Annotated in this window: 55 protein-coding genes (2 of these 55 running past the window's edge); 11 read left to right on the top strand and 44 right to left on the bottom strand. The window is 31.0% G+C overall.

Going from position 1 to position 57,671, the window contains the following annotated elements:
- The 9 genes from guaB to INR78_RS10100 form a co-directional block, all read right to left on the bottom strand.
- Window positions 1–680, bottom strand: partial view of an IMP dehydrogenase gene (guaB, locus tag INR78_RS10140; protein WP_223076429.1) — the start only. 790 nt of this gene lie to the left of the window's left edge; the window shows 680 of its 1,470 coding nt (coding positions 1–680); it begins with the start codon at window positions 678–680; its stop codon lies beyond the left edge, outside the window.
- 168 nt (window positions 681–848) lie between these two features.
- Window positions 849–1,097 carry a hypothetical protein gene (locus tag INR78_RS10135; protein WP_223076428.1) on the bottom strand — a complete coding sequence of 83 codons (249 nt, stop codon included), beginning with the start codon at window positions 1,095–1,097 and terminating at the stop codon, window positions 849–851.
- 106 nt (window positions 1,098–1,203) lie between these two features.
- The gene (locus INR78_RS10130) at window positions 1,204–3,633 is read right to left on the bottom strand and encodes a TonB-dependent receptor domain-containing protein (RefSeq protein WP_223076427.1); all 2,430 of its coding nucleotides are present in this window, start codon (window positions 3,631–3,633) and stop codon (window positions 1,204–1,206) included.
- A complete protein-coding gene (locus tag INR78_RS10125) occupies window positions 3,614–4,972 on the bottom strand; it encodes an HTTM domain-containing protein (RefSeq protein ID WP_223076426.1) in 1,359 nt (452 codons plus the stop codon). Before INR78_RS10125 ends, INR78_RS10130 begins: the two co-directional genes overlap by 20 nt.
- Window positions 4,973–5,022: 50 nt before the next feature.
- Window positions 5,023–6,117, bottom strand: coding sequence for an imelysin family protein (locus tag INR78_RS10120; RefSeq protein WP_223076425.1), 1,095 nt, complete (start codon window positions 6,115–6,117; stop codon window positions 5,023–5,025).
- An 89-nt stretch (window positions 6,118–6,206) separates the two neighbouring features.
- Window positions 6,207–7,421 carry a DUF4856 domain-containing protein gene (locus tag INR78_RS10115; protein ID WP_223076424.1) on the bottom strand — a complete coding sequence of 405 codons (1,215 nt, stop codon included), beginning with the start codon at window positions 7,419–7,421 and terminating at the stop codon, window positions 6,207–6,209.
- Window positions 7,422–7,533: 112 nt separating this feature from the next.
- Window positions 7,534–8,400: a hydroxymethylglutaryl-CoA lyase gene (locus INR78_RS10110; protein WP_223076423.1), complete on the bottom strand. Its 867-nt coding sequence runs from the start codon at window positions 8,398–8,400 to the stop codon at window positions 7,534–7,536.
- Window positions 8,401–8,437: 37 nt separating this feature from the next.
- Window positions 8,438–9,064, bottom strand: coding sequence for a LysE family translocator (locus INR78_RS10105; RefSeq protein WP_223076422.1), 627 nt, complete (start codon window positions 9,062–9,064; stop codon window positions 8,438–8,440).
- Window positions 9,065–10,117 carry a quinone-dependent dihydroorotate dehydrogenase gene (locus INR78_RS10100; RefSeq protein WP_223076421.1) on the bottom strand — a complete coding sequence of 351 codons (1,053 nt, stop codon included), beginning with the start codon at window positions 10,115–10,117 and terminating at the stop codon, window positions 9,065–9,067.
- A gap of 105 nt (window positions 10,118–10,222) precedes the next feature.
- Here INR78_RS10100 and pepT point away from each other — a divergent pair, with 105 nt between their 5' ends.
- Entirely contained in the window at window positions 10,223–11,464 is a 1,242-nt protein-coding gene (gene pepT / locus INR78_RS10095; protein WP_223076420.1) for a peptidase T, read from the top strand.
- A 10-nt stretch (window positions 11,465–11,474) separates the two neighbouring features.
- Complete coding sequence (locus INR78_RS10090; protein ID WP_223076419.1) at window positions 11,475–12,305, top strand: hypothetical protein; 831 nt, start codon at window positions 11,475–11,477, stop codon at window positions 12,303–12,305.
- A gap of 43 nt (window positions 12,306–12,348) precedes the next feature.
- Here INR78_RS10090 and INR78_RS10085 read toward each other — a convergent pair whose 3' ends face one another.
- Together INR78_RS10085 and recQ are read right to left on the bottom strand one after the other, a co-directional pair.
- Window positions 12,349–13,281, bottom strand: coding sequence for a peptidylprolyl isomerase (locus INR78_RS10085; protein WP_223078058.1), 933 nt, complete (start codon window positions 13,279–13,281; stop codon window positions 12,349–12,351).
- A gap of 197 nt (window positions 13,282–13,478) precedes the next feature.
- Entirely contained in the window at window positions 13,479–15,671 is a 2,193-nt protein-coding gene (recQ, locus tag INR78_RS10080; RefSeq protein WP_223076418.1) for a DNA helicase RecQ, read from the bottom strand.
- A 160-nt stretch (window positions 15,672–15,831) separates the two neighbouring features.
- Here recQ and INR78_RS10075 point away from each other — a divergent pair, with 160 nt between their 5' ends.
- From INR78_RS10075 to INR78_RS10055, 5 genes are all read left to right on the top strand, one after another.
- The gene (locus INR78_RS10075) at window positions 15,832–16,797 is read left to right on the top strand and encodes an SIS domain-containing protein (RefSeq protein ID WP_223076417.1); all 966 of its coding nucleotides are present in this window, start codon (window positions 15,832–15,834) and stop codon (window positions 16,795–16,797) included.
- A complete protein-coding gene (tatC, locus tag INR78_RS10070) occupies window positions 16,797–17,633 on the top strand; it encodes a twin-arginine translocase subunit TatC (protein WP_027880016.1) in 837 nt (278 codons plus the stop codon). Before INR78_RS10075 ends, tatC begins: the two co-directional genes overlap by 1 nt.
- On the top strand, window positions 17,617–17,967 hold the full coding sequence (locus tag INR78_RS10065) for a carboxymuconolactone decarboxylase family protein (RefSeq protein ID WP_027880017.1): 351 nt from the start codon (window positions 17,617–17,619) through the stop codon (window positions 17,965–17,967). Before tatC ends, INR78_RS10065 begins: the two co-directional genes overlap by 17 nt.
- 74 nt (window positions 17,968–18,041) lie before the next feature.
- Complete coding sequence (gene lptB, locus INR78_RS10060; RefSeq protein WP_027880018.1) at window positions 18,042–18,782, top strand: LPS export ABC transporter ATP-binding protein; 741 nt, start codon at window positions 18,042–18,044, stop codon at window positions 18,780–18,782.
- Window positions 18,783–19,012: 230 nt separating this feature from the next.
- A complete protein-coding gene (locus INR78_RS10055; RefSeq protein ID WP_223076416.1) occupies window positions 19,013–19,960 on the top strand; it encodes a tetratricopeptide repeat protein in 948 nt (315 codons plus the stop codon).
- A gap of 227 nt (window positions 19,961–20,187) precedes the next feature.
- On the opposite strand, the gene INR78_RS10050 is transcribed toward INR78_RS10055, so the two are convergent.
- Entirely contained in the window at window positions 20,188–20,997 is an 810-nt protein-coding gene (locus INR78_RS10050) for a TerC family protein (protein WP_223076415.1), read from the bottom strand.
- Window positions 20,998–21,005: 8 nt separating this feature from the next.
- On the bottom strand, window positions 21,006–21,755 hold the full coding sequence (locus INR78_RS10045; protein WP_223076414.1) for a phosphatidylcholine/phosphatidylserine synthase: 750 nt from the start codon (window positions 21,753–21,755) through the stop codon (window positions 21,006–21,008).
- A 206-nt stretch (window positions 21,756–21,961) separates the two neighbouring features.
- Between INR78_RS10045 and INR78_RS10040 the strand changes: the two genes are divergently transcribed.
- Window positions 21,962–22,948, top strand: coding sequence for a PorV/PorQ family protein (locus tag INR78_RS10040; protein ID WP_223078057.1), 987 nt, complete (start codon window positions 21,962–21,964; stop codon window positions 22,946–22,948).
- A gap of 9 nt (window positions 22,949–22,957) precedes the next feature.
- Complete coding sequence (locus tag INR78_RS10035; protein WP_223076413.1) at window positions 22,958–24,109, top strand: DUF4105 domain-containing protein; 1,152 nt, start codon at window positions 22,958–22,960, stop codon at window positions 24,107–24,109.
- An 83-nt stretch (window positions 24,110–24,192) separates the two neighbouring features.
- Here the strand turns inward: INR78_RS10035 and INR78_RS10030 are convergent, their stop codons facing one another.
- The 31 genes from INR78_RS10030 to INR78_RS09880 all read right to left on the bottom strand — a co-directional run bounded on the left by INR78_RS10030 (window position 24,193) and on the right by INR78_RS09880 (window position 56,037).
- The gene (locus INR78_RS10030) at window positions 24,193–25,587 is read right to left on the bottom strand and encodes a sugar transferase (RefSeq protein ID WP_223076412.1); all 1,395 of its coding nucleotides are present in this window, start codon (window positions 25,585–25,587) and stop codon (window positions 24,193–24,195) included.
- Window positions 25,588–25,665: 78 nt separating this feature from the next.
- Window positions 25,666–26,673: a glycosyltransferase family 4 protein gene (locus INR78_RS10025; RefSeq protein ID WP_223076411.1), complete on the bottom strand. Its 1,008-nt coding sequence runs from the start codon at window positions 26,671–26,673 to the stop codon at window positions 25,666–25,668.
- Window positions 26,633–27,982, bottom strand: coding sequence for an O-antigen ligase (locus tag INR78_RS10020; RefSeq protein ID WP_223076410.1), 1,350 nt, complete (start codon window positions 27,980–27,982; stop codon window positions 26,633–26,635). The genes INR78_RS10025 and INR78_RS10020 overlap by 41 nt, the downstream gene beginning before the upstream one ends.
- Complete coding sequence (locus tag INR78_RS10015; RefSeq protein WP_223076409.1) at window positions 27,982–29,061, bottom strand: glycosyltransferase; 1,080 nt, start codon at window positions 29,059–29,061, stop codon at window positions 27,982–27,984. Before INR78_RS10015 ends, INR78_RS10020 begins: the two co-directional genes overlap by 1 nt.
- Before the next feature lie 183 nt (window positions 29,062–29,244).
- Window positions 29,245–30,351, bottom strand: a complete 1,107-nt coding sequence (locus INR78_RS10010; RefSeq protein ID WP_223076408.1) for a glycosyltransferase family 4 protein — start codon at window positions 30,349–30,351, stop codon at window positions 29,245–29,247.
- Window positions 30,348–31,343 carry a glycosyltransferase family 2 protein gene (locus tag INR78_RS10005; RefSeq protein WP_223076407.1) on the bottom strand — a complete coding sequence of 332 codons (996 nt, stop codon included), beginning with the start codon at window positions 31,341–31,343 and terminating at the stop codon, window positions 30,348–30,350. Before INR78_RS10005 ends, INR78_RS10010 begins: the two co-directional genes overlap by 4 nt.
- Before the next feature lies 1 nt (window position 31,344).
- Window positions 31,345–32,880, bottom strand: coding sequence for a glycosyltransferase family 2 protein (locus tag INR78_RS10000; protein WP_223076406.1), 1,536 nt, complete (start codon window positions 32,878–32,880; stop codon window positions 31,345–31,347).
- Window position 32,881: 1 nt separating this feature from the next.
- Window positions 32,882–34,021 carry a glycosyltransferase family 4 protein gene (locus tag INR78_RS09995; protein WP_223076405.1) on the bottom strand — a complete coding sequence of 380 codons (1,140 nt, stop codon included), beginning with the start codon at window positions 34,019–34,021 and terminating at the stop codon, window positions 32,882–32,884.
- Window positions 34,012–35,088 carry a glycosyltransferase family 4 protein gene (locus tag INR78_RS09990; RefSeq protein ID WP_223076404.1) on the bottom strand — a complete coding sequence of 359 codons (1,077 nt, stop codon included), beginning with the start codon at window positions 35,086–35,088 and terminating at the stop codon, window positions 34,012–34,014. The genes INR78_RS09995 and INR78_RS09990 overlap by 10 nt, the downstream gene beginning before the upstream one ends.
- Window positions 35,085–36,197 (bottom strand): non-hydrolyzing UDP-N-acetylglucosamine 2-epimerase, encoded by a 1,113-nt coding sequence (gene wecB / locus INR78_RS09985; protein WP_223076403.1) that lies wholly within the window; start codon window positions 36,195–36,197, stop codon window positions 35,085–35,087. The genes INR78_RS09990 and wecB overlap by 4 nt, the downstream gene beginning before the upstream one ends.
- Window positions 36,194–37,588 (bottom strand): CDP-glycerol glycerophosphotransferase family protein, encoded by a 1,395-nt coding sequence (locus tag INR78_RS09980; RefSeq protein ID WP_223076402.1) that lies wholly within the window; start codon window positions 37,586–37,588, stop codon window positions 36,194–36,196. The genes wecB and INR78_RS09980 overlap by 4 nt, the downstream gene beginning before the upstream one ends.
- The gene (locus tag INR78_RS09975) at window positions 37,585–38,547 is read right to left on the bottom strand and encodes a D-isomer specific 2-hydroxyacid dehydrogenase family protein (RefSeq protein ID WP_223076401.1); all 963 of its coding nucleotides are present in this window, start codon (window positions 38,545–38,547) and stop codon (window positions 37,585–37,587) included. Before INR78_RS09975 ends, INR78_RS09980 begins: the two co-directional genes overlap by 4 nt.
- On the bottom strand, window positions 38,526–39,218 hold the full coding sequence (locus tag INR78_RS09970) for a cytidylyltransferase domain-containing protein (RefSeq protein WP_223076400.1): 693 nt from the start codon (window positions 39,216–39,218) through the stop codon (window positions 38,526–38,528). The genes INR78_RS09975 and INR78_RS09970 overlap by 22 nt, the downstream gene beginning before the upstream one ends.
- A complete protein-coding gene (neuC, locus tag INR78_RS09965) occupies window positions 39,218–40,375 on the bottom strand; it encodes a UDP-N-acetylglucosamine 2-epimerase (RefSeq protein WP_223076399.1) in 1,158 nt (385 codons plus the stop codon). Before neuC ends, INR78_RS09970 begins: the two co-directional genes overlap by 1 nt.
- Before the next feature lies 1 nt (window position 40,376).
- Complete coding sequence (locus INR78_RS09960; RefSeq protein WP_223076398.1) at window positions 40,377–41,375, bottom strand: N-acetylneuraminate synthase family protein; 999 nt, start codon at window positions 41,373–41,375, stop codon at window positions 40,377–40,379.
- A 1-nt stretch (window position 41,376) separates the two neighbouring features.
- Complete coding sequence (locus tag INR78_RS09955) at window positions 41,377–42,285, bottom strand: glycosyltransferase family 2 protein (RefSeq protein ID WP_255593056.1); 909 nt, start codon at window positions 42,283–42,285, stop codon at window positions 41,377–41,379.
- Window positions 42,275–43,519 carry a UDP-glycosyltransferase gene (locus INR78_RS09950; protein ID WP_223076396.1) on the bottom strand — a complete coding sequence of 415 codons (1,245 nt, stop codon included), beginning with the start codon at window positions 43,517–43,519 and terminating at the stop codon, window positions 42,275–42,277. Before INR78_RS09950 ends, INR78_RS09955 begins: the two co-directional genes overlap by 11 nt.
- On the bottom strand, window positions 43,513–44,475 hold the full coding sequence (locus INR78_RS09945) for a glycosyltransferase family 2 protein (RefSeq protein ID WP_223076395.1): 963 nt from the start codon (window positions 44,473–44,475) through the stop codon (window positions 43,513–43,515). Before INR78_RS09945 ends, INR78_RS09950 begins: the two co-directional genes overlap by 7 nt.
- Complete coding sequence (locus INR78_RS09940; protein WP_223076394.1) at window positions 44,472–45,473, bottom strand: glycosyltransferase family A protein; 1,002 nt, start codon at window positions 45,471–45,473, stop codon at window positions 44,472–44,474. The genes INR78_RS09945 and INR78_RS09940 overlap by 4 nt, the downstream gene beginning before the upstream one ends.
- Entirely contained in the window at window positions 45,461–46,384 is a 924-nt protein-coding gene (locus INR78_RS09935) for a glycosyltransferase family A protein (RefSeq protein WP_223076393.1), read from the bottom strand. Before INR78_RS09935 ends, INR78_RS09940 begins: the two co-directional genes overlap by 13 nt.
- Window positions 46,385–46,388: 4 nt before the next feature.
- Window positions 46,389–47,297: a glycosyltransferase family 2 protein gene (locus INR78_RS09930; RefSeq protein WP_255593055.1), complete on the bottom strand. Its 909-nt coding sequence runs from the start codon at window positions 47,295–47,297 to the stop codon at window positions 46,389–46,391.
- Window positions 47,294–48,184: a glycosyltransferase family A protein gene (locus INR78_RS09925; protein ID WP_223076392.1), complete on the bottom strand. Its 891-nt coding sequence runs from the start codon at window positions 48,182–48,184 to the stop codon at window positions 47,294–47,296. The genes INR78_RS09930 and INR78_RS09925 overlap by 4 nt, the downstream gene beginning before the upstream one ends.
- Before the next feature lie 5 nt (window positions 48,185–48,189).
- Entirely contained in the window at window positions 48,190–49,317 is a 1,128-nt protein-coding gene (locus INR78_RS09920) for a glycosyltransferase family 4 protein (protein ID WP_223076391.1), read from the bottom strand.
- The gene (locus tag INR78_RS09915) at window positions 49,314–50,210 is read right to left on the bottom strand and encodes a glycosyltransferase (RefSeq protein WP_223076390.1); all 897 of its coding nucleotides are present in this window, start codon (window positions 50,208–50,210) and stop codon (window positions 49,314–49,316) included. The genes INR78_RS09920 and INR78_RS09915 overlap by 4 nt, the downstream gene beginning before the upstream one ends.
- Window positions 50,211–50,233: 23 nt before the next feature.
- Window positions 50,234–50,875 (bottom strand): acetyltransferase, encoded by a 642-nt coding sequence (locus tag INR78_RS09910; RefSeq protein WP_223076389.1) that lies wholly within the window; start codon window positions 50,873–50,875, stop codon window positions 50,234–50,236.
- Complete coding sequence (locus INR78_RS09905) at window positions 50,875–51,948, bottom strand: DegT/DnrJ/EryC1/StrS aminotransferase family protein (RefSeq protein WP_223076388.1); 1,074 nt, start codon at window positions 51,946–51,948, stop codon at window positions 50,875–50,877. Before INR78_RS09905 ends, INR78_RS09910 begins: the two co-directional genes overlap by 1 nt.
- On the bottom strand, window positions 51,945–52,595 hold the full coding sequence (locus tag INR78_RS09900) for a sulfotransferase (RefSeq protein WP_223076387.1): 651 nt from the start codon (window positions 52,593–52,595) through the stop codon (window positions 51,945–51,947). The genes INR78_RS09905 and INR78_RS09900 overlap by 4 nt, the downstream gene beginning before the upstream one ends.
- Window positions 52,596–53,411, bottom strand: a complete 816-nt coding sequence (locus tag INR78_RS09895; RefSeq protein WP_223076386.1) for a sulfotransferase domain-containing protein — start codon at window positions 53,409–53,411, stop codon at window positions 52,596–52,598.
- A 5-nt stretch (window positions 53,412–53,416) separates the two neighbouring features.
- Window positions 53,417–54,646, bottom strand: a complete 1,230-nt coding sequence (locus tag INR78_RS09890) for an ABC transporter ATP-binding protein (protein ID WP_223076385.1) — start codon at window positions 54,644–54,646, stop codon at window positions 53,417–53,419.
- 158 nt (window positions 54,647–54,804) lie between these two features.
- Window positions 54,805–55,647, bottom strand: coding sequence for an ABC transporter permease (locus INR78_RS09885; RefSeq protein ID WP_223076384.1), 843 nt, complete (start codon window positions 55,645–55,647; stop codon window positions 54,805–54,807).
- Between the two features lie 180 nt (window positions 55,648–55,827).
- Entirely contained in the window at window positions 55,828–56,037 is a 210-nt protein-coding gene (locus tag INR78_RS09880; protein ID WP_223076383.1) for a hypothetical protein, read from the bottom strand.
- Window positions 56,038–56,679: 642 nt separating this feature from the next.
- Between INR78_RS09880 and INR78_RS09875 the strand changes: the two genes are divergently transcribed.
- Both INR78_RS09875 and INR78_RS09870 read left to right on the top strand, forming a co-directional pair.
- Entirely contained in the window at window positions 56,680–56,856 is a 177-nt protein-coding gene (locus INR78_RS09875) for a hypothetical protein (RefSeq protein ID WP_223076382.1), read from the top strand.
- A gap of 644 nt (window positions 56,857–57,500) precedes the next feature.
- Window positions 57,501–57,671, top strand: partial view of a hypothetical protein gene (locus INR78_RS09870; protein WP_223076381.1) — the 5' portion only. The gene runs 579 nt beyond the window's last position; the window shows 171 of its 750 coding nt (coding positions 1–171); the start codon lies at window positions 57,501–57,503; its stop codon lies beyond the right edge, outside the window.

The following is a 57,671-nucleotide window of genomic DNA, read 5'->3' as shown; positions in this document are numbered from 1 at the left end:
CCAATTGCTGCAGCAACACGTAATCTTCCGTAGTTATCTTTATTAGCTATAGGTTTTTGAGTAACTTTAGTGATATCTCTAAACGTAATTAAACCTTCAAGTTTATCACCTTCTACAATTAAAAGTTTTTCAATTTTATTTTGCTGAAGTATTTTCTCTGCATCTTTTAAAGAGGTACCAACTGGCGCTGTTACTAGATTTTCGCTAGTCATTACTTCTACAATTGGTCTAGAATTTTGATGCTCAAAACGTAAATCTCTATTAGTCACAATACCTTTTAATTTCCCTGTTGCATCAACAATAGGAATACCTCCAATACTATGCTCTTTCATAGCTTGTTTAGCATCTGCAACAATTGCTGTAGTTGGCAAGGTTACTGGATCTATAATCATACCACTTTCAGCACGTTTTACTTTACGTACTTTAGTCGCTTGCTCTTCTATAGTCATGTTTTTATGCAACACACCAATACCACCTTCTCTAGCCATAGCTATTGCCATACGACTTTCGGTAACTGTATCCATAGCTGCAGAAACTATAGGTACATTAATTGTTATATTTCTTGTGAATTTAGATTGAATATTGACTTCGCGTGGAAGAACTTCAGAAAACGCTGGAACTAGTAGGACATCATCGTAAGTTAATCCTTCGCCTACTATTTTATTGTTGTGTGCTGTCATGTTGCAATTAGAATTAATTGCGCGTAAAGATAATCATATTATAATAAACAAAAGCTATTTATCACAAATAACTAGCCTAATTAACCTTAATTTTACATTAACTTACTCTATGAATAAAAAAAGCTTACTGGTTTAGTAAGCTTTTTTGTTATTTATAATCTGTCGTTTTTATGCTTCAGCATGTAATGGTGCCCAATGTGAACATAACATTCCTGGTGCTGCTTTTTGTGGATTAGCACAAGATTTTTTATTAAATCTAGAGCATGTTTCGCAATTTGGATCGTTTTTTAAAGCCACTTGCATTTCAAAACTATCGCAAGTATAATGATCGTTAACTTGAACTTGGTGAGCACTACAGTAGTGACCTTCTGATATTTTTTGACAGTTTACACAACTGTTTCCTATTCTAATTGACATAACTTTTTATTTTTAAATTCAATTAAAACTATGACAATATCTTTTTAGAATGAATTTAAACAGCTGTTTTGCAACAGTTTGTATTTAGTCTGTTTTAAAATAGTAATTAGAATTTCATTTGTAAAGTTGCATAATAATTACGTGGTACAGATGGTATAATTCCTGGTCCAGGATATCCTGTAGCTCGTCTTGTAAAGTAATAATTGTCTAACGCATTATTAACGCCAGTTTCTAATTTAAACCTTTTGTAAGTATAACTTAAAGACACATCTAACACATCGTAAGCTGGAATTAGCCCAATCACTCCGCTTAGATCGTCTTGAGAACTCGAATTTGTTGCATCTGAAAACTGATCTGATAAATACGAATATTGCACATTTAACAACGCGTCTTTATATCCAAATTTAATACCTGTTTTTAGATTAAATTCTGGCACAAATTCTACTTTATTTCCTTCTACAGCATTAGCTTTACTAGACACATATTCTGATGTAATTACAGAAGTATTTAAAAATGTATTTAACTTAAAATCGTCATTTAGGTTTAGCACCTTTTTTAAATTGAAATCTACTAACGATTCTAATCCATAAATTACTGCATCTCCAATATTTCCTCTTTCACTTACAATGCGTCCATCGCCTCTATCTTTGGTAATAAATCCAATTCTTCTGTTATAGAATAATCCAAAAATATTAGCATCGTAAGACACATAGTTTTTTAAATTTCCTCTAATACCTAAATCGGCAGTAAAACCTTCTTCATCTGTAATGTCTGGATTAATTTGAAATGCTGGATTAGAAATATTTATATCTGAAAACGTGATCGATCTATAGTTTTGAGAAATATTAGCATAGGTTTCAAAATTGTTACTAGGTTTATAACTTAAACCTAAACCAAGTAATGCAAACGAACGCTCGAAATTTTGAAATGTATCTACCGTTTCGCTAAAAATAACATTACCAGCAAAATCTGTGTTTATGTTTTGATAAAATCCTTCACTTTCGGTTTTGATGTATTCAAATCTAAAACCTGGAGTTACTGAAAATTTATCGGATAGATATAAAATGTGTTCTCCAAAAACAGCCACATTAAGGTTAGGCAACTCGTATTTTGATTGGTTTGGATAATTTGGATATTGCTGTGTTGCAAAGTTAAAATTAGGATTTCCTTCTGCTGTTCCTGGACCTTGCTGTTCGGTATTGTTTGCTTTGTAAAACTTTGTTCCTATTAAAAAAGTAGCATCTTTATTAAACAACTTGTATTTGGTTAGCAATCTACTTTCAAAACCAAAATTACTAAAGTCACCTTTTATTAAATCTCGTTCTTGATTAGCGTCTTCTTGATTAACGCGATTGGTCCTAAAACCTAACGCATTACGTTGTGCTTTTAATCCAAAAAAGTTGAACGTAAAATTAGTTTTTTCTGAAAACTGATGCGCTAATTTTAAGTTATATAAAAACCAATCTACTTGAAACCAGTTTCGTTTTCTGTTACTTTGAAAAGGATCTTCGTTAAACATTCTATCTGTTAATCCGCCAGCTTGCTGCGCTAGGTAACGCATGTAGGTTACTTCGCCTTCTAATTTTGTTTTATCAGACAGTTGATAACCAATATGACCAAAAATGTTTTTAGACTCAAACTCGCTATTTGGTCTAAATCCGTCACCTTTTTTGTAATTAAAGTAACTATAGTAGCTAAATTTGTTTTTTGTACCGCTTACACTTGTAAAGTTGGTATACAAACCATAACTACCAACGGTATTACGCGTAATTAGTTCTAATGGTTTATTGGCATTTGGCGATTTAGTTTTAAAATTAATTAATCCACCAAATTGAGTCCCATATTGTAAAGATGCTGCTCCTCTAATAACTTGTATTTGCTCCAAACCTTCGGCTGCTGGCGTATAATAACTTTCTGGATATCCTAAAACATCGGCGCTAATATCGTAACCATTTTGTCTGGTATTAAAATTTGACGTTCTGTTAGGATCTAATCCGCGTCCGCCAATATTTAATTGTAAACCTGCATCGTCGTTTTCAAAAATATTTAATCCTGCAACTTGACTGTAAATTTGTCTACTATTATTGGTTGCTAGGTTTGCTAAAGATTGATCGACAAGCACAACTTCGGTTTTTTTACCTGCATAAATTGCAGTTTCTTCAACATCTTTTAAACGTTGTAGTTGAAACACTTCTGCTTTTCTTGCGGTTAACTGCACTTCAGATAATTGCTGCGTTAAGTCTTCTAATTCAATATTTAAATTAGTTGTTGTGTTTGTGTTTATTGTACGTTCTTCAATTTCAAATTCATAAGTAAAAAATGCTAATGTTAGTGTTTCTTTTTCTGTTTTAAACGTAAAAGTTCCGTTAGCATTGGTTTGTGTTAATAATCCTGATTGTTTATCATAAATTAACACATCTTGTATTGGAGATTGTGTAGATTTTGCAACAACTTTACCCGTTATTTTTTGTTGCGCGTAAGATACAATACTTAATAAAATTGCTGTAATTATAAAATTATAGTCCTTTAATGTCATCGTTAAAAGGTAATATCCAAGATTTTGGTTTAAAAGTTTCTTTTATAGCGTACAAATTTACGTCAGGATTTATAAATAAAGAACTTTGTCTTCCATTTAATGCAACATAACTTTGCACATATACTTCTACATTTTTATGTCCTTGTTTTGTAAAATGATCGCCTAAAAAGTGTGCGTATTCTAATATAAAGTCTGGCTGAAAGCTCATTTGCTTTTCTTGAAAGCTGGTTAAAAAATCAGAATTTTCTACGTAAAAAAATTCGCCTGTTTCTCCATTTACAATTTTAAAAGTTGCAATTCCCATTTTTTCCATAAGCATTACACGCCAAGAAAATCGATAACCTTCTTCAGTCCAAAATAATTCACCTGGATATAATAGATATCTAAAAGGAAACACTAGTTGAATGGCGAAAAAAAGCAATACAATTCGCTTTTGAAAGCTTAGTTTTGAAGGAAATGTTTGTAAATACAAAATGGTGCTCTTTTTATATTTTGAAAGACTTTTATTGATAAAGTTGATAATTTTAAGATGAAAATTATAATCGAAAAATATCAGCGTAGACACAATCATGATATACGGAAACATTCCTATGTTAAAAAGCACTCGCGTAAACACATGAAATATAACAACCAAAATAAACGCAAACCATCTGGTGCGTTTATAGAGTAGTAAAAACGGAATTAAAATATCGTACAACATACCAGACCAACTCATCGCATAATGAAACCAGTTTTGTTGCATCAACGTTTCGCCTAAAACTGGTAAATCGTATTTAGAAGGCAACCATATTTTTAATGGCATAGCTTTAAACAACCAATCACTATTAAGTTTTGCGATACCTGCAAAAAAATAAACAAGTCCTAATAACAGTTTGACAGAATCTATTGTCCAACTTGGAACTTGTGTATAGCTTTTATTTTTAAAATAACTGTCTAAAGAAAACCTAGCATTTGCTGGAAGAAAAATTAATAAGAAACTTAAAATACTTATAAAGTAATAATGGTTTAGATAAGTGGTTTTATCCATTAATTCTATATAAGTAAAACTTAAAAAGAAACCTATAATTGCCAATCTATACTTGTATCCAATTGCAACCAAAAACGCCATTACAAAGCAAAATCCAAAAAGCAGATACGTAAATTGACCTAAAGGTTTTACCCATGAAAATCCATAATAAGAAAAATGAAATTTTGGTTGAATGTAAAGTGTTTCTATCCATCCATTTACCCAAAACCTAATAAGACTATAACACATCATTAAACCAAAAAACAATCTAAACACTACCAAAGAAGCAGCGTTAGATTGTTTATTTAGGTATATAGAAAGTGATTTATACATCTTAAAAAAAGCGCCTAAAAAAGCGCTTTTATAATTATTTGAGTTACAAATTAATCGCCATCTGCATCTACGTAATCTACATTAATATTAAAAGCCTGTAACATGTCTACTTTAAAGGATACTACTGCTAATTGTAGCACATCAAAAGTTTCGGTCATTTGTGTGTTATCTGTATTTACTTGTGAGTAAAAATTATCTTGTAAGGTGTTAATCTTATCACGTCCGTTATTTAATTTTGTAGTTATTGTAGTTACTAAATCTTGTCTATTTAAGTAATTAAGGTAACTAGAAAATGAAGATCCTGTTTCTAACTGATCGTAAGATACACCATTAAAAAAGTTTTGAACAGCATCTATTGCTTCTAATGCTAGAGTTTTAGAGTAAACTTTAGAGTAATAACCTTCCACTTTTTCGCTTAATGGTGTTGATCCAGAAAACACACCAGCAGGAATACCAAACTTATTGGCTCTAAAGCCTTTTTCGTAATAAAAAATAAAATCGTTTGTTAATTTATTAACTGCGCTAGTAGATGTATTATCTGTAGAAGCTGTAAAGGAATTTATGTAATTAGCTTGCCAATCTGTTAAAACAATAGCGTTTAAATCGACCATACGATCTACCAAATCATTTAAGTAGTTTACATAGTTAGCGTCGTTATATTTTGAAAGAATTGCATTATCGTCTGTATCTAAACCAAATAACATATAATCTAAAGCAGGAAAACCAACTGCATCGTTATTACCAACTGCGCTTAAATCGTAATTTTGTGAGGCAATATTAGACTCGATATCTTGTGTGTTTGTTGGATAAACATTCATTTGAAACACATAAGAAATCTCTTCGGCTTTACCAATATTAAACATTTCTACATGTTGCCATACTTTGTAGGCTTCTAACCAACTTGTTCTTAATTGCTCTAAATTGGTTTGATTAACTGTCGAGATAAAAGTGTTTTTATCTTCTTGTAATGTTTCTAATTTTTGATCTAAATCTTGAAGTGCTGGAATAATTGAATTATTAGCCCAATTACTTAACATTGCGCTTCTATCAAAACCATCGTTACGTACTGAAGAAGAACTCTCTTCACTTGAAGTACACGCAACAATCGTGATTAAAATAAGTAGACTAAAGGCAATTTTTTTCATGTAATAATTTTTTTTGCAAAAATACAAAATAGCAGTCACCTTTTAAATAAAAGACAACTGCTAATTTGAAAAAGAATATTAAAAACTAATTAACTTCCTGCTTGAGCAGTTGTAAAATTAAATTCTGCTGAAATTTCATCAGAAATTGTTTGTAATGTTGTTGGTGTTACATCCCAAAATCCGTTGTTAGACATTAATGTTTGGATGTAAGCATCTACATCTGCTTTTGTAAAGTAAGGCTCATTTGTGTTTGGTTTTCTTGTAAACTGTAAACTGTAAACAAACCCATAACCTTCTGATAAATCATGAAACACTGAAGCCATATCTGGATTAGCAGCTTCTAAACCTGTTTTACCTTGTTGTAAATAATATACAGCTCTTATTCCTATAATTTCAGAAACTTTTTCTCTTATAATTTGTGCTTGCGCATCTCTTACGTCGTAGTTTTTAGCTACAATTGCAGCACGTCCTAATTTAAATGCATTGTAAATATCCATTGCGATTCCTGAGAAATCAGTATCATTTTCTACTCTAGATAAATACTTATTTAAAAAGCTATCTGCACCTAATGCTGGCATTGCTGCATTAGTTTCTGTACCATATAAATACCCAAATGCTTCGTCCCATTTGTGCTCCATATTAGTGTAGTTTTTTCCTTCAGCTAAAACAGCATTGTTATTATCTGCAACGTTTGTTCCAGCATCTAAAACTGAAGTACTTAAGTAATTGTTTAGCATTTGATCTACCATTAATGCACCAATTAAACCTTTATTAAAAGCTTGATTGTACTCTAAACCTTTTTCGTTAACATATCTTGTAGATCCGCCACCAGCTTCTTGTATTTGACCAGCTACACCAGATGTAGCGTTAGTATTCCAATTAGGATAAACATCGTTTACTTGATTAGTTATAAAAGCATCAAAATCTGCTCTTATAGCGGCTTGATCTGTAGTGTTTGCAGAAAAATAATCTGAAGATGCTGCAGTTTTACTCTTTATGCTTTTAGTAGATGCGTTTAAGCTAGCATCAGAAAAATCGTTATTACCTTCTTGATGATCAAACATAGCTTGTAATTGAGCTGCTGTAAAAGATGTATTTTTTAATCCAGAGATAAGCTCTTCTGCCATTAAAATACGATCGGTTTGACCACTATAACTTACTGTTGTAGATCCGTTTCTTTCAAAAGTGTAAGTATCTGGTGCAGTTACACCATTACCATCTTCTATTACTATTGTATCGTTATCGTCACTAGAACAAGAAAATAACGCGGTTGCAACACATAAAGTTAAAACTAATTTTTTCATGTAAACTTCTGTTTATTTAGACTTGATTTAAATAATTTAATTTTCAGTGTGCAAAAATAACACTGAAAAACAGTTTACACAAGTTTATTTAGATTAAATTTAAATAAAAATATTAATGATAGACTTTAAAAATCTTTGAAGCCTCATTATATGCGCTTTCAAAAGACATCGCATTTAGGTCATGCGCCTTTTTTGTAGTTAGATAAGAAAAGACTTTTTCTGTTGGCATATTTCCGGTTAATTCATCTTTAGCCATAGGACAACCACCAAAACCTTGTATAGCTCCATCAAAACGTCTACAACCTGCATTATAAGCTGCATCTACTTTTTCAAACCATGTACTTGGCGTAGTGTGTAAATGCGCACCAAATTCGATATTTTGATATTTCGGAATTAAATTTGAAAACAGATAATCTATATTTTCTGGATTAGATGTACCAACCGTATCACTTAAGGATAAAATTTCTACACCCATTTTACTTAACTTTTCTGTCCACTCGCCTACTATTTCGACATTCCAAGGATCACCGTAAGGATTTCCGAATCCCATGGAAATATAAACTACAACCTTTTTATTAGATTGATCTGCTGTATTTAAAATATCGTTTAACAAGTCTACAGATTGTGCTATTGTTTTATGCGTATTACGCATTTGAAAGTTTTCTGAAATAGAAAAAGGATAACCCAAATAATCAATTTCTGGATGTTGACAAGCATCTTGAGCACCACGTAAATTTGCTACAATTGCCAATAATTTACTTTTGGTTTTGCTTAAATCTAATTGCGCTAACACTTCGGCTGTATCTACCATTTGAGGTATAGCTTTAGGTGACACAAAACTTCCAAAATCTATCGTATCAAAACCTACACGTAATAAAGATTGTATGTACTGTACTTTTTTTTCGGTAGGAATAAATTGCTTAATGCCTTGCATGGCATCTCGCGGACATTCGATTACTTTAACTAAGTCGTTTTTCATGGTCTTTCAAAGATAAAAAAGAAATAGATTTTTGGCTTTATTTCTTCTGAAAAAAGATGAATACAGAAATTCCTACAAACACAACTATTTGCAACCATTTTAGTACTAATCCAGTGTTTTTATTCTGTTTTAAATACTCCGAAATAAATCCTGAAAGCACTGCGATTGCAGAAAATATTATTAAAGAAGTGAGCATAAACAGTAATCCCAATACATAAAATTGCGTTACTGTTGATAAGGTTTCTGAAAATAAAAACCCAGGGAAAAATGCCAAAAAGAAAATAGACACTTTTGGGTTTAACACATTCATTATTACACCTTGCTTAAATAGTTGCCACAAACTTTTTTTTGGTGTGTTTTCAGTAGTTAAAGCAACTTCAGCATCACTTTGATAGACTTTATAAGCCAAATACAATAAGTAAACAGCACCTAAAATTTTAAGGATTAGAAAAAGTGTATCGTTATTTTTAATAATAGCAGACACACCAAAAGCAACCAATGTTGTGTGTACCAAACAACCAGAAATTAAACCTGCAACGGTTGCTAAACCATAATTACGACCATTAGTTATGCTTTGCATTAACACATAAATATTATCTGGTCCAGGCGATATGGCTAAAGCCGAAGTCGCTACAACAAACCCTAATAAGGTTTCGATAGTCATTTAATTTTGGTTTAAAATAGCTTGATTAATCTGCTTAATTAATCGTGGTCCTTCATAAATAAAACCAGTATAAATCTGAACTAAATCTGCTCCAGCTTCTAGTTTTTCTAATGCATCTTCAGCACTGTGTATTCCACCAACACCAATAATTGGGAATGCTTTATTACTTTTTTCTGCTAAGTATTTAATCACTTTTGTCGATTTCTCTTTTATAGGTTGACCACTTAAACCTCCATTTCCAATAGCTTCCAAACGTTCTGTCGATGTTTTTAGTCCTGTGCGATCTACAGATGTGTTGGTTGCAATAACTCCATCTAGTTTTGTTTCTTTGATGATTTCTATGATTTCATCTAACTGAATGGTATTTAAATCTGGAGCAATCTTAAGTAAAATTGGTTTTTTAGGTCTCGACTGCGCTCGACCTGACAATTCTTCGTTAGCTTTTTGCACTTCGCTAATCAGTTCTAACAAATAATCTTTATCGGTTAATTTAGCGTGACTTCCAACGTTTGGACAACTTACATTAAGCACAAAATAATCAACATACGGATGTAAACCTTTAAAACACTCTAGATAATCTCTGGTGTAATCTTCTGGTGCTGTATCGGTATTTTTTCCAATATTTCCACCTATAATTAACTTTCCTTTATTTCGTTTTAATTGTGTAATTGCTGCTTCTAACCCTTCGTTATTAAAACCCATTCGATTTATAATTCCTTGGTCGTCTTTTAATCTAAACAAACGTTTTTTTGGATTTCCAGCTTGTCCTTTTGGCGTTACGGTTCCTATTTCTATAAATCCAAAACCAAAGTTGGCTAATTCATTATACAGTACTGCATTTTTATCAAAACCTGCTGCTAATCCTACTGGATTTTTAAAGGTTAATCCAAAAAGGTTGCGTTGTAGTTGTTTGTCTTCTACAACATATAAACGTCTAAACACCGAAGTCATTCCTGGTATTTTAGAGGTTAATTTAACAAGCTTAAATGTAAAATGATGAATTTTTTCAGGATCGAAACTAAAAAAAAGCGGTCTTAAAAGGGATTTGTACATCGTGTAATGTTTGCACAAAAGTAGTGTGAAAAAATGTGATTTACAATTTATATAATCTTGAATAATTGTACTTTTATACTTTCAAATAAAATAAACACTCAAAATATGATTTCAAAAGAAGACATCATCAAAAGATTTGTTAGCTACGTAACTGTAGATACCGAATCTGATCCAAATAGCGACACAACACCAAGTACCAAAAAACAATGGGATCTTGCCAATGCTTTAGTGCAAGAATTACAAAATATAGGCATGCAAGATGTTAGTATTGATCAAAACGCTTATATCATGGCTACGTTACCAAGTAATGTGGATCATGACGTGCCAACTATTGGATTTATCTCGCATTTTGACACCTCACCAGATTTTACTGGCGCTAATGTTAATCCGCAAATTGTAGAGAATTATGACGGAAAAGACATTGTTTTAAATGAAGCTGAAAACATAGTTTTATCACCGGATTATTTTGAAGATTTATTACTTTACAAAGGTCAAACCTTAATCACAACGGATGGTACAACGCTTTTAGGTGCTGACGATAAAGCTGGTATTTGCGAAATTATTTCAGCAATGGAATACCTGATTAAAAATCCACAAATCAAACACGGAACCATTAAAGTTGGCTTTACTCCAGATGAAGAAATTGGTCGTGGTGCACACAAATTTGATGTCGAAAAATTTGGTGCGGATTGGGCGTACACCATGGATGGAAGTCAAATTGGTGAGTTAGAATACGAAAATTTTAACGCTGCTGGCGCTGTAGTTAAAGTAAAAGGAAAAATTGTACATCCTGGTTATGCTAAAGGAAAAATGGTTAACTCTATGTACATTGCTACAGAGTTTATCAACTCCTTACCAAGACTAGAAACACCAGAACATACAGAAGGTTATCAAGGATTTTTTCATTTATATTCTATAAAGGGTGAAGTTGAAGAAACCGTACTAGAGTATATCATTCGTGATCACGACAAAGAGCATTTTGAAGCTAGAAAAGAAATGATGCAAAACTTAACCGACGAGCTTAACCAACAATACGAGCGTGAAGTAGTAACGATTGAAATTAAGGATCAATACTTCAACATGAAAGAAAAGGTAGAACCTGTAATGCATATTGTTGATATTGCTGAAGAAGCTATGAAACAATTAGACATTAAACCGTTAATAAAAGCTATTCGTGGTGGAACAGATGGATCACAATTAAGTTATATGGGCTTACCGTGTCCTAATATTTTTGCTGGCGGACATAATTTTCATGGACGTTATGAGTATGTTCCTGTAGAAAGTATGATAAAAGCAACAGAAGTGATTTGCAAAATTGCTGAGTTGACCGCTGAAAAGTATAAGTAATAAAAAAACAATGTCTAAAACACTTTTTATAATCTTTTCGTTTTGGTTTACACTTCCTGTGTTTTCTCAATTTAAGGATAAAAACTTCTTTTCTCATAAAAATGATAAAGAGATTATTGAAAGTGTTTTAGATAGTTTAAAAAATCCCAAATCTCTTGAAAGTTTATTCTTAAAAAGTAATAATGAGAATTATAAATCTTTAGGTTTTAATTATAAGATATATTCTTCTGTCATCTATAGAAGAAAACTTGTTATAACATGTGATTTTCTTTATTTAAAAGATTCTTTAATTAGTTACGTTTTAAAACCAAAATTACCAAATAGTAAAAGGCTTCAAAAAAAACACTTAAAGTTTTACAATAACACTTTTGAAGTTACAGAAGATAACACAATAAAACCTCTGTTTTATAATTATGAAACGTTTTACAAGCCTTTAAAATATTATAAAGGCAAACGGATTTCTAACCCTGAAATAGACCATTTTATGTCTACAGAATCAGGTTTGTATTATGGAGAAGTTGTTGGTATTTATGCTGTTCCAATAGAAAACTGGAAATTATTACTCGATTTAGAAGACCAATTAACTAGTGATGTTATCCTTCAACTTTTATATAGTAAAAACCCTGTTAGTAGACTTAATACCATTAAATATTATTATTTAAATTCGGAAAAATTTGCAGATAAAAGAGACGAAATTGAAAATACAATAAACTGGACTAGTCTAAGAGGTGACACATTAATTAATTCTGTTTATGGTTGTTTTTCAGAGCATTCATATTTAAGAATTATAGCTAAACAATTAGAAGAAAATTATATAAAACAAAAAACCTCACAAGACTAATCCTGTGAGGTTTTTATTTTATTTTGAGTTTGTAAGCTAAAGTTTACTTAGCATTTACTAATTCTACATCAAAAATTAAGGTGGCATCTGGTGGAATAACACCGCCAGCACCACGAGAACCGTAAGCTAAATCACTTGGTATTACAAAACGTGCTTTATCACCAACGTTTAATAATAAAATTCCTTCGTCCCAACCTGGTATAACTTGTCCCATACCTACTAAGAATTCGATAGGTTCGTTACGTTTGTAAGAACTATCAAATACAGTTCCGTCTGCTAATTGTCCTTTATAATGTACAGAAACTTGATTACCTTTTTCGGCTTTTTTACCACTTCCTTTTTGTATGATTTGGTAACGTAAACCACTTTTAGTTTCATCAAAACCTGCTGCTAATTTATCTAACTCAGCACGTTTTGCTTCACGTTCTTCAGCAATACGTTTTTCTCTAGCACCTTCAAATACTCTAAAAGCTTCAATAGCGTTAAAGTTTTTTGCTGCATCACCTTCTCTTACAATTTCTAAAGATTCAATAACATCGCCTTGTTGGATAGCATCTACTACATCTTGCCCTTCTACAACTTTCCCAAATACGGTATGCTTACCGTCTAACCAATCTGTTGCAACGTGAGTGATAAAAAATTGACTACCATTTGTTCCTGGTCCTGCATTTGCCATACTTAAAACTCCTGGTCCATCGTGTTTTAAATCTGGGTGAATTTCGTCATCAAATTTATAACCTGGATTTCCTGTACCTGTACCTTGAGGACAACCACCTTGAATCATAAAATCACTAATCACTCTGTGAAATTTTAATCCATCGTAATAAGGTGTTCCTTGTGGTTTTGCAGAGTTTTCCATGTTTCCTTCTGCTAAAGCTACAAAGTTACCTACTGTTCCTGGTGTTTTTTCAAATTCTAAATTAACAAGAATTGATCCTTTTGAAGTATTAAATTTTGCGTATAAACCGTCTTGCATTGTCATATTTTTTTAATGAATTGCAAAGATACGTAATGATTTAAGATTTACTAATTTGGAATTACTTTTTTGAAATGAATTTATACTTCAATTGAAACACGAATTTCACGAATTGGCACTAATATTTTTAAGAAATAAAATTAGTGCCGCTAACTGATAACTGCTAACTGCTAACTGCTAACTGCTAACTAAAAAAACTAATTAGCGACTTCACTAATAAATTTTATTCGGTATAAACGCAATTCTTCGTCGTCGTAATCGCCATCAAATTCGTCTAAAGCTACATCTATCTTATCGGTTTCAGTTTCCATAAAATAGTCGTGTAGTTCTTCTTGCTGGTCTTCATCTAAAATTTCATCTATCCAATAATCGATATTTAATTTGGTTCCAGAATAGACAATAGCTTCCATTTCTTTTATAAATGCTGGCATTTCCATGCCTTTTGCAGACGCTATATCTGTTAATGGTAGCTTTCTATCTACATTTTGAATAATGTATAATTTTATTCCGGAATTACTTCCTGTAGATTTTACAATCATATCATCTGGTCTTATGATATCATTATCTTCTACATATTTGGAGATAAGTTTTACAAAATCTTTACCGTATTTTTTTGCTTTACCTTCGCCAACACCATGCACGTTAGATAATTCTTCTATAGAAATCGGGTATTTAAGTGCCATATCTTCTAAAGAAGGATCTTGAAAAATAACAAATGGTGGTACACCTAATTTTTTAGCGTTTGTTTTACGCAGGTCTTTAAGCATTTTCATTAATTGCTCATCTACTACTGCTCCACTTCCTTTAGATGCTGTTATAACATTATCTGTGTTATCTTCACTAAAATCATGGTCCTTTGTCATCATAAAAGATGTTGGGTTACTTAAAAAGTTTTTTCCTTCATCTGTAAGTTTTATAACACCATAGGTTTCGATATCTTTTTTTAGTAATCCAGCGACTAGCATTTGTCGTGTTAATGCCATCCAGTAACTTTTTTCTGTGTCTTTACCTACACCAAAGAAAGGTTGTGTATCTGTTTTATGAGAATTAATTAAGGCATTAGATTTACCGACTATAACATTTACAAGTTCTTTAGACTTGTACTTTGCATTTGTTTTACTTACAACATCTAATATAATAGCGACATTGTCTTTTGCTTCTTCTTTTTCCTTTGGATGACGCATATTATCATCCATATCGCCTCCTTCTCCTGTTTCGTTATCAAATTCTTCTCCAAAATAATGAAGAATGAATTTTCTTCTAGACATAGATGTTTCTGCAAAAGCAACCACTTCTTGTAACAATGCATGACCAATTTCTTGCTCTGCTACTGGTTTACCAGACATAAACTTTTCTAATTTTTCTATGTCTTTATAAGAATAATAAGCCAAGCAATGTCCTTCGCCGCCATCTCTTCCTGCACGACCTGTTTCTTGATAATAGCTTTCTATACTTTTTGGTATATCATGGTGAATTACAAAACGCACGTCTGGTTTATCTATTCCCATACCAAATGCTATTGTAGCTACAACTACATCAATATCTTCCATTAAAAACATATCCTGGTGAGATGCTCTTTTTTTAGCATCTAAACCTGCATGATAGGGTACAGCCTTTATACCATTAACTTGTAGTACTTGCGCCAATTCTTCAACACGTTTTCTACTTAAACAGTAAACAATACCAGATTTACCTTCATGTTGTTTGATAAATCTAATGATGTCTGAATCTACATTTTTGGTTTTTGGACGTATTTCGTAATATAAATTAGGTCTATTAAAAGATGCTTTAAAAGTATTAGCATCTGTCATCCCTAAGTTTTTAAGAATATCTTCTTGCACCTTAGGTGTTGCTGTTGCCGTTAGACCTATAATAGGTATATTATCACCTATACGTTTTATAATGTTTCTTAGGTTACGGTATTCTGGCCTAAAGTCGTGTCCCCATTCGCTAATACAATGGGCTTCATCAACTGCCATAAAAGATATTTTTACAGATCGTAAAAACTCTACATACTCATCCTTTGTTAAAGATTCTGGAGCTACATAAAGCAATTTAGTTACACCGTTGGTAATATCTGCTTTTACTTGTTTTACTTCTGTTTTATTTAATGAAGAATTTAAAACGTGTGCAATACCATTTTCATTAGAGACACCTCTTATGGCATCTACTTGGTTTTTCATTAAAGCTATTAAAGGAGAAACTACTATTGCTGTACCTTCTTGCATTAATGCTGGTAGTTGGTAACATAAACTTTTACCACCACCAGTAGGCATAATCACAAAGGTATTGTTTTGATCTAATATACTTTTTATTACTTGCTCTTGTAAGCCTTTAAACTCACCAAAGCCAAAATATTTTTTTAATGCTGCATGCAAATCACTTTTCACTATACGAACGATTTGAAATTTTATTAATTAGTTACATTTAACACATAAAACAGCAAAATAATTTAAGAGTTTAAATATTTCACTAATGAAATAATCCCTAAATTTGCTGCTTTAAAATTAAAGATACTAAAATCTTTATAAACCAAAAAAATAAAATACTTTGAAAAATAATGCCTCCATATTAAAGAGTGCTAAAGAGACAATAGAATTAGAAGGACAAGCCATACTAAATTTAAAATCTTTATTAGACGATGATTTTGTTAACGCTACCCAATTAATCTACAACTCTAAAGGTCGTGTTATTATAACAGGCATAGGTAAAAGTGCTATTATAGCTACTAAAATTGTTGCTACATTAAACTCTACTGGCACACCAGCTGTGTTTATGCACGCTGCAGATGCTATACATGGTGACTTAGGTTTAATTTTAGAAGATGATGTTGTGATCTGCATTTCTAAAAGCGGAAATACTCCTGAAATTAAAGTTTTAGTTCCACTTATTAAGAACGCTAAAAATAAAATGATTGCCTTAACTGGTAATAAAGATTCTTTTTTAGGACAACATGCAGATTACGTGTTAAATTCTTACGTACAAAAAGAAGCATGTCCTAATAATTTAGCACCAACAACAAGTACTACAGCTCAATTAGTTTTAGGTGATGCGTTGGCTGTTACTTTATTAGAATTACGCGGATTTACTAGCCGAGATTTTGCAAAATACCATCCTGGTGGCGCTTTAGGTAAAAAATTATACTTGCGCGTACTTGATATTTCTTCTGTAAACGAAAAACCTCAAGTTACGTTAAATACAAGCATTAGAGATGTTATTGTTGAAATTTCTGAAAAACGTCTTGGTGTTACAGCTGTTGTAGAAGACAAAAAAATTGTGGGCATCATAACAGATGGAGATTTAAGACGTATGCTTAGTAAAGTAGACGATTTTTCTTCGCTTACAGCAAAAGATATTATGAGCAGCAACCCAAAACGTATATCAGAAGATGCTATGGCTATAGATGCTATGGAAGTACTTGAGGAGAATGGAATCTCTCAATTACTGGTTGAAAAAGAAGGTCATTACGCTGGTGTTGTACATTTACACGATTTAATAAAAGAAGGTATTATATAATGGCAAAAAAGGATGTAAACGAGATGTCTTTTTTAGATCATCTTGAAGATTTAAGATGGCATCTTATACGTATTGTTGGTGCCGTTATACTTTGTGGCACAGTCGCTTTTATCTTTAAGGGATTTATTTTTGACAATATCATTTTTGCGCCAAAAAAAATGGAATTCCCTACCTACCAATGGTTATGCGCTCTTGCAAACTTGGTTAGTGTAGAAGACTCTACTTTTTGTGGAGAATCTTTCCCGTTTATCATCCAAAACAGGACGATGGCTGGTCAGTTTTCTGCACACATATGGACGTCTATTTATGCAGGATTCATCATCGCTTTTCCTTATGTAATATATCAACTATGGAAGTTTATTAGTCCTGGACTTAATGATAATGAACGTAATACTTCAAGAGGATTTATTGTAGTTTCATCTTTATTATTCTTTTTAGGTGTTTTATTTGGGTATTATGTAATAACACCTTTATCTATAAACTTTTTAGGAACATATACTGTAAGTGCAGAAGTATCTAACGAGATTGACATTTCATCTTACATAAGTTTAGTAAGAGCATCTGTAATTGCATCAGGGATTATTTTTGAACTACCTATTTTAATTTACTTTTTAACCAAATTAGGTTTAGTAACTCCAGAAATTTTACGCAAATACCGAAAGTTTGCGCTGGTTATTGTTTTAATTATTTCAGCAGTAATCACTCCGCCAGATATAGCTAGTCAAATAATAGTAGCTATTCCGGTAATAATTTTATATGAAATTAGTATTCATATTTCAAGAATTGTATTAAAAAGAGAAAGAAAAAAAACCAAATCACATGTCAGATCTAGTTAAAGAATTTAATGATTACAGAGCCAAGATGAACGATAAAATTCTTGGTGATAATAACAAAATTATAAAACGTATTTTTAACTTAGACACCAATGCTTTTGCGGCAGGTGCATTAGACGTAAAAACTAAAGAGCTACTTGGTTTAGTTGCCTCTACAGTATTACGTTGTGACGATTGCGTAAAATACCATTTAGAGTCTTGTTATAAAGAAGGTGTAACAAAAGAAGAAGTAATGGAAACCTTAAGTATTGGTACACTAATTGGCGGTACAATAGTAATTCCTCACTTACGTCGTGCTTACGAGTATTGGGAAGAACTTGAAAACCAAAAGGGTTAAACTTTATATAAAATAAAAGTGACGCTTTAATAGTTATATTGAAATGACTATTTTTAGCAAAATTAAATCAACAGATGAAGCTTAGAGCCGAACATTTAATGAAGTCCTACAACGGACGAAAAGTAGTAAAAGACGTATCCCTTGAAGTAAATCAAGGTGAAATTGTTGGGCTTTTAGGACCTAATGGTGCAGGTAAAACAACGTCTTTTTACATGATTGTTGGTTTAATTAAACCTAATGGCGGAAATATTTTTTTAGACAATACTAATATTACCAATTACCCAATGTACAAACGTGCACAAAATGGTATTGGTTACTTAGCCCAAGAAGCTTCTGTATTTAGAAAATTAAGTATTGAAGAAAATATTTTAAGCGTATTACAGCTAACTAAACTTAGTAAAAAAGAACAATTAATGCGTATGGAAGCGTTAATTGAAGAGTTTAGTTTAGGTCACATACGTAAAAATCGTGGAGACTTATTATCTGGTGGAGAGCGACGTCGTACTGAAATTGCGCGCGCGTTGGCAACAAACCCAAGTTTTATTTTATTAGATGAGCCTTTTGCTGGTGTAGATCCTGTTGCTGTAGAAGACATACAACGTATTGTAGCACAGTTAACTAAAAAGAATATTGGCATCTTAATTACAGACCATAACGTACAAGAAACGTTAGCCATTACAGATCGTACATACCTAATGTTTGAAGGTAGTATACTTAAAGCTGGTGAACCAGAAGAATTAGCTAATGATGAAATGGTACGTAAAGTATACCTAGGTCAAAACTTCGAGTTACGTAAAAAGAAAATACGCGAGTAGGTTTTTCAGCTTTCAGTGGGCAGTTTTTTGTCTAGAGTATTCAACAAGCAGTGACTTAAGATTTAAAGGTTTAAATCAGTTCGAGTGTTTTACGAGGAACGAGTAAAATGTATCGAGAACTCTTTTAACCACAAAAAACATTGTAATTATTTCTTGCTGAGTAAGATATATCTAAGCGTTGGCAGTAATAGTCAAAAATTCCGTAATCATTTGAACATATAGTTCTAATTATGAAAAACATTCTATTTATACTAACTATTTTTTTTATTCCAATTGGAATTTTACTCAAGCTATATGACATAGTTGGTGGAAATATTCTGTTGACTCTAGGCTTTCTAGGATTATTAATTTTTTATGTAAATGAGACAATTAGTGCATTTCAACATAAAGTTTCGAAAAAAATTATTGTACTAAACATCTTATTAATTTTAATGTCTTTTTGCTTATTTACAAAGTATCTCTATCATATTTTTGGAGATTATCCAACATTAATCATTCTACCAGTTTTCATAATTTCTGCTCTGGTTTATCTAATTACCGAAAGAGAAAAGCAAACAAAATTGACAATTGTCACATTACTGTATTTAATATTGACAATTCCTCTATTCGGTTTTGAATTTAACGAATCACCAAGACGTTACATTCCTCAATCTTGGTATGATAGATATGGAAAACCTAAAAGTTATGTAAAACCAATACCGTTCGACTTTAAACTTAGAGAAACCAAGGAACTTAATGAAAAAGGAAATAAATTAAAAAAACAAGGACTTTATAATGAAGCAATAAAAGTATATCAGGAAGGAAGAAAACTAGAACCTAAGAATGTTAGCTTGCTATTTGAATTATCAGAAGCTTATGCTAATGTGAATGAACTAGAAACTGCAATTGCCCTTATAGATACAGCTATAAGTATCAACCCAAATTATCCTGAATTTTATAATAATCGTGGTCTATTATATTACAAAATAAAGAAAGATAAAGAAGCAATAAAAAATTATAAACAAGGTATCAAATTGGATTCCACTCAATGGTCATTTTATGCAAATTTAGCTATGGTCTATTATTACCAAGATTCATTTAAAACTGCTTGTGAGAATATTGAAAAAGCAGAGTCGCTCGGACTGGAAATAACTGATTTTGATCTACTAAGAGAAATAAAGAATGAATATTGTGAATAAAATACAGCTACCAACAACGTATAAAATCCATTGCTAGTGAAAACCTATTTATGAAAATCCTCGAGGGTTTTCTATTCGGTTTTTATTTGCAAAATTAAGTGCTAAACCACTTAACGTATTATATACAAAGACCCTTCCCTAAGCCTCTCTTTGCAATTTAAAACACGACATTTGTAATAATTCGAGACATTCGTGTCAAAAAACCACAAAATCTCAAATCGTAAATATTACTCTCTATGCGCTTTAGTTTTCTCTGCTAACAATTTCTTTTGATAGCGTCCTTGTACTATATCTACAATAACTAAAACAGCGATAACAAAGTAGAATGTAGTATTACTCATTGGTGTAATTTCATTACCAAAAAATTTGATATGTGCTAGATGCCCACCTTCTGTCACTAGCATTATACCTACAATAAAAAGGATAAATAGACCTAAAACTTCATACATTCTATTTTTAGATAAAAATGTTGAAATTCTATCTGCTAACAATAACATTAATAAACCGCTACATACAATAGCAATTGCCATAATTATAAAAGCTGTTGTAGAGCTTTCAATATCACTAGTTAAGCCTATTGCTGCCAAAATAGAATCAAAAGAAAACACCAAATTCATAATAACAATACTAACAACTACTGCGTTAGCACTTTTAAAACCTTTGGTTTCTTTTTCTAAGGTTTCATGTATGTCTGGTGTACCAATCATATGCCAAATTTCTTTAATAGCAGTATAAATGATAAACCCGCCACCTGCAAGAACAATTAAACTGTGACCGTTAAATGCAAAATCTACTACATCATCTACACTTCCTGTTAAAAAAGAAAATGGCTCTTTAAAAAAACCAATAATAGATACTAACACAAATAACAGCACTATTCTTAAAGCTATAGCAATCAAAATACCAACTTTTCTAACGCGCTTTTGAGAGTCTTTTGGTGCTTTTTTAGACTCTAAAGAGATGTAAAGTAAATTGTCAAAACCTAAAACTGCTTGTAACATTATAAGCATTAGAAGGGTAAAAATGTTTTCTAACATAATAGTTATTAATTGATATTATTAAATAATGATAATAAAATGTAAAGTAAGATAACTAAAGGGATTGCTGCAAATTGTAAAACTATTAGTAATACAACACTAAGTATTAAAAAAATGTAACGCACAGCATTGGTTTTAAAACCGTAACTTTTAAATTTTAAAGCAAACAGTTTAATTGGCGAATTCAATAAATAAGTACTTAACAAAGTTAAAACCACCAAAAACCAAGGGTTTAAAATAGTCGCATTTATCAAATCGTTATTCTGAAATTCTAAAATTAAAGGTAAAGACAATACCAACAAAGCATTAGCTGGTGTTGGTAAACCTTTAAAATAGGTTTGTTGGTCTTCGTCTATGTTAAAACGTGCCAATCTGTAGGCTGAAGACAACGTAATTAGTAACCCTAAAAAAGGCAAAAAGCTAACATTAACGCCAGACCAATATAAACTATCAGACCAATCATCAGTTATAGTTATTCCATTTGTATTAGTTGCTAATTCTAACAGTTTATACATAATTAAACCTGGCACCAAACCACTAGTAACCATATCTGCTAAACTATCTAATTGTATTCCTAACTCACTTTGTACGTTTAATTTTCTTGCTAAAAGCCCATCAAAAAAATCAAAAAATATACCTAAAAAAACAAAAATTGCTGCTAATGTAAAGTGATTATTTACAACAAAAACCACAGCTATACTTCCACATAAAAGATTAAGAAGTGTGACAAAATTAGGAATAAAGGCTTTAATATTCATGCATTAGTTTTTTGTAAAAATAGTAAAGAATTTTGGTCTAAAACAACTTACAAACAATATACTATTAAAATTGAAGTTTAATATGTAGAAAAAATATAGCATCTTTGTAAAAAAAATTGAAATTGAGATTACTTTTAGCTTCTCTTATATTATTGGTGTTCATCCCATTAAACGCACAAACCACCCGTAAATATTCTAACGAATTTATGAATATAGGTGTAGATGCTGCTGCTTTGGGACAAAGTAACGCTGTAGTAGCAAGATCTAACGATGTAAATGCAGGTTACTGGAATCCTGCTGGATTAATCAATTTAGAAGACAATCAATTAGCTTTAATGCACTCTAGTTACTTTGCTAACATTGCAAATTATGACTATGCCGGTTTTGCTATGCCTTTAGATGATAATAGCGCTTTTGGAGTGTCTTTAATTAGATTTGCGGTAGACGACATTTTAGATACTACTCAGTTAATTGACGAGCAAGGTAATGTAAATTACGATCGTATTAGCCTCTTCTCTACTGCAGATTATGGATTAACAATATCTTATTCAAGAAATTTACCTATACAAGGATTAAGCTATGGCGTAAATGCTAAAATTATACGCCGTATTATTGGGGATTTTGCTTCAAGTTGGGGCGTAGGTCTTGATGCTGCTATTCAATTTGAAACAGATAACAATTGGAAGTTTGGTGTTATGGCAAGAGACATCACAACAACCTACAACTCATGGTCAATTAACGAAGAAGAATTTGCCAAAGTACAGAATGCTGTTGAAGGTCAAAACCAAGAATTACCAGAAACTACCGAAATTACAATACCTAAACTACAAATTGGTGTTGCAAAACTATACCGCTTTCACTACGATTATACATTAGAAGCAGAAATAGATTTAAATGTAAGATTTGAACAAAATAATGATGTTATCTCTACCTCTTTTGCTAGCATTAACCCTGCATTTGGGTTTGAGTTTGGATATATTGACATGATATATCTTCGTGGCGGAATGGGTAATTTTCAAAATGAATTACAGATAGATAATTCAGAGCAATTAACTTTCCAGCCTACTTTTGGAGTTGGGTTTAAATACAACGGTATACAAGTAGATTATGCGTTTACAGATATTGGTGACCAAAGTGTAGCATTATATTCTAACGTATTTTCTTTAAAATTAGATTTTAGTATCTTTAGATAACCCTATCTTATGAAACTACTTTTACGCTTCCTTTTTCTACTTTGTGTTACAGTTGCTTTTTCACAAAAAAACATCCCTAACAACACACAAATTAGTGTTTTAACCATTGGTCCTGGTAACAACCTTAATGATGCGTTTGGTCATAGTGGTATTAGACTAAAAACAAGTTACAGCGATATTGTATACGACTTTGGTCGTTATAATTTTGAAGACCCAAACTTTTACCTAAACTTCGCTAGAGGAAAACTTAACTACTTACAAGGTAAAGCTAATTACAATAACTTAGTTAATTTTTACAAACAACAAAACAGAAGTATTAAAGAACAAATTCTTAATCTTTCTGCTGAAGAAAAGCAAAGCGTTTATACATTTTTAGAAACTAATTACGCAAAAAATCAAGGGGCTTATTTATATGATTTTTTCTATGATAATTGTGCTACAAAAATTAGAGATGTTATAGAAAATGCTACTAACGGAAATATTGACTACCAATTACCGGGAAATTACGAAGACAAAACCTTCCGCACATTAATTCAAGATGAATTGCATCCTAACGCTTGGGGAAGCTTAGGAATAGATATTGCATTAGGAGCTATTATAGACCGAACAGCAACACCAAGAGAGCACATGTTTTTACCTAAAAACATACATGCATTTTACAGTAAGGCTACAATAAATAATAGACAATTGGTTAGTAATAGTAAAACAATTATTAATTCTGATACTAAATTTAAAAACGGAACTTTTTTATTAAGTCCAATTTTTGTTTTAAGTCTTATTGCTATATTAATCATCTATATAACCTTTAACGATCATAAAAAACAGCGCAGAACAAAAGGGTTAGATGCTTTTATACAGTTAATTTTAGGTATAATAGGCATACTTTTAACTTTACTATGGTTCGGTACAGATCATACCGCTACGGGTTACAACTATAACTTATTATGGGCTTTCCCTTTAAGTTTAGTTATGGTAATCCAAGCTTATAAAGCAAAACCAAAAAAATGGTTTATTGGATATATTAAGTTTTGCGTATTAATGCTATGCTTGCTTACTGTACATTGGATTAGTGGTGTACAACAATTTGCTCCAACTTTAATTCCGCTTTTAATTGCGCTATTCGTACGATACATATTTCTATTGAAGTTTTTAAAGAAATAGTAGTTCTCGATAAATTTTACTCTTACCTCGAAAAATACTCGAACTTACTAGAACATTAAACCTTAAAAAATTTAAACTTAGATTTACTGTCCTCTAAAGAAAATAACAGTACTTAAGGTTTTAATGATAATATTTATATCTAACATAAAACTACGATGTTTAATGTAAAACAAATCATACTGTAGTTTTAACAAACTGTCATCTACACTAGATCCATAACGTGCTTTAACCTGAGCCCAACCTGTTAGTCCTGGTTTTACAATATGTCTAGTTTCGTAAAAAGGAATGACTTGAGACAACTCTTTAACAAAAACAGGTCGTTCTGGTCTTGGTCCTATCAAACTCATATCGCCTTTTAAGATATTTATAAATTGTGGAATTTCATCTAAACGAGACGTACGTAAAAAGCGTCCAAAAGGCGTGACACGACTATCATTTTTACTAGCCCAAACTGCTCCTGCAGATTCGGCGTTTTTCACCATACTTCTGTATTTATATATAGTAAAAGGTTTTCCGTTTTTACCTACGCGCTCTTGTGTATAAAACAGTTTACCTCTATTACCAAGTGCGTTTCCTATTAAATTTAAAGGTAAGAACAAAACTCCTATAGCCAATCCTATTACAGATAAAATTATATCTAATAATCGTCTATAAGCAAGGTAAAATTTGTTTTTATTATTTCTACTAAAAGGAAAGTATTTATAAAAGTCTTTACCTACAAATTGCACAGGGACACGATAGGTAATATCCTCATAAACTTGTGTGTACTCTTTAATTGGAAAGCCTTTTTCAAGCAAAGACATAAGCTCTGAATATATCGTTGGCGTTATATTTTCTGAATTATAACTTGCAACTACAATTTCAGAAATTCCTTCATCTTTAATCACCTTTCTAATTTGCTTAGAGCTAAATTCTTTAACTGCAGTAAACTTAACTGCATCTTTTTTATCACTCTCGCAATTTATATAACCTACAATAACATAATTTGGATCTGCTTCATTAAAAGCCTTAACAATACTTTTAATATTAGAGGTTTCTCCTATTAGTAATACACGCTTATAAAAACGTGGTGAAGAAATAAAGGTAATATAAGCCCAACGCCAAACAAACAAACCTAATAAAATAGCAATATAAAAATAGATAATTTGCAATCTATTGTCTGGTAAAGACGGTGTATAAAAAGGTGTTAATAAATAAAATAATACGGTTATCGAAGTGGTTAAAATAATAGTGCTTACCACAGTTTCCATTCGGCTAGATTTTTGTAAATCGTACAGTTCTAAAACTGTTCCAAAAACAGATATATAAAGTGCGAGCACAAAAATCCATGCCCAATGCTCTTTATTTACCAAAAAATAATCAAAATTAAATATAGTACTCACCAAGTACAAAGAGCCACCTATAGAAAGCAAGTCGAAAATACGTAGTAGAATTTTACGCTCAGAAATTTCAAAATGTATGCCACTTGTATTATCCATTGGCTATTGGTTGGAAGAATTTTACCAAAGATAAAAACATAAAAATTTTAAACAAGTGTATCGACAAATTTATAATTATCATTTTAAGACAGATAACCATAATTGTTGTATGGTAGACCAATCATAACTTTCGGCTTTTACCCTAGCTTGTTTTGTAATGGTTGATAATAATATAGAATCGTCTTTAAGTTGTTGTATAGCGCTTACAAAACCTTCAACTTGTCTTGATTTTACTAATAAACCATCTTTTTGGTGATGAATTAAAAATGACAATCCACCAACATCTGTAGAAATAACCGGTAATCCTAACGCCATAGCTTCTATAACGCTTACTGGCATATTATCAAAGTCAGTTGTATTTATAAATATATTATAATCTTTAGATAGTAAAATCCACTCACATTTGGTTAAACCACCTGTAAAGGTAACATCTAAGCTCTTAGATTTAGCGTAAGCTTTGGTCGTCTCTAAACTGCCATCCTTTTCAGGTCCTACCATACATAAAGAGACATTATACCCTTTTGCTTTCAAAGTCTCTAAAATATCTATAGCTAAAGTAGGGTTATAAATTTTAGAGAAAGAACGTACCCAAAGTAGTTTTACCTCATCTATAACTCGAGTATTAAACTCATATTGACTAATATCAATACTATTTGGTATGACTTTGCATGTATAACCTTTAGTTTCAAAATGATGCTTTATATACTCTGAAGGTGATACATTAATGTAAGAATACTTAAATATTAGTTGGCTAAGCTTAGGGTTATTTGACAAACGGTTAGGCAAGTTTCCACCGTGTAAAATAGGTATATATTTCAACTTTAAAAGACGACACAGCAGACTAACAGCTAAAGCAAAATAAAAATTTAAAGTACTATAAGTATCAATTAGTACATAATTAGCTGTTTTACGCTGTTTAAAAACGGTTCGTAACATGTCTAATAAACGTAAAAAAATATTACTTTTAGAAGACGCATAAGTCACTTTATAACCTAAATCTTCAAAATGAAGACCCAAGGTATCAATAGTAGACACTGTATTTCCTTTATGCGCTAACTTGTTTCCTATATAAACGAGATGAGTCATCTTTAATATGAATTAAACTTAAAGCATATATAAACGCTGGTGCTGCAATACGCATGGAAGAATGGTTTATGGTTAAAAACCAAAACAGATAAAAAGAAAAAAAGAGAACGTTGCTTCTGTCTTTCAGCCTAAAAAATAAAGGAACTAAAAGTAAGATACTAAACGCCATTACGCCTAGAATTCCATGTTCAGATATAATACGGCTCATTTCATTGTGTGAGGCAGCGTGTATACCTGTTTCTTGAAATCGTAAATCTTTAATACGTCCTACACCAACACCTATAAAAGGGTGTTCTAAAAACTCTTCAAACTCAGCTAAAAACAAATCAGTACGCCCTGTAGTAATATCTTCTTTTTCTACTCCTAAAGCATTTTGATTGGCGTAACGCTTTTCAATCATTCCATTAGTCTGTATGGTAGAGATAATCCAAGTTGCAGCACCTAGGATCAAAAAAACTATTACAGAAGATAGCATTCTAGCTTTATTAACCTTATCCATACTTTTATATTGAATAAATATAAAAGCTACTATCATTATTATAGCTGTAAATACTCCTCCACGACTAAAAGTAACTATAGCTCTAAAAGCAAAAAGTAAAATAAATAATAAATCTAGATACTTTACTAATTTTGATTTAGAAAAATAAAAAAAACGAACCGTAAATAGAAAAAAGCCTAAACCTAATACAGTAGATACTTGATTAGGACCAAATCCTCCTGATGCAGCAAAATTAGATCCTGTACTTGTAGCTACTTCAGAAACATTTGGATTATAAACAATAATATATACTAAAGTACTAACCAAAGGAAATATCATTTGATTAATAATACTATTTAATTGAAGTTTAGTAAGTTTAATTTTATAACAAAATAACGCTGCAACACCTAAAGTTACTGGCCCACTTAAATTAAAAGCTATAGCCTTTCTAATATTAGTACTTACATCAAGCACATACAAAGAGACATAAACACTTGGTACTAATAATAGTATATAAAGAAGATAAGAACTTGCTTTAAAATGAAATCCTCTGTAAAAAAGTCCCATTACACAAAAAACAATCACAAGATATTTGCTAGACTCATAAAACAACCCACTACCTGTCATCCTTAAAATAACCTCAGCACCCAAAACATATGCACAAGCTTTAATAATCTCAAAAGCTTTTAAATTTGGTTTCGCGCTAATAATTTTAAAGAAGAAATAAGCAACTAACCCATAAAAATAGATGTCACCAAAAGATCTGAAGAAAAACACCAACAAACCTAAAACCACATGTAGTCCTAATATATTTAAATACTGTTTATCCATTAATGAGATACAAAGTTAGAATATATACCTTTAATAGTTGAAATAACAGTCTTTTTTGAAAAATTATTGTCTATATGTTGGCGTAAAGCATTCCCAAACAACTCTTGTTTTAAAGGATTATCAATATAATAGTCTAGAGCGCGCCTTAGTGACTCTGGATCACTAGACGGTATTAACAGTCCGGTTTGTTTATCTATGATTACTTCTTTACATTGTCCTACATTAGTAGCTATAGTAGGCAAACCTGCTAAACCATATTCTAATAAGGCTAGCGGTAAACCTTCAGATTTTGAAGATAGCACACCTATATCACAATGCTTTAAAATAGTCGAAGTATCAGAGCAACTTCCATAAAAAAACACCTGATTTGATAATTTTAAATCTACTATATGTTGTTTAACAGTGTTTGAGTAATCATCTTCAAAATCTTTACCCACCAAATGCAAAGTCCAATCTTGGTGTTGATGACTTATTGCTTTAAAAGCATTTAATAAATTAATATGATCTTTTTCTTCTCTTAAATTCGCTAAACAAACAATCCTTCTACCTTTAAACCCTCTTAATTTTGTAATTAATTTTTCTTCCTCTGCGATGGAAAAATTGGGTAAATAAGTAACGGATTTGATTAATAATTCTTTTCGAGCCCAAGAAGCCAATAACTCATTAACACTAAAAACATAAGAAAAAAAATAGGAACAAAACTTTAATGTTTTTATCTGAAACTTATTAGAATTGGGCCTATTCCCGTAATGATCATGCCAAATAATTTTAATTTTTGGATAAAGTAATTTAACTAATGTAGCTGTAAAGAAAGAACTAGAATGGGCATGTATAATATCGATTTGTTCTTGTTTAATAAAACTTTTAAGCTTTATAATTGCTTTTAAATCAAATGTTCGTTTCTTGTTTAAAAACAAATAACCAACCTTTAGGTCTAATGATGTTTTAAGGATACCTTCTTGTCTTGTACTACATAGATAAGATTTAGAAATTTCAGCCGATAAAGCATTAGCAATATTTACAGCAACACGCTCTGCGCCTCCTGATTCCAAACTATCTATAAGTTGTAATACTTTCATTTTTCTAATTACTGTTCATCACTTTAACCATACAACTTCTTACTTCTATTATCTACCAGCTACCTACCAAACTGCTTACTGCTGACTAGATACTTTCACCTCTTGTCTCTTGTCTCTTGGTTCTTGATTCTTGTTTATTTCCTCTTATCTCTATTCTCTATTTTCTTTTTTCTTAAAACAAAGCTAAATCAAATCCCTAATTTCCTTTTCAAAACGATCCAAAGTATATGCTTGCGACCATTCTAAAGCTTTTATTGACATCGACTTAAAGTTTGCTTCAGCATAGCTATTAAAAACTTTAACTGCTTGATCTAAATCTGCCTCTACAAGTATACCTCGTTGTCCATGACCTAACATAGTTGGAACGCAAGAAACTCGCGTAGATAAAGGAATGACTCCAAAAAACATCGCTTCTGCAACCACTTTAGGCCAACCTTCAGATTTTGACGCTAAAATTAAAAAATGGGATGTTTCATAGTAGGTTTTTATAACATCTTTAGGCTGATTACCATGTAAAATAATATAAGCTTCTAATTGATGTGATTTAATATAGCTTTCTAGTTTTGGTCTCAATACCCCATCACCAAATAAATGTAACCGTACTTGTTTTCCTTGTTTTAGCAATTGTTCTATCAACTGAATAGCAAACAAAGGACGCTTCCCTTCGACTAAACTACCTACAAACATAAACTCTAAAGTACCACTATAGCCTCTTACTTTTAAGGGTTCTTTTTCTGCTTCGGTAAAAGTAGCTGTAAAAAACGATTTAATATTTTTAGTTTGATTAGGCCAATCACCATAAACTAAAGCAGTCATATTTTTAGTTAAAAAAGTATTAGATAATAACCATTTTTGTAAACGATAACTTAAGGGTTGTTTAGATTTTGGATCCCAATTACCTGCATACTTAGCGGTTTTTATTGTCTTAGGAAAAAACAACTGAACCAAACAACCTAATAAACCTATATTACCAGGACAGCGTAGATGAATATGATCTGCTTGCTGACAAACTTTATACAATGTAAACAAAATTAAAGGCAAAGACACTAAAGACTTTAAAGCTCTTGAAAAATTAATAAAAGCTATTTCAGGAATTGCTTTATGTGTAATCTGCTCATGTTGATAAGCCATATCTATTGCAGACGGTTTTACCCGTTGTAAAGGAGAAACGATAGTTACTTCATCTACGTATTTTAACCAAATATTCATCTCTCGTACATAAGGCGTATAACCATACCATTTTTGGTTTTGGTAGATATGAGGAACATGTGTTATGATTAAAAAATTCATCGGTTGACTTTTGGCGGATTAAAGATAATAGAAAACCAACCAACAACACGTCCTAAGCTTTCGGTTAATGCTTTTTGTCGGTCTTTGGTAGTAATGATATTACTCATTCTTATCAATGTTAACAACAAAGACGTTGCATGAAATTTAAACCTTGCTTTCAAACTCGGATTTTGGTATTTAACACGCCATACATACCAGCCATTTCTTAATACCATTTTACCGTATTTAAATTGGTTTGGTCGTCCTGAAGCGTCATGATAATGCGCTAAGCGCGCATTGGTATTAATATACAAATAGCCTTTTTTAGCTAGTCGTAATGAGAAATCGGCATCTTCATAAAGTCCATATCCTACAAAATAATCAGAAAACTTATGCGTATTAAACACTTCTTTTTTATAACTAGACACACCTCCCATAATCTGTTCTACTTGATATATTTTTCCCGACGGTGGTAAAAAACTAACTGATCGACCATGAGAAAATGTAGGCATATAACCTGGTGTTACATCTGGTAACAAACCAAAGAGTTTTCTTAACTTAAATCGAGAGGGTTCATTTCGCATGTAACCTTCAAAATAAAACTGATCTTTTTTGTGCTTACCATCAGAGACTTCCCACTGCACCTCATTAGTAATATAACCACCTACTGCTAAAGCATTAGGATAAGTGGTGTAGGTTGATAATAGCTCTTTAAAATAATCTGGTTCTAAAACAACATCGTCATCCAAAAAACAAACCACATCTATAGTGTCTCCTACTTGATTAATCCCAAAATTACGTTGTTTGGTTAAACCTTTATCTTTGTCTTCAACCTTAAAATAACGCAGGTGTTTAAATAATGGCTTCTCAAAAATTTTATGAGTTTCATCATCTATAGAGCCATCAATAATTAAAATTTCATCTGGATATAGACTTTGTGTTCTTACCGATTGCAAAAGGGTAAGTAAGGCTTGAGGACGCATGTAAGTGCAGATTATGAGACTAAAACGCATACTAACGATATCTTGTTCCTAATTTAATTAAAGCCTTACCATAGGTCAAAGATTTAGAAAACTGAAGTTGTTTTAAAGGCAACTTAACTAGACGCAAGGGTAAAGACCCTAAATTTCTTTTAAATAAATATAAAAAGAAATGCTTTACACGCCACTCCTTAATCTGCGAAGAAGTATAATGTTTTAGTACTCCATAGGTAATTGTAGGGCTTGGTACAGGTCTTATGTTTTTAACAGGGTTATCTAACTCCCATGGTTGTGATTTTCTCTTTTTCCCTTTCTTTTTTGCCTCATTACCCCACCATCTATAACCACCTTGTGGAGGTTTTAAATGTAAATTAGGTGAATATGGATTGTGTAATAAAACGTAACCTGCTTGTAAAATTCTTAATCCAAAATCAGAGTCTTCACCATAACCACCGTCAAAATTAATATCGTTACCTATTAGTTTTTTCACAAGATCTCTATGTACACAAGAATTTGCGTTACTAAACATAGAGGATACTCCAACACGCCATCTCCTATTCTCCATTTTTGCTAACTTATGTTCTAAATCTGATAAATCTTGATTCACATGATCTGCCATAATATCCAAACCATTGCATGCTTTTGCATTATAGGTTTGTAACAAACGTAGATGATTTTCTACAAAATCGTCTTGAATTCTAACATCGTCATCTGCAAAAATAATATAATCGCCAGTACATAAATCAATAGCTTCATTTCTTGCTCTACAACTTCCTTTAGACGTTTGCCATTTTACAACAACATCAAAAGGAAAATCTTCATTTCTGTAATATTTATCGTCTCTATCTTCTTCTGGTGTTGCATCAACAATTATAGCTTCTTTAATTAAATAGGTTTGCTTTTTATGGTCTTCTAACAAAAACTGAGTATATTCTTGTCTTCTCATAGTAGGTATGACCAAACTAACAGTAGGTGTTCCTTTGATAGGTTGTAACTCCCTTGGGAGTATCTTTTTCTCAATTCGTTTTTTAGTTTGCTTTCTTGTCTGCAAATAAGCTTTAAGCTCTTTAGGGAAAGCCCACAATCCCTTTCTTAATAACATATACAAAGCATGGTGAGATTTAAAATTTTTGAAAAAGAATGTGTATCTATCTTTAGTAGAAATTTTAATGGTAGTGTCTCCTGAAGCATACAGATTTTGAATAAAAAGAGGAACTCCATGTTGATTTCTTAACATATTATAACCTAAATCCAAACCTGCAACTAAACTTGATTGATACTGATGATCTACGCTATTTATTTGATTCCAAACAGATTCCCTCACAACAAATGCATTAATATTTAAACGCCAACTTACACAATGTTCTTGATTTTCAATTTCATTTAAAAACCACCAATATACAGCTGTTTGATATTTTATATCTTGAAAACAATTAGCAAAACCTTGGCTTAAAGAACTATGCCATAAATCTCCTGGTCCTTCTGCTAAATCATCTAACTTATCTAAATTAGGGTTGCCAACATATAACAATACTTCATTATTTGAAGTGATGTATTTTTTAAACTTCATATTATTTTATTAGTTTTCGATAAAACCCTAAATTCTTTTTAAAACTTGACTTCATATCAAAATGCTGTAAAATTCGTTGTCTAGCACTTTTTGCCATAAAATTTGCTTTAATTTCATCATTCAACATCTTTTCAATTTTATCACAAAATGCATCAATATCATTTGGATTAATCATAAACCCTGTTTCTTCATTTATCATAACTTCATTTGCCCAACCTATGTTAGAAGTAATCATTTTTTTTTCTAACGCCATAGCCTCTAACCAAGACATAGGAAAAGCTTCTGCAAAACTAGGTAATAATACAACATCTGCTTGTTGAATGTATTTAATTACATCTTTATAAGGGACAGCATTTATATGTGTAAAGTTAGCTTTTGCTTGTGGCGATAATAGGTCTTCTAACATTGATAAAGTATATTTTCCATTTTGTGTATCTTTATTATCTCTTCCTAAAAAAAATAACTTTATCTCCTTATCTTTTTCTACAACTCTGTTATAAGCTTTAGCTATTTGTAACACTCCTTTTTTTCTAATGATAGTTCCAAAATACAATAGTGTTTTAGGTTTTATTTCTTCATGATTAGGCTGAAAAACACTTATATCTATAGCATTATGTATCACTGTTATAGTTCGTGATATATTAAATAGTTTTTTTGTTTTTTTAGATACAAACTCACTTACTCCTACAATTTCATCTGCTCCTTTTAGGGCTGTTTTTTCAAAAAATTTATTTTTAAATTTTACTTTTCTTCGCTCTAAATCACAAAAATAAGTATCAGATCCGTGCAAGCGAATAACCAGTGGACATCTAAACTTCATAAATGCAGTAAAACCTGTCCATTCTGGAGCTTCAATAATTGCAATATTTTTGTTCTCTATAATTTTATTGACATAATTTTCAAAATAACGTCTGTTTGTGTACCAAGTTAATCCTTTTAAAACTTTCTGTTTTACAAAATGTATTTCTACATCACATTCTTCAAATACCTCTGTTTTTTGCTGACTATGAACAAACACCGTAACTTGATGTTGCTGCAGAACCAATTGTGTTGCGATATTTTTAGTAAACGTACCAATACCTCCTACATTACCTTTGTAAAAACCTGAAGGATATTCTGGTGTAATATAAGCTATATGCATGGCAATAAATTTAGGTGTTCATTTACCATTTTTTGCAATGTAAAGTTTGGAATTTCAACAGAATTAAATGCCTCTTCACTTATAAATAGTGTTTCAGATAAAATATTTTTTAATAATTCAGTTATTCTAGTTACATCTTTCTCTAAAAAAAGGAAGCCGTTTTTACTATCTTTAACTAAGCCCAATACATTCCCTGCATGTGTAGTTGTAATTACAGGTAATTTACATAATAAAGCTTCAACCACACTATAGCAATACGTTTCGCCTAATGATGGATGAATTAAATAATCATACTTATAATATATTTCATATAGATTACTTACAGAACCCCTAAAATTAATTACTTTGGTTAATTCATAGTCTTCAACCATTTTTTTTAATTCTTCTTCATAAGGTCCTTCTCCATACACATCAATTTTTAAATCTTTTTTTTCTTCTAAAGTAAGCTGGGTCAATGCTTTTATTAAATACTGGATGCCTTTTTCTTTTCTTAAATGACACGCCACAATAAATTCCTTTTTAATACAATAGTCTTTTTTTTCAATATAATTCCCTAACTCTATTCCATTGTGGATAATTTTAATTCTTTTAGCTATATGAGTGCCAAAATCTGAAATTAAATGTTGTTTTGAGTATGCGGACACAGCTATAAATTGATGAATATATTTAGCATATAAAAAAGATTTTATTCTTTTTTTAAGCCTTTTTTTTAAAGGATATCCTTCAAGTGGTCTAGGATTATGATCTACTGCTAGTATACAAGCTTTAGGGTGTTGTAGGTGTACTTTTTTATAAAACTTAGTGCATAGCTCAGTAAAATGGGTAATAACAATATCATATGTTTTCTCTTTACCTATTTCTAAAAATGTATGTTCTACCAACGCGTTTTCAATAGAATATACTTTTAAATCTTTATAAAAATCAAAAGCAGTAGATGTTGTAAAAAACCAATCAACCTGATATCCTCTTTCTTTTAATTGTGCATCAAACAATTTAAAAAAACGATCCATACCACCTATTCTATCAGGACGAAGTATATAATTACAAATCATTGCTATGTTTTTCATAGTATTTCTTTTATAGCGTTTACAATTTGTTTTGAAGCTGTACCATTACCGTAAGGATTTTTATTTGCTATCATAGCATCGTACATCTCTTTATTGTTTAATAAATTAATGGCTTCTTTTACAATAAGGTCTTTGTTGGTTCCTACTAATTTTACCGTTCCTTGTATAACTGCTTCTTGTCTTTCTGTAACATCTCTAGTAACTAAAACTGGTTTTTGTAAAGATGGTGCTTCTTCTTGCACGCCTCCACTATCAGTAATGATTAAATAAGATTGATTTAACAACCATATAAAAGCTTCATAATCTAAAGGGTTGATAAGTAAAATACTTTTATTATGTCCTAAAGTGTCATAAACAGTTTTTTGCACATTAGGATTTAAGTGTACAGGATATATAATTTGTACATCTTCTTTTGCTGCTAATGTTTTTAAGGCATCACAAAACTCATAAAACTTATCCCCAAAATTCTCTCTTCTATGCCCCGTAACCACAATTAACTTTTTGTCTTTCTGTATAAAACGTTTTATGTCTTGAATATCTTCTCGTATTTCATTAATATTTTTAATCCCCCACAACAATGCATCTATAACAGTATTTCCTGTTATATAAACCGTTTCTTTATTTACTTTTTCTTGAAGTAAATTTTGAGCAGATTGGGTTGTTGGAGCAAAATGAACATCGGCAATACGCCCTGTTATTTGTCTGTTTATTTCTTCAGGAAATGGCGCTAATTTATCGTAAGTTCTTAATCCAGCTTCTACATGACCAACTTTTACACCTCTATGAAAAGCTGCTAATGCTACCATACTACTAGTGGTAGTATCACCATGTACCAAGACTAAATCTGGATTAAAATCTATCAGTACTTCATCTATTGCTGTTAATATTCGTGCACTTAGTTGGTTTAGGGTTTGGTTTACTCTCATCAAATCCAAATCATAATCTGGTACAATAGAAAAAAAGTCTAACACCTGATCTAGCATCTCTCTATGTTGTGCTGTGACACAAACTTTAGTATCTAATGTATGAGTTTGGTGTAATTCTTTTACCAACGGAGCCATTTTTATAGCTTCGGGTCTAGTACCAAAAACAACTAATATTTTTTTCATACAATTTCTTTTAGAGCGTTTACAATTCTTTCGCTGGTTCCCTCTAATGGTGCGCCAATTTGAAGATTTAGAATATTTTTTCTCTCTTTTTTATACTTTGTAGAATTAGACAGAGAGTCGTTTATAGCTTTTATAAAGTCTTCATCTTGTTTTACAACTGTCACTGCTTTTGATTTTACAACCTTATCAAAATGAACATAGTTTAAATACTTTTGATCATCATACAAACCATTTTCTCCGTTTCCATAAACCGCATTAATAACCGGCTTATCAAACAACATAAAATCTAAAGACATGGTAGAGCACATATTTATATTTACATCTGTATATTTTAATAAACCTTTTAAAATTTTTACATCCTCTATACTTGGGACTCTTTGAGACCAAGTTTCTGTATGGTTTGTTCTTGTTAATTCCCAATTAGGAAAATTCCAAATAATCATTGGATGCTTTTGCTTTAATTCAATAAACCTAGATTCATCTTCAGCAGGAGATGTTCTTACTATAAAATTTACATCTGGTATTTTATTAGCAACTATAAACTCAGCTATTTTGCTAATATAAAGAGGATCTAACCTACTTGTAGACACGTCACCACAGCTATAATAAACTGTTTTTTTATTAATATCTAACCCTAATTGATTATATAACTGTTCCTTTGACATATTATATTCATCCATAACATAGGGTTCAAACTGAGGTGTTCCTACTACATGAATATTATTTTTATTAGTATTAGGATAAAAATAACTAAGTTCTTTTTTCATTAACTCACTCCAAACCACATACCCATCAAACTCTCCTAACATCCTACCCTTAGAGGCTAAATTATCCCAACTAAAAATAAAACTAGAAGACTTAATTTTTAATGCTTTAGAAGCCGCTAATAATGGAGCTAAGTTATAAGGTCTTTGATGTGTAAAAAACAATATCTCAGGAGCATCTTTTTTCAAAAAACTCAAATATTTTTGATATGTATTTTCTTTTTTAAAACTTTTAAATTGGAGCCACTCATAAAATTTTATATGCCTTTCAGAATGAAGTAAATTTGTCAAAAAATATATAAATTGGATAAGATACTGTCTTTTATTTGTAGGCTTTGTTACTTTACCGTTATTGTAACTTGTTTTAATACCAAAAAAAGAAATATGCTTGCGCATATGGGCTACTTCTTTCAATTTTCTAAAAAACCATGAAACAATTGATTCTTTATAAATATCTAATTCATAAAAGTTTACGCTTTCTAATACACTTATCGGATAAACACTTTTAATTAACCCTGAATATATAGTAACCTCATCATACTCTTTGATTAGTTCTTTTATAAATTTACTCATTATAAAATTCCTATACCCTACACCATCAGCTATTACAATTCCTACTTTTTTCATTTTAACATGTTTATCAGTTTATTCAAAACAAATGTTTCTGTTTTCTCTATAGACTCAAATGTGTTGCCTCCAATATGCGGAGTAATTACTACATTATTATTGTTTTTAGCATATTGCACCAAGGGATGCTTGCTAATATTGGGTTCTCCCCATAAAACATCTGTAGCGTATCCTGCTATTTTTTTTGACATTAACAATTCTAATAAATCGTTCTCGTTAACCAAACCACCACGTGCTGTATTTACAATTACTGCACCTTCATGTAACAAGCTTAAATTTTCATTATTTAGTATAAAATGAGTGTTTTCATTATAAGGAAGATGAATAGATAATATATCTACTATCGTTAATAACGCTTTTATTGAGTTTACTTTATTATATTTTTGAGCATATTCAGATTGAGTTTCAGTATCAAAAAAATAAATTTCCATTCCTAAAACCGAATAATAATCTGCCATTATTTTTCCCAGTCTACCTAAACCTAAAATTCCAACCTTCTTTTTATAAAGTTCAGTTCCTTGAAATAAATATCTATTCCAATGTCCTTCTTCTGTATGGTTATATGCTGTTTTTGATTTTCTTATTAATGTTAGTAACAAGCCCAAAGTATGCTCTGCAGTAGCTCTTACCTCTTTTAAAAATTCAAACTCACCTTTTAAACTAATAACCTTAATATTATAATCTAAACATGCTTTTAAATCAATATGATCTAAACCTGTAGCCGCACATACAATATATTTACATTTTACATCTTCTAAGATTGCTCTAGTTAGTTTATGATTTAACCTAAACCAAAAAATATCACATTGTTGTAATGCTTCTTTTAATTCCAAGTCATTTGATAGCTCTCGATATTCAAAAGAAGAAATACTACTTAATCTTTTTTCATTTTCAAGAGACAGTTTTTTTATACCAGATATTATGGTTTTTAAATAAATCATAAATGTCCTTTTTCCCATTGTTTAATCAACAATTCTGTAATCAATAGGTCTCGTTCTGTATCAACATTTGCCCACTTAGACTCTGGCATAATGTAAGCTTTTTTATGTTCTAAAATCAACTTTTTATGTTCATAAAAAGCGGATGTTCTAATAGCATATATTGCTCCATTTCTAATATAAACCGGCTGTAAATCTTGTCTTCTTTTTCTTTCTAATTCTTGATTTAACGGAGTCATAACAAAATTGTCATCAATTTGATACATTCTAGCAGGATGGATATCTTCTAATTCTATAACAGATACCACACAGTCTATTGTATCATCACCTATAAACATATTAATAACATTATCTATATCTTCTACCTCTCTAATAGGAGCTGTTGGCTGTAAAAGTATAATAACATCATACTCTTCTTTAACTGTTCCCAAAACTTCAAATATAGTAGTTTCTATAGCAGAATGATCTTGTGCATTTTCAGCACTCCGTTTTAAATATTGACAATTATAGTTTTCAACTACGTCTATTATCTTTTCACAATCTGTTGAAACAATAACATCAGTTAGTAATTTTGACTTTTGGGCTTTTTCAATTGTGTAACCTATTAATGGTTTTCCATTAACTAAACGTATGTTTTTACCAGGAACACCCTTGGAACCTCCTCTTGCGGGTATGATACCTAATATTTTCATTAATACGCAATAGTTTTATGAAATGTTAATTCAATTTCTGCCAAAATATTAGCGATTTGTTTACCTGAGGCTCCATCTCCATAAATATGCTCTGAAACAATATTTGTAGAAGAAATTCTATTTTCAATACTTTTTATGATTTCATTTTTATCATATATTGTATCTATTACATTACTACCTCTTTGCCTACCGTTTTGCCTTGTGCCAATATTTACTACAGGAACTCCTAAATATGAACACTCACGTATACCAACACTTGAGTTTCCTATTAAACACTTACTATTAACAAGTAGCCTAAGGAAATCATGAGGTTCCATGTTTTTAAAAAAGTGTATGTTTTCTGGTTGATAATTTTCTCTAAAAGCTCGGATTCCTCCAGAAGTACCATCAGAACCTGCATCTACATTTGGCCAAAACCAAAATGTAGGCATATTTAATTCATAAATAGCCTTTAAGGTTTCTTCTACATCTTTTCTGGCAGAAGCATATTCTGTAGTTACTGGATGTTGCATAACTACTAAATAGCCTTGTTGCCAATCTATTTTTTTTCCTACGCCTCCGTACTTTTCTATAGGATTAAAATTTAATGCAGAATCTTGCATAATTTCATCTGCTAAATCTATAGAAGGGCAACCTGTATTAAAAACCATTTGAGGATGTTCACCCATTTTTAAGACACGTTGTTTAGCATCTTCAGAAGCTACTAAATGCAAATCGGCTAATTTGGTATTAGCATGTCTTACTTTTTCATCTATATTTCCAGTTACTTCTCCTCCCTGAATATGTACCAAAGGGATATTTTGATATGAAGCTGCAATACTTGTTGCTATAGTTTCAAACCTATCTGCAATGGTTAATACCGCATCAGGTTGCAAACGAAAAAAAACGTTAGCTAACTCCATTACTCCCAAACCTGTTGTTTTAGCCATAGAAGTAGGATTCTCTCCTTCTAGCACCATAAATACTTTTTCTGCTATCTCAAAACCATCGTTTTCAATAAAATCAACTGCATTTCCATACCTGCCTAATAATGCAGACCCTGCAACAACTAATTGCAACTCTAATTTGGGATGATTTTTAATGGCTGTTAAAGCCGTTTTAATTCTACTATAGGATGGTCGCGCAGTAATTACCACACAAATTTTTCTTTTAGACATATTATTCACTTAAATCATCATCGGTTAAAAAGTCCCATTGGTTTAAATCTTTATTAATTTTCTTTCCAATAACTTTTTCATATTCATTAGCCAATATACCAAATCCCTTAGGTTTTTTGGTCTCTAAATCAGAAAAAGTAAGTACCGATCCGGCTTTTAAATCTTTATTCACAGCCAAAGATTTTTCAAAAATTGATTTTAAAACATCAAATTTTGAATTATCTTTTTTATCTACTGGGTTTTTAAGCGCTATTTCTATTGTATTCACAGCTTTAACTAACTGAGTAGCTTCTTGCATGGTTAATGATGCTTTGGCATCGGGACCAAACATTTCTTTATCAAACACAACATGAAATTCTAGTATTTCTGCACCTAATGCTGTAGCTGCAATACATGCTTCTGTTGATGCAGAATGGTCAGAAAAACCAACTGAAACATTATATCTACTTTTTAATTCTCCAATAACATTTAAACCATATTGCTCTGGCTGTGTTGGGTAAGCTGTAGTGCATTGTAATATAGAAAAGTCCACACCTCTAGCTTTTAAAAATGCTACAGTCTTATCTAATTCATTGTAAGAACTCATGCCAGAAGAAATTATAACAGGCTTCCCGGTTTCTGCTATTTTTTCTAATAAAACAAAATTATTAACCTCTCCAGAACCAACCTTATAACGTTTTACACCTACCGCTTCTAATAAATCTACCGCAGCATTGCTAAAAGGAGAGCTTATAAACTCCAATCCTACCTCATCACAACGCTGTTTAAGTCCTTTCCACTGGTCTAAAGTAAACTCCATACGCTTCCAATAGTCTTTTCTAGTAGCATCTTGCTTAGAAAACTTCACCCTAAAAGGTTCATGTATACTACTTTCTGCGTCTGCAATATGTGTTTGAAACTTAATAGCATTACATCCTGTTTTGGCTACAGCATCTATATAAGCATATGCCATGCCTAAACTTCCATCGTGTGCTTGTGCTATTTCTGCAATTATATCCATATTAGTCTTTATTTGGGTACCAAAACAATTTTGTTTCTGGCAATTCTTGATACAATTTAAACTCTTTTTGGGTTAATCTGTTACTGTTTTTTATCAACTTAGGAATATGTAATAAAACATCTATTAATGCTTGAAATATTCCAATAGTTGCTTTTACATCTCCTTTAAAAGTTTTCTTTTTTAGTTGCACCCAAAGCGTATATAAAAACCGTCTTGGAATTTCTCTTAAAGGAAAAAATAATCCGTAAAGATACCAACCTGATCGCAAAGAACGTCGCAATCGTATCCTGTAGTCTTTTTGTGTTTTGCGTTGCTTAACACTTACCCTATGATGTACCAAAACATTAGGGTTATATAAAACCTTCCAGTGATATTTATACAACATGTAGGAGGCAAACTCCTCTTCTCCATAAAAAACAAACCACTCTGGATAATCGGGTAACTGCTTCCATGCTGTCTTGCGCCATACATGTCCACATCCCACAAAACCTCTTACTTGCTCAATAGATGCATTATGGGTTAGTGTTTTTGGAGATTCTAAGCCCCAAAATATTCGTAAAGCTTGTAATCCACATCTCGGGTTGTTTATAAACAAATCTTCTATTGCAGCTAAACTATTATCTGATAAAAAATTTGCATCGTCATCTAATGATATAATATAATCACCTTGTGCTAAATTATTTAACCGATTGCGATTAAAAATATATCCCTTACCTTCTAGATTAAGCAATAATGTATGCGAAGAATATAATTCACGTAAATAGTCTGGGGTTCCATCGGTTGAGGCATCATCACAAATAAGCAATTCAACATCGTCACGTTGGTATAGTGACGATAAACTTTTTAGCGTATATTTTAATGCCTCTAACCTATTGTAGGTCGTTATGACTATAGAAAATTTAATTGCCATCTCCATTTTCTATTTGTGCTTTTAAATATTCAATTCCTAAATAATCTTCTAAATCAGGTCTATCTAATAATTGCTTAGGGTTTTCTAACCAATTTGTATACAATGTCCCTATCATTTCAGCTATACACTCTACATCATCTACCTCACTTAAATAGGGATAACCATCTCCTAATAATCGCTTTGTTTCACTATAATGAGGACCTAGTAGTAAAATAGGCTTATTAGCAGTCACACAATGTGGAAATTTACCTGGTAAAAATGGACTGATTTCTGATTTTGATTCTAAAATTATATTAACTGATACGTTTTTTTGAACAATATCTACTTCAAAAAAAGGAACATTACCTTGGCTCCAATAAATAGTATTATTCAATTGATTTTGTAAATAATTTTTATAATAATCTGCATTTCCTAACAACAATAATTTAGAACAATCTTTTGCTTCTGGATATTGTGTCAAAAACAACTTATATCCTTCTATCAAACCAACAGGACTACGTTGTTTCATTAAATTACCCGCATGTAACAAATTAAAATAATTTGGGTTTATATAAGCTGGCAGCTCAATGTTTAAGTTAGCATCAACTTCTAAATTCTGATGAGGAATAATCACTCCTGTAGCTAAAAAGTTAGAAAAATAACTACCCATCCATTCTTTTAGTAATTGACTTGGAAAAGCACTACGTTTAGCCTTTTCTGAAACTTGTCTAAAAAATTCTTCTTTAAATTGGTAACCAAATTCCACCCAATTATAAGGTCTTGGATAAAAATGAAATGGATAAGGATCGTGTATGTAAGCTAGCCAATTGTTATGTTTACTTGGCAAACTTAACATAGCATAATGCGGTCTAAAGCTTGCGCCTTTACTTAAAGTAATAATTAAATCTTCATCATCATAATACTTATCAATAGCTTTAGAAATACTTTTAGAATCATTAAAAAATGTAAAGGAGTGACCAAATAGACGCTCTAAATATTTAGAGACATTTATTTTGGTTATTCTTTGAAAAACACGCTGAGTTCTACTTAACAGGTAATACAATGAAAATTTAATTTCAGGTATAGCAATACATTCAATAGCGTTTCCTAATTGTATCTCTTTTCTAGTATAATGTAGCACCCGTATTTGGTATCCTATCTTTTTAAGATTTTTTATTAAAGCTACATTTACCTTAGAAGCACTACTATCTTCAATATCAATAGATTCTGATATGATTAGGATTGTTTTTACCATCTTGAAATTCTGTGGATTAATTTTGTAGCCATTTTTTTATTTAAGTAAACTAACGGAATACTTTTTAAAATTAAAAAATCTTTTATCCGATGAGATAGCAATCCCTTTTTTAAATCATTCTTAATCTGATGTAATAAACTTTTATCACTACTATTAATAGCGTAGGTGATAAACCTGCAAAACACAGAGCCATTAAATAACCTCGATGTTTTTACTGTTTCATAAACAGTATAAAAGGCTTTATTTTGAGATATTTCTCTAATTTTACTTTTACCGTACAAATTAGCTGTTATAGACAAATCGTGTTTTCTATGAAAATACAATGGTACATCAACATAAGCAGCTACTGTCCTTTTAGTAAAAAACAACCTATTAAAAAGTGCCCATTCTTCTGCATAAAAAAGGGACTCATCAAACCTCGCATCTTTAATATAATCATATTTTATTAATGGTACTTGAGCAGTAAATATGCGCTTTACCAAAATAAAATCTTCTCCAATATTGGGTATTAATTTAGAGGTTACACTAGATGCATTAATGGTTTTAATTGTAAACGTCTCTCCATGATTAAAGTTAACCGTAGGAAAAACAACAAGATCAAGTTCTGGATTTTTTATAAATGCTTTGACTTGTATCTCTAGCTTTTGTGGATGCATAATATCGTCATCATCAAAAAACTGAATTAAATCTGTAGCTTCTATTAGGTCCATCCCCATATTTCTAGAAGCAGATAATCCTTTTACATAGTCACTCCCTTTTTCAAAAAACTGAAACCTACTATCTTTAGCTATATATTGTGTTACAACTTTTTTAGTTTGATCTTCAGATTGATCATCTATAATAATACACTTCCAATTAGTGTAAGTTTGCTTAATAATAGATTCTAGCGTTTCTTCTATTAAATAAGCTCTATTAAAAGTGGTTAAAACAATTGTGACTAAAGGTTGCTTCATCATTTATCTAACACGTTATACATTGCTATTTTTAAAGCTGTTTTGTAATCATTAAAAGTCATTACTGTTCCAAAATAATAGATCAAATTAATAGCAGGCATTATTCCTTGCTTGCTTGTACCTCTTATTCCTTTTATATATTTATCTTTTAAATAATAAAGATGACTTTTATATGATGATAAAGGAAATGTACTCTTATAAAATTGTTTTAAATCAGATATATTATCAATAATCAGATCAGCATTTACAGTATGTTCTTTTTGAAACTGTAAAATTAAATCTTGTAATATAGTTGGATACATATAGGTTTTAAAAACAGCTTCAAACATTTTGTATTTGTTTGTTTCAAACAACAATTGTTTTTCAGAGTTTTTATTATTAATCTCATTAGTCAAGCTATTGCTATGTTTTCTGTATTTATAAAGTGTCTTACTAATATGTTTAAATTTATGCTGCATAAAGGCACGTAACCAAAAATCATAATCTTCGACCATAAACAAATCTTCACGATAACCTTTATTTTTTCTGTATACTTTTGGAGTATATAAAAAACAAGCTCCTACAACATTCCTCCAAATTAATTCTTCAGGTTTTTCAAATTTAAACCTTCTAGTAATAGTTCCTTCTTCATTTATTTGATCAAAATTGGCATAAACAAAATCTACTTTACTATGTAAAAGCTCATTAACCATTGTTTCTATAGCTGTTGGTAAATACAGATTATCATCACTTGTCCATGTCAACAAATCGCCTTTTGCTAGTTGATGACCAACGTTTAAACTTGCTGGTAAGCGTTTATTAATTTCATTTGTTATAACTTTAACTCTACTATCATTATCTGCAAAACTTCTAGCAATAGTTAAAGTTGCATCAGTAGAACAATCATTTACAATTATTAGCTCAATGTTTTTATAGGTTTGCTGTAAACAACTTTCAATAGATTTTGCTATAAATTGTTCCCCATTATAAACCGGAAGAATTATGGATACTAAAACTTGCACAAAAACTTTCTTTTTAATTTTTGTTTTACTTTTTTGATAAAACTTTTCTCAGCAATTATATCATAAAAAAAACATTCATACTCTTTAATTAACGAAGGATAACTTGAATATATTCTTTTATAAATATTCTCTTTCGAATATCTTATATATGCTTTAAAATAGGATTTGTCTACCAATTTTAAATATCCCGAAATTAATTCCCAACTTACTATAGCTTGCTCTGCTTTTAATTTATTTGAAAAGAAACTTGTGTTATCACTGTTTGGTTCCCTATACAACACATAGGCCTTTTTTGAAAAAACAATTTTACCAGACATGATTAATATTCTTGCAAAAAACTCTCCATCCTGATTTATCAATAATCTTTCATTCCAAAGTCCTGTTTTATTTACTAATTCTCTTTTTACTAAAAAATTATGAGTAACAAAATACTCTTTAAAAACCCCATAATCCCTCAATAAATTAATACCTTCTTTATAATCTTTATAAATATTTAATTTTTTAATTTGAAAATCATTTACGGCTGTAGCTTTACCCCAAGAACAAGTTACGATATCAACATCTTCAAATGTATTAACTTGCCTAATTTGTTCTTTTAATTTATCATTTGAAAAAAAATCATCACTATCTAACCAATTAACATACTCTCCCCTAGACAATTCAAAACCATAATTTCTAGCGCCATTACCACCAGGTTTGTGATATTCTGGACGCTGATGATATTGTATACGATTATCTTTTTCACAATATAATTTTAAAATTTCAGATGTGTTATCCGTACTTCCATCATCTATCACTATACATTCCCAATTAACATACGTTTGTGCCATAACAGACTCTAACGTTTCTCCGATTAAATGAGCACGATTATAAGTAGGGATTATTATAGAAACTAATGGAGTTTTATGCATAATATTATAAGTAATGAGGTCCTTTAGTTATATTTATTTGTCTGCTTAGTTCTACCTCTTTTATTAAATGTTGTTGTAAATACTGTTTCTTTTTATAAAACGTCCATTTTTTAAATTGTAACTTTAATAATAATTTTAATAAAAAAGCAGCACTTATAAATGTTATTTCTGTTCTAACAAAGGGGATATTAATATCGGCGTAACGCGTTTTAAACGCCCTTTCAAAATAAAGTAATTGCTCACTTTCACTTTGTTGTAATGGCATCACCCTATCTTCTCTATCATGTACCATAAAAGCATTGGGTACTACGCCTATTTTAAACTGATGATAACGTACGCGCTGGCAATAATTATCGTCTTCACCATAATGATAAAATATAGGATCAAACCCACCTACAACATCTAGTGTTGTTCGGGGTAGCAACCATCCTGCTGCATTTACAAAAGGCACATCATAGATAGATTGCTTTTGATGTCCTAACACAAAATCCGAATAAAATTGTGCATTATTATCATAACTTATGTAATGCGAAAATTTTTTGTCTAAGCGTGTTTTTTCTGCGTTAGTATGTATAGGACTTAAAACACCATAGTCTGGATATTGCTTATGTGTTGCTATAAGAGTGCTTATTGTATCTGCCTCTAAAAAAGCATCTTGATTTAACAATAACACATAGTCAACTCCTTGTTTTAAAGCATAAGCTATACCTTTATTATTGGCCTGTCCAAATCCTAAGTTATTAGCTTCTTTAAACAAGGTATGCTGTGGATAATTAGCTTCTATATAATTTACTGTATCATCGGTAGAGTTATTGTCTACAACTACTACATTATATGAAGATGGTATAGAAGCTAAACAACGTTCTAACCAAGTCATACCATTATAGGTTACTATGACCACGCTAACATTCATAATCCTATTTTACGTTTTATTTTAAATAAATAATTAAACAAAGGGTAACGTTTTCTTAGTATTGCAACTTGTTTTTGTCGACTAAAATACCATAAATAGTCTTTTTCTAACAAACTATTATAGATAGTATAATCATCATGTTCACTAGTCCTATTTATATTTGTGGCTTGCATTTTATGTAACCTAAAACTTACCAATTCTTCTTTTAGAATAGCTATGTTTTGTCTCTTTAGCAATCTATAACAAAACTCATAATCTAACACTTGTTTTAGATCTTCTCTAAAATATCCTATGGTATTAACAACACGTTTAGGAAACATATACAAAGAAGGTTCTCCTATTTTATTTAAAGGGCTCTTAAAAAAAGCTGAAGACTTAAATAGGCTTTTATCCATCAACATAACACCATCATCCCAAGAAAACTCAAGACCTCTTTGTAAGTCTTCAAAGTTTTGTATCCATTCTTTAGTGGTGCTATTTAGATAAGAGGGCTCTACAATAAAGCTTCTTTTACAAGACACTAAACCTAACTTCGAATTGTTTTCTAACACATTCACCATAACTTCTATACAATGCGGAGCCAATACATCATCTTGAAACAAAAACTTTATATACTTACCTTTAGCATGTCTAATACAATTATTCCAATTGGCGCCTATACCTTGCGGTTCATGATTAAAAATTGTTACAGGAAAATCTACACTGTTTTTAAAATCCTCTACAATGTCTAGGGTATTATCTTTAGAGGCATCATCACTAATAATAACTTCAAACTCTTTAAAAGTTTGTGCTTTTACAGAATTTAAAGCTTCACTTAAATACTCGGCTCCATTATAAGTCGGTATACAAACCGAAACCAAAACAGTATTTACATCTGGCACACTCATTCTAATTAGTTTATTTTTTTAATAACCTCTAGTAATTGTGGGGCAATAATATCTGGGTGAAACAGACTAAATGCTTCTGTGTTAATCATACCGTGTGTCTTAACACTCTCTGGGTTATTGTAATAAAACACTATGCGTTCTGCCATTTCTTTAATATCCAAATAAGGCACAACAAATCCACCTCCTGCTTGCTCTATAATTTCTTCTGTTCCTGTTGCTCCTTTAAAGCATACTATAGGTTTACCTAACATTCCCACTTCTATACAAACTAAAGGAAACGGATCTTCTCTTGAGGTCATTAAAAACACATCAAAATCATTATAATAACGTGTTGGTTTAGTTTGATTACCAATAAAATGCACAGCATTAGTTAGATGTAACTTCCTTAAATCCTCCTCTATGATAATACGCTCATTTTTAGACACATCGCCTACCCAAGTAAATTTAATGTTATAATCAGGATAATTTACTTTTATGTAATTAGCGACCAAAATAAACAAATCAGATCCTTTGCGCCAATGGGCTGTACCAGATGCACCTACATTAAAAATTTTATGTTCAATATTAGTAACCGTGTTAGGTTTAACTTTAGAACACTCATAAACCCTAGTTATTTTACTTGCATCAATCTTAAACTGTTCTATAAGATTGGATTTAACAAGGTTTGAAGCAGCAATAAAGTGATTAACTTGCTTATCATAACTTGATAAATCGGGTAGCAATTGCTTAATAATAGCATTTAACTCATGCACATGGACTATTAATTTAGACGCATTACCATGATTAATAGTTGCTGCTATTGGCAATGTAATTACTGTATTGGCATAAATAACATCAAACGCTGTAGCCTGCAGTTGTGCTATAAGTAAGTCTTTTGGTGTTGGTTTAGGTTTACCTTTAAATATTTTTTTTAAAACTCGTTGCGTTAGTGTTGGTGGCGTCTTTTTATAATCTTCTAATTCGTAATAATAATCAGATACGGTTTTAAAATCGGCTTCTAATAGTCCTCTTTTTAAAGACAATACAGTAATAACCATTTTAGGATGGTGCTTTTTCAACCATTCTATAAAATACAATAGCATTTTTGGTGCTCCTGTAAGGCTAGACTCATGTATAATAAAGAGAATATTCATTTAATTATTTTTTTTATTGTTTTTTTTGAATAATTAAACAAACTTCTAACTGAGTACTTATTATTTTTTTCTAAAGCTTTCTTTAATTTTTTATTTTCAAGTTGTAAAGCTTTTATTTCTTTTAAATCAGGTGTATGCTTTTGTAGTTCATATATCATAGCTTCATATATTTTACTACTAAATTTATAATTAGTATGAATATCGAAACTTTTATACAAGTATATCATTGAAAAAACCTTCCAATATCCTTTATGCGCTACAGACACACCATTATCTTGTAACCTATAAACTCCCATTGTTTCGTTTAAATAATATAAATCACCCCTTAAAGACAATAATAAAAGAAGCGGTATATCACCACTACCACAATTATAAAACCAATCAGGAAATATAAAATCGCTATAGTTTCTAAATAAAATAGAAGCAGTAGGTACAAACCATTGACTTATTAAATCTTCTGTTGTAAAAACTTGATTAGTTTCGTAATCTAACATAACATTAGATTCGTTAGCGCCATTTCTTTGATTTAATTTATACACATTATGAAAACATAATGAATATTTAATATTCATCTCCAAAAAATCTAACTGCTTTTGTAGTTTGTGTTGGTCTGTCCAATAATCATCACCTTCACATAATGCAATATATTTTCCTTTACATTGTTCTAACGCAAATTTAAAATTAGGCATCATTCCAAGGTTTTCAGTATGATTAAAATATTTTATCTGAATATTGGATGATGTATTATTCTCTAAAAAATTAGTGATCTTTTGATGAGTTTGATCCGTAGAACAATCATTAGACAATATTAATTCAATAACAAAATCTGACTGTTGTTTAAAAACGCCTTCTAGAGCCTCAACAATATAATCTTGATGATTATAGGTTATCATACATATAGATACCATTACCATAATTATCCTTGTTTTATAATTTTTCCTGGCACACCTACTACGGTACAATTATCAGGTATATTCTTAGTTACTACAGTACCTGCACCAATAATTACATTATTACCTATAGTTATGTCTGGAATAACAATAGAATTAGTTCCTAAAACAGTAAAATCTCCTATTTTGCATCTCCCTGAGATATTAACATTTGGTGAAATCTCAACAAAATCACCAATGTAGCAATCGTGTCCAATAGTAGTTTTTAAATTTATCAAAACACCTTTACCAACAACTATACTATTTGTAATTACTGTACCTGACATTATAGATGTTCCTTCTCCTATTTTTACATCAAAACTTCCTATTTCTGTATTATTAGAAAATATGGTTTTAGGCACTCCTCCTAAATTAATAAAATGTTCGTACATCTTAAATCTAGACTTGGGGTCACCCAAACCTAAAACAAAAGAATTATCATTAGTTTTTAAAAAAAAATCTTTTGCTTCTTTATCTGATTTTAAAATTTGAAATCTATCAAATAACTTATCTGGCAAATCATCATTTACATTATCATAAAAAGCTATAGATTTATCATCATAGTTCATATCTACTGATATCACTTGTAATATCTCTTTAGCAAAACCTCTAGCTCCTACAATTATCATTATAAATTTTCTATTATTAGTTTACAAATTAATGCTAATTCATCTTGTGTTAAACCCACATATAAAGGTAGACATAAAACTTTGGAGGCAACTAACTCCGAGTTTTCCATGGTTACATATTCTAAAAACGGCAATTTATTTAAAGATGGATAAAAATAGCGTCTTGGATAAATATTATGAACATTTAATACTTTTTCAACTTTAAGCAAAGTAGCTTCACTATCTAAAACTACAGGATAATAGCTAAAATTCCAATTGGTTTTAGGTCTTATTTTTAAGGTACTTAGATTCTGATTTTTAAATGCCTCATTATAAAAATCTATAACTTTTTTCCTTTCATCGAAAATCTTATTTAAGTATGGTAATAAGGACAAACCCATTGCTCCTTGTAATTCGCTCATTTTTGCATTAATACCTAAACCAAAAAAACTTAATGGACCATCATGTCCAAAGTTATGATGATAGTATAAGCTATTATATAAATCTTCATCATTACAAAACAAAGCTCCTCCTTCTCCTGTATGAAATAATTTAGTGGAGTGAAAACTACATGTACTTACATCACCGTAATTAAAAATAGATTGTTCTTTATAGGTCACTCCAAAGCAGTGTGCTGCGTCATAAATTACTTTTAAATTATATTTTTTAGCAATAATTTCAATTTCGTCAATAGCGCAAGGGTTACCAAAAACATGAGTAGCCAAAATAGCAGTAGTTTTATCAGTTATTGCGGCTTCTATTTTTGTCTCATCAATAGTTAAATACTCAGGAAGTATATCAACAAAAACGGGTGTACATCCCTCCCAAAAAATACTACTGGTGGTTGCAACATAACTAAACGGTGTAGTTATAATTTCACCTTTTAAATTTAAAGCTTTAATAGCTATTTGTAATGGCAATGTACCATTGGTCATTGCTATCATTTGGTTAACACCTAAATAAGATTTAAGTTGCTGTTCTAATTCTTTAACCAAAACACCACGGTTAGTCATCCATCCTGAATCCCAAGCGCGTTTTAAAATGTCTTGATACTCTTCTTGTGGCGGTAAAAATGTTTTGGTAACGTTTATCATTTAATCTCAGTAGTTTTATTTTCCCAAGGAAACCTTTTGTGTATAGGCTCTTTATTTAAAAAATTAGCTAGTCTAATATAGTCATCATCATTGGATACATTAATAACTAACAATTTATCAGGACGACTTCTAAAATACTCAATTACAGAATAGATGTGATTACTATAGTAATCTAAAAGAACTTCTTTATTATAAGGTTCTTTATTAGGCGTATTAAACATGTATTGATTAATATCAAAAGCGTAACCTTTATATCGGTAATTAGCATTCTTCAGGTCTTGTATCGTCGGTGTTTCTTTACCATTAGCCCATAACTTAGAATGAAATTTTGTTATGGATTTATACCATTGTTCTGGTGTATCTCGTACAGTTAAAATAAATTTAGATTCTTTAAAATACTGATCTAAAACCATATAGGTATATGGCAATGAAAAGGGTATATCTTGAAAAGCATCAGCTGTTTTACAAAACTTAATGATTTCATTAAAATCTCTGTTAAACCAATCTTTTGCTAACAATTCTGCTTTAGGTTGATTACCCAGCTTGTAGCCGTAATCTTTCAATACGGTCTCTATAGTAGTGGTACCAGTTTTATTTAAACCTATACAGAATATTTTCTCTTTATTTTTTTTATTAAATATATGCATTTAACTAACCCAACTTAGTTTTGTGTCAATCAACTCTTCTAATCCTTCATTTTTAATTTTGTAATGAGACGATAATATTTTCTTAGATATTTCATCTATTGGCTCAGAATATTCACGTTTGTGTTTTTCGCTTAAATCTAATTCTTTTAAATCTATAATTTTTAATCCTAAAAATTTAAAAACTTTCTTTAACGTATCCTTCCTATTATTCAATAATTCTGATGTGTCTATAAACAAGAATTGATTTTTATCAAAATACTTAAAATAATTTTCAATCTGCTCTTTATAATAACCTCTTCTTACTATTGATGGTTCTATAATATCTTTCTGCTCTAATTTACTTAAATTGATTTCAAAATTAATCCAATCATAAAAATTTGGAAAGTCTCCTTCAATGAAATATGTACTAAGCTTTTCCTTAGGACATTCTTTTTCATTTTCTATAAAAAAAGTTTTTAACGAAGGCTGTTTCACCATTTGCTTATACATATTCCAAGCACTGTAAGCTCTTTCTACAGGGTCACGTAAAACCACTATAAACTTTAATTTAGGATTATAATCATTTAATTTTTTGGCTGTGTCTGGAAAATACAAGTATCTTGGGGTAGACTCAAAAGTTGTTTTACGTGTAAACTTTTTAAAAGGAAAATTTAAATGGTAGTCTTTTATATCCTTTTTAACACACGAATCAAAAAAGTGTAATTCCTTTTCTTTAGGAGACAACACATCGGGATGTTGCTCAATATAATCATGTAAAGCAGTGGTACCTGTTTTCTGTGCTCCTAAGATCATAAACGTAGGCTTTACGTGTCCCAAAAATGTCATAATTTAACCTTATTATTTGAATATTCAGATTGAAGCAAAAATGGTTGCCATACATTCATTTCATGATTGATTTGAAAAGCCATAATATTATTGATTCTTAGTAAAGGAGAACCTTTTTTACTTTCAATAGACAAGTTTAATGAGTATACTCCTTTTGATAATTGAATATTCTTATGTGATACGTTAAAAGAAAGTATTGTGTCAATAATTTCCAAATTATTAATTTTACAATTAGGTTCTAATAGTGCTACAGGCCTTAATTCTTTATCAAAAACAGTGAATTTAAATATAGGAATTTCTTCTTCCCTTAACTTAACTCTAACAGAAAGATTTAAATCATTGTTCCAAGACAACTGATATATTCCATCAAATTGTTTTGTATTTGGCATAGTAATAGCTTCCAAAGCAATACTATTATCATCATAAACAATATTACTTTCATTATTAGCAAACCTTGTATAATATAAATCAATTGCACTACTAATATCTGAACCATTAAATTTAGACATGCCTTTATCCATTAAAATAATATGTGTACAAATACGTGATACCATTGGCATATTATGACTAACAAAAATAACTGCTGTATTAGGTAAAATATGATCAATAGTCTTAAAACATTTTAATACAAAACCTAAATCTCCCACAGCTAACACCTCATCAATAATTAGTACATCTGGTTCTAATTGTGAGGCTACTGCAAAACCTAAACGTACTTTCATCCCGCTACTGTAGTGCTGTACGGGCATATCTATAAACTCTTCCAACTCGGCAAAAGCAATAATGGCGTCTAGCTTTTGGTCAATCTCCTGTCGGGTAAAACCCAAGATAGCACCATTATTATAAATATTTTCTCTACCAGATAATATTGGGTTAAATCCTGCGCCTAGTTCTATCAATGCACCTACTCTACCTTTAATAGTTACTTTACCCGCATCTGGATTAATTAAACCATTTAGTATTTTTAGTAAAGTAGATTTACCTGCACCGTTATGACCTATTAAGCCCAAACACTCACCACGTCGTAACTCAAAATTAATATCTTTAACTGCCCAAAACTCTTTAGGGCGTAACATACGCTCATTAGTGCTACCACCAATACCAGTCATTAAATCTTTAACACCATACCACAAGCTAGTCTTTAGGTCTTTACAAAACTTTTTGCTTAAGCCTTCTACCTTTACTAATACCTCTTTATCGGTCTGTATGTTTTGTTCTGGGTTCATCAACCTTTTTTATCTTTTATTTTTTTATACCTCCAAAGTCATTTCGAGTGTCACACTGAGCGTCACATTGAGCCTGTCGAAATGCAAAGTCGAAGTGCAGCGAGAAATCACATAAGCAACTAACTACTAACTACTTATTACTCATTACTCATTACTAACTACGCACTCAATCGCTCCACAATAATCGGTATAGATAATCTATAAAAAGCCAATCCAATTAATAATAAAGGCACACAACAGGCTATTACAATCATAAACTGAAAGCTATAATTAGACACTGTACCTACTATAAAATCTCTAGTGGTTAAAATGATTGAGGTTAGTGGGTTATACGTCATTAAAGTTTTAAGTAAACCATCTTCTTTTGGCAATGCATACACCACAGGGGTAGCATACATTAAAAACTGCAACCCAAAAGACACAATTTTATTAATATCGGTGTATAATAAGCCTATAGGAGTAATAAACAAACCTATAGTTGTACCTACTAAAACAGCGCCTATAACAGCTACAGGTACCAATATCAAAGTCCAATGTAATCCTACTCCATAAAACAACACAAAAACTAGCAATAATAGTAATTTGATAGAACTATTAAATAATAGTTTATAGATACCAGAAACAATCAAAGCTTCTTTAGGAAAATTAATCTTGGTTAAGATGCCTCGTGCACTATTAGTGCTTTGCATTGGCGAGTTTATAGATTCGGTAATGATAGACCATATTAAAGTACCAGAAAAAGCATATAACGGATAAGGCATACCGGTATCTGTCAATTTAACAGTTCCACTTTTATTTAAAACAATCCAAACTATCGCAGTCGCTAAAGGCGTAAAAAATGCCCAAAATAAACCTAAGTAAGATTGACGGTATTGGGCTTTAATATCACGCTCTGCCAATTGTCTTGACAAAAAACGTGACGCATAAATATCTTTTAAACTCGCAGAAAACAGCTTAAAAAGACTTAGGGTATTGTTTTTTTGATAAACTTTGGTTTCCAAAGGATACTCTTTTTTTGTTAGCGCAAGTAAACCAACTATTAAAAATGCATTTACCTTACAAACACAAATAAACGATTTTTTTGGTGTTTTAACGCAAAAAAACAACCTTTTATAGAAGAAAATCATAAAAATAAAAAAGGGAGACTTTAAAAGTCACCCTTTTTTAAAATGTAAAAACATTTAAGCAGATTGATCCTTAATACCATTAACCGTATTAAACACCTCTTCATAAGACAAATCCATATAGTCACAAAATAAACGTATACTAATAGGTTGATGCTTCTTTTTATCATAAGCATCTTTAATAGATTTAATTAATTTCTGTGAATAAGATTCACTTTTGCCCATTAAAAACATAACATCATTAGATGTAATTATGATGCGGTTCATATTTGTATATTCGTTAAAATCGGTCAATTGTTGTATTTGCAATTTAACACATATAACCCATTAAAAAATAACAAATTACATTAGTTTTCCCACACAATTATCAACAATTACTCACCCATTATCATTATTAGCCTAAACAAACATTCAAAACACAATAATTGTACACAAAACCTAAAAACAGAATTAAAATTCAATAAAAAATAAACTCACAAAGCACTTCGAAAGCAATGTACGGAGCGAACCCGAAGTAAAGCATGACTAAGAAATAAAAATCATTCCCTAGTCATTTCTAGCAAAGCGAGAAATCACACAAGAAGCTCTTCTAATTAAATCCACAAATCAACACAACATGTCATTGCGAGGACAAAGGACGAAGCAATCCCACAATCCAACAATCTAGCAATCTAGCAATCTAGCAATCTAGCAATCTAATAATCTACAGATCATCACTTCGAGTGATTTACAAAGCATGAGTAAATCGTATCGAGAAGCATCTCCAAGTCATTTCGAAGAAGGCACGACTGAGAAATCACACAAGTAACTCATCAACAAATCCACAAACAACACAACAAGTCTTTGCGAGGACGCAGGACGAAGCAATCTTACAATCTACAGACCGTCACTTCGAGTGATTTACGAAGCATGAGTAAATCGTATCGAGAAGCATCTCCAAGTCATTTCGAAGAAGGCACGACTGAGAAATCACACAAGCAACTCGTAAACAAATCCACAAACAACACAACAAGTCTTTGCGAGAACAAAGGACGAAGCAATCCAACAATCTACAGACCGTCACTTCGAGTGATTTACAAAGCATGAGCAAATCGTATCGAGAAGCATCCTCAAGTCATTTCGAAGAAGGCACGACTGAGAAATCACACAAGTAACTCATCAACAAATCCACAAACAACACAACAAGTCTTTGCGAGAACAAAGGACGAAGCAATCCAACAATCTACAAACCGTCACTTCGAGTGATTTACGAAGCATGAGTAAATTATATCGAGAAGAAACAAATAACCAAATCAACAAATAAACACAAAACGTTACTGCGAGGACGCAGAACCAAGCAATCTCACAATCTAACAATCGAGCAAGCAACCACCACACAACCCTATACCAAAGCCCACTCAAAGCCCACCCAAAGGTATACCTGTGTTAAAAAAACAGAAACCCTAAAACGACACAAAAAACAGCAAAAAACGTAAAAAACGGACAAAAACAGCATTTTTAACAACGTTCAACAAAAAACAACCATAACAATAAAAAACAAAATACAAGTTCCAATCCCATAGTACATTGCCATCTCAAAGCCAAAATAGAACGATGTAGGAGCTCATACATTTTACTATCAAAGCTTAATAATTATAACGTACCCAATGTAAAAAGGTACATAACATATTTAATATGTATAATTTTAATAACGTGCTAAATGAAAATAAGCACATAAAAACAATTAGCAGATGGCAAAATTATCAAGCCTATTAAAAATTGAAGGAACCCTAGATGGGATGACCTTCTACAAAGGAAAAGACGGATATTTAGTCCGCACAAAAGGAGGAATCTCTAAAAGCAGAATCCAAAACGATCCCGCGTTTATTAGAACCCGAGAAAACGGAACCGAATTTGGTCAC

The sequence above is a fragment of the Mesoflavibacter sp. SCSIO 43206 genome, assembly GCF_019904215.1.
In the GTDB taxonomy this organism is placed as follows: domain Bacteria; phylum Bacteroidota; class Bacteroidia; order Flavobacteriales; family Flavobacteriaceae; genus Mesoflavibacter; species Mesoflavibacter zeaxanthinifaciens.
Note: the sequence above shows the minus strand (reverse complement) of the source record. Positions and strands in the feature narration are given on the sequence as shown.

Excerpts from the sequence above, each read along its gene's own strand:
- INR78_RS09890 (WP_223076385.1), bottom strand. The coding sequence starts at position 54,646 with ATGAACCCAGAACAAAACATACAGACCGATAAAGAGGTATTAGTAAAG.
- INR78_RS10015 (WP_223076409.1), bottom strand. The coding sequence starts at position 29,061 with ATGAAAGTATTACAACTTATAGATAGTTTGGAATCAGGAGGCGCAGAG.
- INR78_RS09970 (WP_223076400.1), bottom strand. The coding sequence starts at position 39,218 with ATGAAAATATTAGGTATCATACCCGCAAGAGGAGGTTCCAAGGGTGTT.
- INR78_RS10085 (WP_223078058.1), bottom strand. The coding sequence starts at position 13,281 with ATGCAAGACGGTTTATACGCAAAATTTAATACTTCAAAAGGATCAATT.
- INR78_RS10090 (WP_223076419.1), top strand. The coding sequence starts at position 11,475 with ATGTCTAAAACACTTTTTATAATCTTTTCGTTTTGGTTTACACTTCCT.
- lptB (WP_027880018.1), top strand. The coding sequence starts at position 18,042 with ATGAAGCTTAGAGCCGAACATTTAATGAAGTCCTACAACGGACGAAAA.
- INR78_RS10135 (WP_223076428.1), bottom strand. The coding sequence starts at position 1,097 with ATGTCAATTAGAATAGGAAACAGTTGTGTAAACTGTCAAAAAATATCA.
- INR78_RS09900 (WP_223076387.1), bottom strand. The coding sequence starts at position 52,595 with ATGCATATATTTAATAAAAAAAATAAAGAGAAAATATTCTGTATAGGT.
- INR78_RS09915 (WP_223076390.1), bottom strand. The coding sequence starts at position 50,210 with ATGATAACCTATAATCATCAAGATTATATTGTTGAGGCTCTAGAAGGC.
- INR78_RS09975 (WP_223076401.1), bottom strand. The coding sequence starts at position 38,547 with ATGGGAAAAAGGACATTTATGATTTATTTAAAAACCATAATATCTGGT.
- INR78_RS10125 (WP_223076426.1), bottom strand. The coding sequence starts at position 4,972 with ATGTATAAATCACTTTCTATATACCTAAATAAACAATCTAACGCTGCT.
- INR78_RS09880 (WP_223076383.1), bottom strand. The coding sequence starts at position 56,037 with ATGAACCGCATCATAATTACATCTAATGATGTTATGTTTTTAATGGGC.
- INR78_RS09920 (WP_223076391.1), bottom strand. The coding sequence starts at position 49,317 with ATGAATATTCTCTTTATTATACATGAGTCTAGCCTTACAGGAGCACCA.
- tatC (WP_027880016.1), top strand. The coding sequence starts at position 16,797 with ATGGCAAAAAAGGATGTAAACGAGATGTCTTTTTTAGATCATCTTGAA.
- INR78_RS10120 (WP_223076425.1), bottom strand. The coding sequence starts at position 6,117 with ATGAAAAAAATTGCCTTTAGTCTACTTATTTTAATCACGATTGTTGCG.
- INR78_RS10130 (WP_223076427.1), bottom strand. The coding sequence starts at position 3,633 with ATGACATTAAAGGACTATAATTTTATAATTACAGCAATTTTATTAAGT.
- INR78_RS10055 (WP_223076416.1), top strand. The coding sequence starts at position 19,013 with ATGAAAAACATTCTATTTATACTAACTATTTTTTTTATTCCAATTGGA.
- INR78_RS09935 (WP_223076393.1), bottom strand. The coding sequence starts at position 46,384 with ATGCATAAAACTCCATTAGTTTCTATAATAATCCCTACTTATAATCGT.
- INR78_RS09930 (WP_255593055.1), bottom strand. The coding sequence starts at position 47,297 with ATGAATGTTAGCGTGGTCATAGTAACCTATAATGGTATGACTTGGTTA.
- INR78_RS10065 (WP_027880017.1), top strand. The coding sequence starts at position 17,617 with ATGTCAGATCTAGTTAAAGAATTTAATGATTACAGAGCCAAGATGAAC.
- INR78_RS10110 (WP_223076423.1), bottom strand. The coding sequence starts at position 8,400 with ATGAAAAACGACTTAGTTAAAGTAATCGAATGTCCGCGAGATGCCATG.
- neuC (WP_223076399.1), bottom strand. The coding sequence starts at position 40,375 with ATGTCTAAAAGAAAAATTTGTGTGGTAATTACTGCGCGACCATCCTAT.
- INR78_RS09910 (WP_223076389.1), bottom strand. The coding sequence starts at position 50,875 with ATGATAATTGTAGGAGCTAGAGGTTTTGCTAAAGAGATATTACAAGTG.
- INR78_RS09950 (WP_223076396.1), bottom strand. The coding sequence starts at position 43,519 with ATGGTAAAAACAATCCTAATCATATCAGAATCTATTGATATTGAAGAT.
- INR78_RS10105 (WP_223076422.1), bottom strand. The coding sequence starts at position 9,064 with ATGACTATCGAAACCTTATTAGGGTTTGTTGTAGCGACTTCGGCTTTA.
- INR78_RS09960 (WP_223076398.1), bottom strand. The coding sequence starts at position 41,375 with ATGGATATAATTGCAGAAATAGCACAAGCACACGATGGAAGTTTAGGC.
- INR78_RS10030 (WP_223076412.1), bottom strand. The coding sequence starts at position 25,587 with ATGGATAATACAAGTGGCATACATTTTGAAATTTCTGAGCGTAAAATT.
- INR78_RS09945 (WP_223076395.1), bottom strand. The coding sequence starts at position 44,475 with ATGATGAAGCAACCTTTAGTCACAATTGTTTTAACCACTTTTAATAGA.
- INR78_RS10100 (WP_223076421.1), bottom strand. The coding sequence starts at position 10,117 with ATGTACAAATCCCTTTTAAGACCGCTTTTTTTTAGTTTCGATCCTGAA.
- INR78_RS09925 (WP_223076392.1), bottom strand. The coding sequence starts at position 48,184 with ATGAGTGTGCCAGATGTAAATACTGTTTTGGTTTCGGTTTGTATACCG.
- INR78_RS10035 (WP_223076413.1), top strand. The coding sequence starts at position 22,958 with ATGAAACTACTTTTACGCTTCCTTTTTCTACTTTGTGTTACAGTTGCT.
- INR78_RS10115 (WP_223076424.1), bottom strand. The coding sequence starts at position 7,421 with ATGAAAAAATTAGTTTTAACTTTATGTGTTGCAACCGCGTTATTTTCT.
- pepT (WP_223076420.1), top strand. The coding sequence starts at position 10,223 with ATGATTTCAAAAGAAGACATCATCAAAAGATTTGTTAGCTACGTAACT.
- INR78_RS10000 (WP_223076406.1), bottom strand. The coding sequence starts at position 32,880 with ATGAAGTTTAAAAAATACATCACTTCAAATAATGAAGTATTGTTATAT.
- INR78_RS10050 (WP_223076415.1), bottom strand. The coding sequence starts at position 20,997 with ATGTTAGAAAACATTTTTACCCTTCTAATGCTTATAATGTTACAAGCA.
- wecB (WP_223076403.1), bottom strand. The coding sequence starts at position 36,197 with ATGAAAAAAATATTAGTTGTTTTTGGTACTAGACCCGAAGCTATAAAA.
- INR78_RS10025 (WP_223076411.1), bottom strand. The coding sequence starts at position 26,673 with ATGACTCATCTCGTTTATATAGGAAACAAGTTAGCGCATAAAGGAAAT.
- INR78_RS10020 (WP_223076410.1), bottom strand. The coding sequence starts at position 27,982 with ATGGATAAACAGTATTTAAATATATTAGGACTACATGTGGTTTTAGGT.
- INR78_RS09980 (WP_223076402.1), bottom strand. The coding sequence starts at position 37,588 with ATGAAAAAAGTAGGAATTGTAATAGCTGATGGTGTAGGGTATAGGAAT.
- INR78_RS09905 (WP_223076388.1), bottom strand. The coding sequence starts at position 51,948 with ATGATAAACGTTACCAAAACATTTTTACCGCCACAAGAAGAGTATCAA.
- INR78_RS10040 (WP_223078057.1), top strand. The coding sequence starts at position 21,962 with ATGAATATAGGTGTAGATGCTGCTGCTTTGGGACAAAGTAACGCTGTA.
- INR78_RS09955 (WP_255593056.1), bottom strand. The coding sequence starts at position 42,285 with ATGGCAATTAAATTTTCTATAGTCATAACGACCTACAATAGGTTAGAG.
- INR78_RS09990 (WP_223076404.1), bottom strand. The coding sequence starts at position 35,088 with ATGAAAAACATAGCAATGATTTGTAATTATATACTTCGTCCTGATAGA.
- INR78_RS10005 (WP_223076407.1), bottom strand. The coding sequence starts at position 31,343 with ATGCGTTTTAGTCTCATAATCTGCACTTACATGCGTCCTCAAGCCTTA.
- INR78_RS09875 (WP_223076382.1), top strand. The coding sequence starts at position 56,680 with ATGAGTAAATCGTATCGAGAAGCATCTCCAAGTCATTTCGAAGAAGGC.
- INR78_RS09995 (WP_223076405.1), bottom strand. The coding sequence starts at position 34,021 with ATGCATATAGCTTATATTACACCAGAATATCCTTCAGGTTTTTACAAA.
- INR78_RS10045 (WP_223076414.1), bottom strand. The coding sequence starts at position 21,755 with ATGAATATTAAAGCCTTTATTCCTAATTTTGTCACACTTCTTAATCTT.
- INR78_RS10010 (WP_223076408.1), bottom strand. The coding sequence starts at position 30,351 with ATGAATTTTTTAATCATAACACATGTTCCTCATATCTACCAAAACCAA.